This is a genomic window from Saccharopolyspora taberi, from assembly GCF_039534165.1.
GTDB classification, from domain to species: domain Bacteria; phylum Actinomycetota; class Actinomycetes; order Mycobacteriales; family Pseudonocardiaceae; genus Saccharopolyspora_D; species Saccharopolyspora_D taberi.
On sequence record NZ_BAAAUX010000014.1, the window covers coordinates 769,630 to 814,203 of the forward strand.

The window sequence follows — 44,574 nt, forward strand, 5'->3', positions numbered from 1 at the left end:
GGCGCGGCTTTCGCCTGCTCTGATCCCTCAGGTGTGGGCCCGCGACTGTTCTTCCAGCGGGTTCCCGAAGGCAAGGTCGTCAAGAACCGGCTGCACCTCGACGTGCGGGCCGGCACCGGGCTCGTGGGCGAAGAGCGCCTCGCCGCGCTCGAGGCCGAATGCGCACGACTCGTCGCGCTCGGCGCGGTACGCGTGCGGGTACTGCTTGCCGACGGCTTCAACGAGTCGTGCATCGTGATGCAGGACGTCGAGGGCAACGAGTTCTGCCTCGACTGAGGGCGCGGGGATCAGCCCGCGGCCTTGCGGACGATGCCGGCGATGTTGGCCTTCTCGGTCAGGCCGAACGTCATAAGGAGCGGGCCAGTCGGCGATCTTCTTGAGCACCGCGGCCTCGTTGTCGGCGTTCTTCTTCTCCGGCATCGCTGTCCTCACAACCTCGGAATCGGATTTCAGCCGCGCTGCTGAATTCGGATCAGATTGCCGGACGGGTCGCGAAAAGCGCAGTCGCGAACGCCGTAGTCCTGGTCGATCGGTTCCTGGACGACCTCGGTGTCGCTGGCCTCGATCCGAGCGAAGGTCTCGTCGAGATCGCTGGTGGCCAGGACGATGCCCGCGTAGGTGCCCTTCGCCATCATCTCGGCGATCGTGGCGCGCTCGTCGTCGGTGATGCCGGGATCGGCGCTCGGCGGCTGCAGGACGATGGAGGTGCCGGGCTGCTCGGGCGGTCCGACGGTGATCCAGCGCATTCCGCCGTAACCCACGTCGTTGCGGATCTCAAAACCGAGGACGTCGCGGTAGAAGGCGATCGACGCTTCCGGGTCGGTGTGCGGGAGGAATGCGTAGTGAATGCTGATCGTCATGGAAGTCACGGTAACCGCGGTCAGCGGGACCTCGCTTCTCGATTCCTGACCGGTCTGGTGACCCGCTGCGTGACGCATGCGGGCACGCCCGCCATCTCACCGGCCGCCTCCCGCCGGTAGGCGCTCGGCGGGAGGCCGACCAGTTCGGCGAACCGGGTGCTGAACGTGCCCAGCGAGGAGAAGCCGACGGCGAAGCAGACCTCGGTGACGCTGAGGTCGCCCCGGCGCAGCAGCGTCATCGCGCGTTCGATGCGCCGGGTCATCAGGTAGCTGTACGGCGACTCCCCGTAGGCGAGCCGGAATTCACGGCTGAGGTGCCCGGCCGACGTGCTGACACCGCGGGCGAGGGACTCGACGTTCAACGGCTGCGCGTACTCGCGATCGATCCGGTCGCGGACGCGGCGCAGCCGCGCGAGGTCGCGCAGCCGTTGCTGCTCGGAGGTTCTGCCGCCCACCCCGTGCACGATGCCACGACCGGCGTCACTTCACGCACATGGCTGACTGGAACGGCCCCTTGGAAGTGGCCTCCTGCACGACCTCGCCATTGACCAGGATGCGGCAGGTGATGGTTCCGCCGTTCTCGTCGTTGGAGGCCATCAGGGTGTAGGTGGAGAACGCGTCGATGTCGACCGGGACCTCGACGCTCCACGGCAGAGCGGTGTCGGCCAGGGACTCCGAGCTGGCACCACCACCGTTGAACGTGCTGTAGGTGATCGACAGGGCGGAACCGCTGCCCTCGACCTCGTAGCGCACGGCTCCGGCGCCCTCCTCTGCCTCACCGGCCGGGACACCCGGCGTGAGCGGCGTCCCGGGCGCGGGCGGGGCCTGGAAGTCGGCGCCGATCCGGTCCAGGTCGCGCACCAGCTCCCCGGCGGCCTGGAAAACGATCACCATGCCCCAGATCCCCACCACGGCCGCCAGGCCGCCGAGGCCGGTTCCGACCCACGACATGATCTTGTTGGTGGCGACGCCCTTGCGGGTCCTGGCCACGCCGAGCAAACCGAACAGCACCGCCAGCGCTCCCAGGATCAGCGCGACGAAGCCCGTCAGCGGGATGATGCCGAACACCAGGCCGATCAGCGCGAGCACAAGCGCGGCGATGCCGAAGCCGTTGCGGGGCTGCCCGACGTGCTGGGAGGAGGTGACCACCTCAGTCATGACCGTTTTCTCTTTTCCGCCCGGAAGGGGCGCCCATCGCCCGGCCACAGGTGCGGGCGTCAACCACCCATTCGCCCGACCGCGGAAAGTCGTTACAGCGCACCGGCGACGGCCGACGGGTGCCGGGCGAGCAGGTCGTCGAGGTGGGAACCGACCTTCGGGCAGTTGGCGCGCACGACCGACAGGTACGCCGCGAGCACCGGCGACCGGTCGGTCGCGCGGAACGACATCCGCAGGTCCGGCAGCCGGAACCGCGGGGTGACGTCGCAGAACCGGATGTCCTTGCGGGTGATCAGCCGCATCCGGCTCGGGCCGAGGCCGACCCCGGCCGAACACGCGGCGAGGCCGGCGATCGTGTGGATGTCGCGCGCCATCGTGGCGGTTTCGAGGGCGGCCGGGTCCGGCCCGAACAGCGGGCGCAGGTAGGAGCTCGCCGCGTCCTGGCTCACCACGAGCGGTTCCCTGGCCAGCTGCTCGGCATCGATCGTCCGGCGTCCGGCGAACGGGTGCGCCACCGACACCACGGCCACCAGGTGGTCCCCGCCGATCGGCACGGTGATCAGGTCCTCCGCCCCGGCTCCGCGCGGGCTGCCGCGCCCGACGGCGACGTCCAGCTCGCCGTCGAGGAGGGCGGCCGTCCCGGTGGGGCTGTCGAGTTCCTGGAGGGAGAGCCGGACCTCCGGGTGGGTCCGGCGGAACCGGCCGAGCACTCCGGGCAAGGGGTCGAGCAGCGCGGATCCGATGAACCCGATCCGCAGCCGCCCGGTCTCCCCGCGCGCCGCCCGGGCCGCGTCGACCCCGGCGAGCCGCATCTCGGCGAGCGCGGTGCGCGCCCTGGCGAGGAAGGCTTCGCCGGCCGCGGTCGGCACGACGCCGCGCGAGGTGCGGTCGAACAGCCGCTCCCCGACCTCCCGCTCCAGCGCGGCGATCTGGGTCGACAGCGGCGGCTGGGCGATCCCCAGCGAGGCCGCGGCGCGGCCGAAGTGCTGGTGCTCGGCGAGCGCCACGGCGTAGCGCAGGTGACGGGCTTCCACACCCCCAACGATATGCCGGAGATATCGCGAGGGCAGCGGTGAGATATGCCAGTGGATGGGACAGCACGGCTGAGGTGATCTGGAGCGGTCAGTGATCACCACTCCAGAAGGGCCGACCATGACCCGCCCGACCTCGTCCGAAACCGCCGTCGTCCTCGTGCACGGTGCCTGGCACTCCGCGCTGCACTGGGCGGCGACGCAACGCGCGCTCGCGCACCACGGCCTCGCCGCTGTCGCGGTCGACCTCCCCGGCAGCGGGCTCGGAGCGCCGGTGCCCACCGGCTACTTCCAGCCCGGCCAGCCCGGGCTCGCCGACGAGAAGTCGGCGCTGAGCGACGCCACGCTGGACCAGGCCGCCGACGTCGTGCTCGACGCGCTCGCCACCGCCCGCACCCGCTTCCGCAACGTGGTGCTGGTCGCCCACAGCGCGGGCGGCGCCCCCGCCTCCGCGGCGGCCGAGCGGGCGCCCGAGCTCGTCGACCACCTCGTGTACCTGTCGGCGTTCGTCCCGGCGGGCCGGCCGAGGTTCGCCGACTACATCGAGGCCGAGGAGAACGCGGGCGCGGTTCACATCCCGCCGATCGGCGATCCGGCCGAGCTGGGCGCCTTCCGGATCAACCCGCTGTCCGCCGACCCGGACCACGTGGACACGATCCGCCGGTCCTTCCTCAACGATCTCCCCGCGACCGCCCCGGATTCCTGGCGGCAGTTCCTGCACCCGGACCAGCCGCTCGCGAACGCCGTCACGCCGGTGCCGGTCTCGCCGCAGCGCTGGGGCCGGATCGCCCGCACGTTCATCAGGCTCACCGACGACCAGGCACTGCCGACCAGCACCCAGGACCTGATGATCGAGGAGGCCGACCAGGTCGTGCCGGACCTGCCGATGCGGGTGCGCTCGCTGCCCGGCGGCCACTCCCCGTTCGTGACCCGACCCGCGGAACTCGCGGCGGTGCTCACCACCACCGCCTTGCAGAAGACCGGCTGATGGCGGCGGCGCCGCGTCGCGGGTCCGGTGCTGGGTGGCGTGCTGGTCCGGCTCAACCCGCTGGGCTGGGCTGGCGGGCCGCGGCGTTCCCCCAGATCACCGCCAGGGCCGGACCGAGGCCGCCACCTCGGTCTCGGACGTACGAAGCCGCAGCGAGTCCTGGCCGCGGGTTTCGCGGTCAAACTGCGCGCGAAGCCGTGACCGTGAGGGTCATGCCCGCCGGGAGAACGCCCGCCGGGCGTGCACGAGGAACTCCCGCAGGGCCGGGCCGTGGGTGCGCCGCCAGATCAGCGCGAGCAGCGCGGGGATCTCGACGTCGTCGATGGTGCGCGCGACGAGCTTGTCCCGGTACGGCGTGACCATCGAGTCGCTGAGGATCCCGACGCCCAGGCCGCGGGCGGCGAGGTCGGCGATGGCCTCCGCGGTGCTGACCTGGAACGCGATCACCGGCCGCACGTCCCGCGCCGCGCACGCCTGGTCGAACACGGCGCGCAGTCCGGTGCCCGGCGGCATGCAGACGACCGGGTGCTCGCTCAGGTCGGCCATGCCGACGCGCCGCGATTCCGCCAGCGGATGTCCGGGCGGGACCGCCGCGACCAGCCGGTCGCTGGTGATCGTGAACGAGTCCAGCCCGTCCGGGGCGGCGGTCGCGGTGCCGATCAGGGCGAGGTCGACGGCTCCGGCCCGCACGGCACCGGTGAGCTGATCGGAGTTGTCCTCCAGCAGCGTCACCCGCACGCCCGGGTGCGCCTGGTGGAACGTCGCCAGGGCGTCGAACAGCGGCGTGATCGTGCAGCCGGTGACCATGCCGATGGTCACCTCGCCCCGGATCAGGTTGGTCACCTCACCCACCGCCTGGCCGACCGCTCCGGCCGCGGCGAGCGCGCTGCGGGCGTGTTCGAGCGCGGCCTTCCCCGCGGCGGTGAGCGTGGCGGCGCGGGCCGACCGGTCGAACAGCGCGGCGCCGAGCTCCCGCTCCAGCTGGCGGATCTGGGCGCTGATGCCGGACTGGCTGACGTGCACCCGCTCGGCCGCGCGGGTGAAGTTCTGCTCCTCCGCGACCGCGATGAAGTATTCCAGCTGGCGTAAATCCATGACCGGTAATTCTAGTTTCCAGCAGAACCAGCTGTTGGACTTCTGATCGGGCCGGGACCAGGCTGGGAAGCGCACAAAGCACAGACATCCCGGAGGAATCGATGCAGGACAAGGCCATGCGGCCCGAGGAGCTCACCCGCCTGTTCGTCGAGCGGTCCAACGCCGGTGACGCGGCCGGAGTCGCCGCGCTCTACGAGCCGGACGCGGCGATCGCGTTCCCGCCCGGTGGGCAGACGGTGGGCCGGGACGCGATCCAGGCGCTGTGGGCGCAGGTGCTGGCCGACCGCCCGCGGTTCGAGCAGGAGGTGCCGCTGCCGACGCTGAGCAGCGGCGACCTCGCGCTCACCTCGACCCCGCGCAAGGACGGGGTCGGCGTCCGCGTCCAGGTGGCCCGGCGGCAGCCGGACGGGAGCTGGCTGCGCGTGCTCGACCACCCGGAGATCGCGCCGCCGGAGCAGTGATCAGCCACCGCTGCGCAGCAGCATCGCGTAGATCGTGGCTCCCGGGCCGAAGCTGAGGATCACGGTGTGCTGGCCGGGGGTGGCGATCACGGTGTCCCAGAGGCGTTCCAGCACCGTCAGCACGGCCGGTCCCGCCGTGTTGCCGTAAGCGCGCATGGCCGCGCGGGAGGCGCTGACCTGGTCCTCGGGCAGCGCCAGGGTGCTGGCCACCGCGTCGATCACGCGCAGCCCACCGGGGTGCACGGCCCAGTGGGCGATGTCGTCGCGACCGAGCCGGTTGCGCGCGAGCAGCGCGTCGACCGGGGTGGCCAGCCCCTTGGCGACGATGTCGGGCAGGTCCGGCGAGAGGGCCATCCGCAGCCCGCTCGCGCTCGGCTCCAGCTTCAGCGCATCGCGGTGTTCGGCGAGGTAGAGCGACTCGACGTCGAGGATGTCCAGTCCGGGGTGGCCGTCGGTGCCGGGGCGGATCACCGCCGATCCGGCGCCGTCCCCGAACAGGGTCAGGACGACGGCCTGCTCGTTGTCGTAGGGCGGGGGTTGCAGGTGCGGCGAGAACATGTCCGCCACCAGCAGCACCGAGATCCCCCCGTTCACCGCGGTCTGGTTGCGGCAGACGTTCAGGCTTGGGACGGCCGCGTAGCAACCGGCCGGTCCCAGCGGCATGCGCTGCGCGTTCTCCCGCATCCCGACCTTGTCGGCGAGGACGTCCAGCCCGGGGACGGCCTGGACGGTGCTGGTGGAGGGGGCGAAGAAGTCGACTTCCTCCGGCGCAACCCCCGCCCGGCTGAGCGCGGTGCCGAGCGCGCGCTCGGCCAGCGGTTCCACCTCGTCACGGGCGCGCAGCATCCGGGTGTGGGTGCTCCAGCCCCTCGGGTCTTCCGCTCTGGGGTCGACGGCGAGCCCCTTGGTCGCGATCTCGGCCTGCGCGGCGATGTGGGTGACCTTGTCGCCTCCCTGCTCGGGCGCGAGGAACGCTGCGATGTCGTGGACCGATACCAGGGCGGGAACGGCCGAGGCCACGCTGGTGATGCGGGCATGGGGCATGGTGGTGCTCCTGGGTCGTCGTTGTGCGGAGGGCGACCGCGGTGGGGGCAACCTACCGAGCGGCCGAGCCCGCGAAGCGGCCGTGGCAAAAACCCGCCAGAGCAAGGGAATGTCCGCTGGCCGCATGCGACTTTCTTGGCCATCGCAACGCAATTCGCGCGGTGAAACGTCCGAACGCGACCCGAGGGGGCAAATCCGACCATGCCCGTCGCTCACGCCGATCCGATCGCCGACAAGCTCCGGATCAACGACCTGCTCCTGCGCTTCGCGCACGCGCTCGACACCAAGGACTTCGACGGCTACGCCGACTGCTACACCCGGGACGGAATCCTCCAGCACACCTGGGGCCGCCACACCGGACGGGACGGACTGGCCGATGCCGTCCGAAAGAACCTCTCCGCCTTCCACCGCACGCAGCACTTCGTCACCAACCACCTGATCGACGTCGAGGGTGATGTCGCCACCTCGCGCGCCAACCTCTACGCGGTGCACCTGCGCACTGAGGACGACCCGGCTCCCTGGGAAGTCGGCGGCACCTACCGGTGCCGGGCGCACCGCACCGCCGACGGCTGGAAGTTCGCGGAGGTCACCATCGACGCGGTCTGGCAGCGGGGCGGTAAGGCAGAACTGGGCGCACTGTGAAAGTCTGATCCATAGTGGACAGTACTCACGGTGCGGCGAGGAGTTCGTAGGACAGCAAGCGATCGGCGTGGTGGTAGACCGGAGTGGTCACCATGACCTCGTCCGCGCCGGTTTCGCCGACCAGGGACTCCAGCCTGCCTCGCACGGTCGCGGGCGAGCCCACCACGACGCTGTGAGCCCGTGCGGCGATCTCCGCACGGTCCTCGGACGTGTAGGGATAGGCCGCTGCATCGTCCGGGCTGGGCAGCAGGATCCGGTTGCCCCGCTTGCGGCTGAACACCTTCAGCCTGGCCGGGCCCGCGAGCCATTCCGCGCGCTCGTCGGTGTCCGCGGCGATGACCGAGACGCTGATCATGACCTGCGGGGCCGGCGACATCGGGGACGGCTGGAACGAGTCCCGGTACACCCGGACCGCTTCCAGCCCCTCCGGGTTCAGGTGATGGGCGAACGCGTAGGGCAAGCCGACCGAACCCGCGAGCTCGGCGCTGGCGGCGCTTGAGCCGAGGATCCACACGCGCGGCGCGTTCCCGACCGCCGGCACCGCCGTGACGGACTGGCCCTCCGCCGGGTCGAAGTAGCTGAGCAGTTCGCGCAGCCGCTCGCCGAACGGAACGTCGTCGGGTACTCGCGAGCCGCGGATCGCCGCGGCGGCATGAGGCGGCCCGCCGGGAGCGCGGCCGAGCCCGAGATCGATCCGCCCGGGATGCAGTGCTTCCAGCGTCCCGAACTGCTCGGCGACCACCAGCGGCGCGTGGTGCGGCAGCAGGACCCCGCCGGAGCCCACGCGGATGCGGCGGGTGGCGGCGGCGATCCGGCCCACCAGCACCGCGGGAGCCGAACTCGCGACCCCGCGCATGCTGTGGTGCTCGGGCACCCAGTACCGGTGGTAGCCCAGTTCCTCCGCGAACCTGGCCAGCTCAACGGTGTTGTGCAGGGCTTGCCGGGCCGTGGAGCCCTGCACGATCGGCGAGGTGTCCAGAACGGACAGCCGCAGGTCGGTCTTCGGCGGTGGCACGCTCCGGATCCTCCCGGACGCAGCCCGCCCCTCCTACCCCGGCGGGCTCAGCGCAGCGTCCTGCGGGCGGTGATCTGCCCGGTGTTGAAGCCTGCCAGGTGGAGCCCGCCGTGGAAGCGGGCGTGCTCGATCTTGAGGCACCGGTTCGTCACGGCCGTCAGCCCCCGGGCCCTGGCGTCGGCGGCGGCCTCCTCGTTGATGATCCCGAGCTGGACCCACAGCACCGGGGCGCCGATCGCGACCGTCTCGTCCACGACACCAGGGAGGTCGGACGCCTTCCGGAAGACGTCCACGATGTCGGGGGTCTCGGGCAGGTCGGCCAGCGACGCGTGCACCGGCAGGCCGAGGACCTGCTGCCCGGCGGCCCTCGGGTTGACGAAGTGGAGCCGGTAGCCGGCGTCCTGGAGCAGGTAGGTCGCGACAAAATAGCTGGCGCGGGCGATGTTGGCGGAAAAGCCCACGATGGCGACCGACTTCGCGGCGCGCAGGATCGCGAGCCGTTGCTTCGCGGTCGGCTCGGTTGCCTGCCTCGGGATCGCGGCGGTCATCAGTCCTCCTTCAGCGCGGCGGTGAGCGCCTGGTCGAGGTCGAAGACGATGTCCTCCACGTCCTCCAGGCCGACGCTGATGCGCACCAGCCCGGGGCCGACCCCGGCGGCGGCGAGCTGGTCCTCGCCGAGCTGGGCGTGGGTGGTGGAGGCCGGGTGGATGACCAGCGTCTTGGTGTCACCGATGTTGGCCAGGTGGCTTGCCAGGTCGACCGACTCGATGAAGCGCCTGCCCGCCTCCCGCCCCCGCCTGATGCCGAAGCTGAAGACGCTGCCGGGGCCGAGCGGGAGGTACTTGCGCGCCCGGTCGTGGTGCGGGTGGCCGGGCAGCCCGGCCCAGTTGACGAACTCGACGCGCGGGTCGGCCCGCAGCCACTCCGCCACCGCGCGGGCGTTGTCGACGTGCTGCTGGACGCGCAGCGGCAGCGTCTCGACGCCCTGGGCGAGCTGCCACGCCGACTGCGGGGACAGCGTCGGGCCGATGTTGCGCAGCTGCTCGGAGCGCAGCCGGGTCAGGAAGGCGTACTCGCCGAAGTTGCCCCACCAGGTGAGGCCGTTGTACTCCGGCACCGGCTCGGTGAACAGCGGGAACCGCGGGTTCGACCAGTCGAAGCGGCCCGACTCGACCACCGCGCCGCCGAGGGTGGTGCCGTGGCCGCCGAGGAACTTGGTGGCCGAGTGGACCACGATGTCGGCACCCCACTCGAACGGCCTGCTCAGGTACGGCGTGGGAATGGTCGAGTCGATCACCAGCGGTACTCCGGCGGCATGCGCGACGTCGGCCAGGCCCTCGATGTCGGCGATCTCGCCCGAGGGGTTGGCGACCGTCTCGGCGAACACCACCTTGGTGCGCTCGGTGATCGCGGCGGCGTAGGCCTCCGGGTCGGCGGAGCTGACGAACGTCGTCTCGACGCCGAACCGCCGCAGCGTGGGGTCGAGCTGGGTGACGGTGCCGCCGTAGAGCTGGGCGGAGGCGACGATGTGGTCACCGGCGCCCACCAGGGACGCGAAGGTGATGAACTCCGCGCTCACCCCCGATGCCGTGGCCACCGCGCCGAGACCGCCTTCGAGGCTGGCGATCCGCTCCTCGAACGCCGCGACCGTCGGGTTGGCCAGGCGGGAGTAGACGTTGCCGTACTTCTGCAGGGCGAAGCGGGCCGCCGCGTCGTCGGTGTCGTCGAAGACGAACGAGGCCGACTGGTAGATCGGCAGCGCCCGCGCCCCGGTCACGGCGTCGGGGATGTTGCCCGCGTGGATCGCCCGGGTGCGGAAGCCGTACGCTCGGTCGGTCCCGTACGCGTCGGTCCCGTACGCCTCGGTCATGGTGTCTCCTGGTCGGTGCGGTGCGCCGGCTCGCCCGGGGCCGGCACGCGGATCATGCGAGGGTGACGTTCACCGGCACCGCGCCGCGCAGCGTGTGGCCGACCGGCGAGCTGGCGAGCACCTTGGCGTGCAGCTCCTCCAGCTTCTCGCGCGGGGCGTCGGAAACGATCGTCACGGTCGCGTCGATGGAGTCGAAGCCCGCGTGCCCCTCGGCCAGGCCGAGGAAGACGTGGAGGTCGACGCCGCCCTTGAGGTCGATGCGCAGGTCGTCGAGCCTGATCCCGGCCACGCTGGCGTTGGCGGCGTAGCCGACGGCGAGGCAGTTGCCGAACGCGCCGAGCAGCTGTTCGACCGGGTTGGCCGCCGCATCGCCACCACCGAGGCTCTTCGGCTCGTCGGACGGGGTGGCCTCGAAGTCGCGCACCCGCGACTCGGAGGCGAAGGCGCCCTTCCAGGTCACGTGCGCGGCCCAGGTGGTCCGCGCCTTGGACGGGTCGTCCTGGATCGCCTGGACGAGACCACCGATTGCCTCGATGTCGACGTCGTTCAGACGCGTGCTGGCGTCGATGCTCATGTGCGCTTCCCATCGTCGGAGATCCGTGGTTGGGCACATGAGAGCAGAGAGTCATGAACGCACAACACCAAGTCCAGATCGTAGGACCTCGTGTCACGGGACCATCAGCGGAACGTGAACGGGCGCTGGACGTCGACCCGCATCCCGTTCCGGCCCGCGGCCTTCGCCGCGTACATCGCTTCGTCCGCGCGGGCGAGGGCGTCGTCGGCGGTGTCGCCGTCGTCGAGCTCGGCATATCCGAGGCTGATGCTGATCGTGCAGGAGCAGTCGCCGATCCGGACGGGGTCATCGAAAGCCGACTGGACGCGCCTGCCGAAATCGCCGGGATCGTCGGGCGCGGGATCGAGGAGAACGACGAACTCGTCACCGCCCATGCGGGCAAGCGTGTCCGCCGGCCTGATCCGGGAACGGATCCGGGCCGCGACCACGCGCAGCGCGGTGTCTCCCGCCTCGTGCCCCAGAAGATCGTTGATCTCCTTGAAATGATCCAGGTCCGCGTACAGGAGACCGACGCGCCGGTCGTGCTGGTCGCGCGGCAGGGCCTTGCCGAGCCGGAACAGCAGGAGGTTCCGGTTCGACGCACCGGTGAGCGGGTCGTGGGTGGCCTGGTAGGCGAGCTGCTGCCGGGCCGCTGACAGCTGGCGCAGCGTCATGAGCTGCCGCAGGACGACCAGCGCCACCACGCCGATCAGGGCGTAGACCTCCCCCACCTGCGGCTGGCCCGTGGAAATCGTTGTGAACAGGGTGAATCCGCATACCAGGGCGAACGGAACGTACGGCAGGAACAGCAAGGGCATGCGGAGCTTGATGCGCGAGAACCGGCGACCGGGCGCGAACGCGGCCAGCAGGAACAGCATCGGCCCGAGCATGTACCCCACGTCCGCCAGCGGCGGCGCCGTCAGCGAGTGGCCGATCGTGTAGACGTAAGCGGTGTCGGAAAGACCGATCGCGACGAGACCGGAAACCAGCCACAGCAAGGGGAGTCGCAGGATTCCGCACAACGCGACCGCGAACAGGACTGCGACGACGATCAGGACCAGGTCGGCCATCGTGTAGGACGCCACCATGACAAGCCTGCCGACGCGGACGCCGTCGGCGTGCCGGACCGAGTCGAACGCGAGCTTCCAGCTCAGCGCCAGCAGGCTCCCCGCGATGATCAGCCCGTCGAGCATGACGACCGCGCGTGGCGGCGCCACCCCGTGTTCGTCGGTCTTCCCGTGGTCCTTCTTGACCAGGCTCAGCACGGCGAAGAAGGCGAAGAGCGGGAGTCCCAGGTAGAGGGCGTTCGCGGCGTTCGGGAAGGTCATCGGGTCGATGCCGCGGTACCAGGCCCACAGCGAGTGGGCGGTGGTGAACCAGGCGAGCGCCACGACCATGAGCCATCGCCACCGCCGCTCGTCCCCCGTCCGGCACCACCCGGTCCACGCGAACGCCGCGGCCGCGGCGACCGAGCCCAGCACACCGGTCAGGTCGGCGACCAGTTCGCTGATCCGGGGCGGCAAGAAACCTGACAGCACCAGGACGACGGCAGCGGTGGCCACGACGGCCACGCTGACCGCCATGCGGTGCCAAGGCTGTCGCTCAAGCATGCCCAGACCTGGTCGGGTGTCGCGGGGGCCGCGTCCGGTGTGGACGATCATGGCCCGGTTGAGCCAACGCGGTGACAGCACACGATGGACCCGAGGCCGCCCGCTGTCAAGGGGCGGTCCTGGCTACCGCCAGGTAGCCCGGTCGACGCCGCGAGCAGGAAAGATCCGCCCGGGAAGCCTCGGCGCAACCCTTGACGACCGCCCACCGGTCACCCATCCTTGTTGCTCATTACGCCCCTTGTTCTGCTATCCGCAACACACTGCGGATGCTTGTGACTCCGCGGCCGACTCCCCGACCGCTGCGCACCGCCTGCGGTGCGGTGCGCCGAAAATTCTTCCCGACTCCGCGGGTCGGACACCGAATTCCCGTCGTCAACGACGAGACGAGAGGAGGCGGCGTCCACACCGGACGTCGAACGGCATGACTGCGCACAACCCCACCACTCCCCCCGATCCCGGTCCCGATCCCGGCGAGGAATCCGGCAGACCAGCCCGGATCGACCGCACGGTCTTCGGCATTTCCGCCGCCCTGGTCCTTGCCTTCGTCGCCTGGGGCCTGTGGCGCACCGACTCGCTCAGCGCGCTGTCCTCGACGGTGCTCGACTGGCTGATCGTCAACGGCGGCTGGGCGTTCGTCCTCGTCGCCACCGGCCTGGTCGTCTTCGCGCTCTGGCTGGCCGCGAGCCGCTACGGGCGGATACCCCTCGGCTCGGACGACGAGCCCGCCGAGTTCAGGACGGTGTCCTGGGTGGCGATGATGTTCAGCGCGGGCATGGGCATCGGGCTGATGTTCTACGGCGTCAGCGAACCGCTCGCGCACTTCGCCGAACCCCCGCCCGGAACCGTCCCGCCCGGCAGCGACGCGGCGGTGGAGACCGCGATGGCCACCTCGCTGTTCCACTGGACGCTGCACCCGTGGGCGATCTACGCGGTGGTGGGCCTGGCCATCGCCTACAGCAGCTTCCGCCGCGGTCGCAAGCAGCTGATCAGCGCGGTGTTCGCGCCGCTGCTCGGACGGCGCACCGCGAGCGGTCCGCTGGGCAAGCTGATCGACGTGCTGGCGATCTTCGCGACGCTGTTCGGCTCCGCAGCGTCGCTGGGGCTCGGCACGCTGCAGATCGGCAGCGGGCTCCAGGCCAGCGGCTGGCTGTCCGGCTCCCCCGCCGTCGGGCTGCTGGTCGCGGTGATCGCGGTGCTGACCGTCGCGTTCATCGCCTCGGCGGTGTCGGGCGTGGCCAAGGGCATCCAGTGGCTGTCCAACATCAACATGGTGCTCGCCGCGGTTCTCGCGGTGTTCCTGCTCGTGGTGGGGCCGACCGTGTTCATCCTCGACCTGGTGCCGTCGGCGATCGGGAACTACTTCCGGCACATGGGCGAGATGACCGCGCGCACCGGGGCGACCGGCGGCGCGGCCATGCAGCAGTGGCTGTCGACCTGGACGATCTTCTACTGGGCGTGGTGGATCTCCTGGACCCCGTTCGTCGGGATGTTCATCGCGCGCATCAGCCGCGGGCGCACCATCCGGCAGTTCGTCTGCGGCGCGCTGCTCGTGCCCGCCGCGGTGAGCGTGGTGTGGTTCGCCATCTTCGGCGGGACCGCGATCGACGCCCAGCGCCACGGGACCGACCTGGCCGCCGCCGGAGCACCGGAGGCGCAGCTGTTCGACGTGCTGGCGCGCTTCCCGCTGGGCGCCGCCACCGGTGTGCTCGTCATGGTCCTCGTGGCGATCTTCTTCGTCTCCGGCGCCGACGCCGCGTCCATGGTGATGGGCACGCTGTCGCAGCGCGGGTCCATCCACCCGAGGTGTTCGGTGGTCGTCTTCTGGGGCGTCGCCACCGGAGCTGTCGCGGCGGTGATGCTGATGGTCGGCGGCGGTACCGACAACGCGCTGACCGGCTTGCAGAACCTGACGATCATCGCGGCGGCGCCGTTCACCGTCGTGATAGTCCTGCTCTGCGTCTCGCTCGTGCGTGACCTGCGCAGCGATCCGCTGATCCTGCGCGCCGAGAAGGGCGCCGAGCTCATCGAGGAGGCCGTCCTCACCGGTGACGACCGCTACGACGGCGACTTCCAGCTCCAGGTGTCGGCCGGGCCCGCGACCGAAGAAGCGGCTCCCCCGGCCGGATCAGCCGAGGAAGCCGCTGGTGATGAGCGAGAGGAAGTGCCCGTCAGTCGCGCTTGACCCAGTCGTCGCACTCGCGCCGATGGTGATCGGCTGCTGCCGTTGCCCGGGGTGGACCTCAGTCTCCTCGGGCAACGGCAGCAACCGGTCCCGGATGGACGCCACGATCACGCCAAAGTCCGAACAGGAACGACCGGTCGCCCCAGGACGGCCGGACCCACGACAGAAGCGGCTCCCCCGGCCGGATCAGCCGAGGAAGCCGCTCATGGTGAGCACGACGAAGTACCCGTCAGCCGCGCGCAACCCAGCCGTCAAACCCACGCCGGATCACCCGTGAAAACCCTGGCCGGACTCGGAGGACAAGCACACCGCGCCCAGCGCGTGCAGCACATGCAGCTCAACACCAGCCACCCGCAGGACCTGGTAGTCGGGTGCCGGCCGGACGACAGAAGCGGCTCCCCCGGCCGGATCAGCGGGGGGAGCCGCTCATGGCGAGTACGACGAAGTGCCCGTCAGTCGCGCTTGACCCAGTCGTCGAACTCGAGCCGGACCGCGCCGATGGTGGTCGACTCGCCGTGCCCGGGGTGCACCTCGGTCTCCTCGGGCAACGGCAGCAGCCGGTCCCGGATGGACGCCACGATCACGTCGAAGTCCGAGAAGGAACGGCCGGTCGCCCCGGGACCACCGGCGAACAGCGTGTCACCGGTGAAGACCGTGGCCAGGCTCGGGAAGTACAGGCAGACCGCGCCGGGCGCGTGTCCCGGCGTGTGCAGCACGTGCAGTTCGACACCGGCCACCTGGATGACCTGGTTGTCGGCGAGGTCGCCGTCCGGCTCGCTGTCCGGGTGCGTGAGGTCCCACAGCACCCGGTCCTCCGGGTGCAGCAGGATCGGCGCGTTCACCTCCGCGGCCAGCTCCGGTGCTTTGCGCACGTGGTCGTCGTGGGCGTGGGTGCAGACCACCGCCAGCACCCGGCGCCCGCCGACGACCTCGCGGATCGCGGCGACGTCGTGCGGCGCGTCGATGACCACGCACTCGTGGTCATCGCCCACCACCCACACGTTGTTGTCCACGTCGAAGGTCCCACCGTCGAGCGAGAACGTGCCCGAGGTGACGGTGTGATCGATGCGCGCGGTCATCAGAACACCACCACCGAACGCAGCACCTCACCGCGGTGCATCTTCTCGAACGACTCCTCGACCTGGTCGAGCGCGATCTCCTCGGTGACGAACTTCTCCAGCGGCAGCCTGCCCTGCTGGTACATCTCGACCAGCATCGGGAAGTCCCTGCTGGGCAGGCAGTCGCCGTACCAGCTCGACTTCAGCGCGCCACCGCGGGCGAACACGTCGATCAGCGGCAGCTCCAGCTTCATCTCCGGCGACGGAACCCCGACCAGCACGACCGTGCCCGCCAGGTCCCTGGCGTAGAACGCCTGGGTGTAGGTCGCCGGGATGCCGACGGCGTCGATCACCACGTCGGCGCCGTTGCCGTCGGTGAGCTCCCGGATGGCCTCCACCGAGTCGGTCTCGGCGGCGTTGACGGTGTGCGTGGCGCCGAACTCGCGCGCCCACTCCAGCTTCACCGGGTCGGTGTCCACGGCGATGATCCGCCGGGCCCCGGCCAGGTTCGCGCCGGCCACCGAGCCGCTGCCGACGCCACCGCAGCCGATCACCGCGACCGAGTCGCCCGGACCGGCCTGCCCGGTGTTGACCGCCGCGCCGATCCCGGCCATCACGCCGCAGCCGAGGAGGCCGACCACCGCGGGCCGGGCGGACGGGTCCACCTTTGTGCACTGCCCGGAGTGCACAAGCGTCTTCTCCGCGAACGCACCGATCCCCAACGCGGGCGACAGCGGCGTGCCGTCGTCGAGCGTCATGGGCTGGGAGGCGTTGTGGGTGGAGAAGCAGTACTGCGGCCTGCCGCGCCGACACGCGCGGCAGTTGCCGCAGACCGCGCGCCAGTTCAGCACGACGAAATCGCCCGGTTCGAGGTCCTCGACCCCTTCCCCGACGGAATCCACGACGCCTGCGGCCTCGTGGCCGAGCAGGAACGGGAACTCGTCGTTGATCCCGCCCTCCCGGTAGTGCAGGTCGGTGTGGCAGACACCGCACGCCTGCACGCGCACCACGGCTTCACCCGGCCCGGGGTCCGGGACATGGATCGTCGCCACCTCGACCGGCTTTCCCTTGCCGGCGGCCACGATCCCACGTACTTCGGTCACTGGGTACTCCTGTTCGGTTGCTAGTCGGAACTGCCGGTTCTGCCGCTATGCCGCGGCGCTGGGACGCCCGTACTCGGAGGCGGCATCGGCCAGCCAGTCCGCAAGGTATCGGGAGAACGAGGAACGCACGAACACCCAGAACTCCGGCGGTTCGACGGAGTTGCGGACCAGGACCACCTCGGCATGCGCGAGCATCGTCTGCGCGCAACGCCCCGCCTCGAAGCTGCGCGGGTGCAGGTCGAGGGCGCAGCCCTTGCTCAGGAGCTCCTCCGCCTTCGGCCCGGCCACCCGCACGACGGTGCGGTGCGCGGAAACGTCCACAATCGACGCGTGCTCCCCGGCCAGCGCTTCGGTCAGCGTGCTCTGGATCTCCTCGGCACTGCCCTGTGCACCGACCAGAAGCCATTCGTCGGGGCCCATCCACAGCACCCGGACGGTCTCGGACGCCGCGACCTCGCCGGGCTGGGTCGGGAGCATCGTTCCCAGCGCGGTGCCCGCGCGTTCGGCCCCCGCGCCCTTGGGGTCGGCGCGGAGCGTGATCTGCGCCTGGAACGGGACTTCGCCGATCTCCACCACGCCCGGGACGGATGCCTGCGCCAGCAGGTCCGCGCGGGCGGCCAGCGGAGATTCGCCGTGGTTGTCAGCCATCTCGGCGCGCTCCTTCCTCGTCGTAGAAGACGGGCTCGGTGATCTTGACCGCGGCGAGCCGGTCGCCCGCGGTGGAGTAGATGGTCTCGCCGATGCGGTCGCGGCCCCCCTTGACCAGGGCCAGGGCGAATCCCCGCTCCAGCACGGCGCTGCGGTAGCTGGACGTGACGTGGCCGAGCATCGGAACCGGCGGTTCGGGCAGCTCGGGGTGCTCGACGAGCTGCGCTCCCTCTTCGAGCACGAGGTCCTCGTCGACGGGCAGCAATCCGACCAGGTGCTTGCGGTCCGTGCGCGTCGTGTCGGCGCGGCTGAAGGAACGCATGCCCAGGAAGTCGTCCTTCTTCTTCGACACCGCCCAGCCCATGCCGAGATCGTGCGGGGTGACCGTTCCGTCGGTGTCCTGCCCGACGATGGGGAAACCCTTCTCCGCACGCAGGACGTGCATCGTCTCGGTCCCGTAGGGCGTGATGTCCAGCGGCGCACCGGCTTCGACCAGCGCGTCCCAGAGCTCCCGCCCGTGCCACCACGGAACGTTGATCTCGAAGGCGAGCTCGCCGGAGAAGCTGATCCGGCACACCCGCGCCTGCCGCCCCGCGATGGTCCCGGTCTGCCAGGACATGAACGGGAAGCTGTCGTTGTCGAGGTCGATGTCGGTCGCCACGCGGGCCAGCACCTCGCGGGACTTCGGACCGGCGAGGGCGACGGTGGCCCACTGCTCGGTGACCGAGGTGAGGTGCACCTGCAGGTGCGTCCACTCGGTCTGCAGCCAGTCCTCCAGCCAGGACAGCACGCCGGCCGCCCCACCGGAGGTGGTGCTGATCAGGTACCGGTTCTGGCCGGTGCGCATCACCGTGCCGTCGTCGAAGACCATGCCGTCGGCGGTGCACATCAGGCCGTAGCGGATGCGTCCGAGCTTGAGGGTGCTCATCTTGTTCGTGTAGACGAGGTCGAGGAACTCGGCCGCGTCCGGGCCCTGCACGTCGATCTTGCCCAGGGTCGAGACGTCCTGGATGCCGACGCCCTCCCGGACGGCCCGGCACTCGCGCAGGACGGCCGCCTCCATGTCCTCGCCGGGACGCGGGAAGTACCAGGGCCGCTTCCACTGCCCCACGTTCTCGAACGGGGCGCCCTGCTCGACGTGCCAGTCGTGCATGGCGGTGACCCGCACCGGGTCGTAGAGATCACCGCGGTCGCGGCCGGCCAGCGCGGCGAAGCTCACCGGCGTGTACGGGGCGCGGAAGGTCGTCGTGCCGACATCGGCGATGTCGCGGCCCAGGACCTCGGTGATGATGCCGGTGGACAGGATGCCCGAGGTCTTGCCCTGGTCGTGGGCGGTGCCGATCGTCGTGTAGCGCTTGACGTGCTCGACCGAGTCCAGGCCGGCCCCGACCGCGCGGCGGATGTCGGCGACCGTGGCGTCGCGCGCGAAGTCGACGTACTGGTTCGTCCCCGCCGAGTCCGAGGGGCTGGGCACCAGCCAGACGTTGCCGCCGGCCAGGACCGGCGGCTTCTTCGCGCTGGGAAGCGCGCAGGTCTCCGCGTGGAAGCCGGCGGCGGTGGCCGCGTCCCGGCCCGCTTCGGCACCGGAGGCGAGGCAGTCGGCCGTCGCGAAGATCCCGGCCGCCGCACCGGCCGAACGCACCGACCGCGCGTGCTGGTCGGGCACGAACGCGCCGATGTCCTCGGCGAACCGGAGGGTTCCCCGCGACTGGCTGTGCAGGTGCACCGCCGGGCTCCAGCCGCCGGACACCAGCAGGAGGTCGCAGGCGAGCACGTGCTGCACGTCGGTGACACGGTTGCCGTCGGCCTCCCAGTGCGCCATGTGCACCCGGGAGATGCGGGCGTTGCCGGAGGTGCTGGCGATCACCGATCCGGTGTGGATGGTGATTCCCCGCTGGACGCAACGGGAAGCCCAGTAGGTGGACACGACCTCGCGCGTGTCGATGATCGTCGAGACCGTCACCCCGGCGTCGTGCAGGTCGACCGCCGCCGCGTACGCGCTGTCGTTGGTGGTGAACACGACCGCGCGGGTGCCGGGCGCGACCCCGTACCGGTGCAGGTAGGTACGGGCGGAGCCGGCCAGCATCGTGCCCGGCCGGTCGTTGCCCGCGAACGCCAGCGGACGCTCGTGCGAGCCGGTCGCCAGGACCACCTCCCTGGCGCGGATCCGCCAGATCCGCTGCCTGCTGAAGGCTTCGTCGCCCCGGTTCTCCACCGCGACGAGGTAGTTGTCGTCGTAGTGGCCGAAAACGGTCGTGCCCGGCAGCTGACGCACCTCGGGGAACGCGTCCAGCTCGGCGACGACGCCGCGCACCCACTCGGTGGCGGGCAGATCGTCGAGGCGCTCGCCGGTGCCCAGCAGGCTGCCGCCGAACTCGGTGTCGGCATCGGCGATGATCACGCGTGCGCCGCTGCGCGCCGCGCTCAGCGCGGCGGCCAGACCGGCAGGTCCCGCTCCCACGACGAGCACGTCGCAGTGGGCGTGCATGGTGTCGTACCGCGCGGGATCGTCCTCAGTGGCCAGACGACCCTGGCCAGGCAGCCCGGTGGCTTCCAGGCCGTCGATCAGCGGGACCGTGGTCGCGGTCAGCATCGGCTCCGGGAACGGCTTCTCGATCTGCACCAGCGCGTTCGGTTCCTCGGCACCGGCGGCCATGATGCCGCGCGGGCGGCCGTGCTTGATGCTGGTGCCGACCTGGTGGACGCCGTTGGCCAGCAGCGCCGAGGCGAGCGTGTCGCCCTGGTAGCCCAGGTACTCGGTGCCGTCGAAGCGGAATCGCAGCGGGCGGTCGCGGTCGACCCGGCCCCGCGCGGCAAGCCTGAACTCGTTGGTCACCTCGTCACCGTCCTCGCAGTGTTGGTGCTGTCGTCGGCCTGGATCTCGTTGGTGACGGTGTCGCGGTGGACGTTGAACCACCGGCGGCACCCCGCCGCGTGCACCCAGCGTTCGGCGAAGTACCCCTTGGGGTTGCTCCGGTAGAACAGGAACCGCGCCCAGTCCTCATCGGACACGGCCTGCGGGTTCTCCGGGTAGCGGACGTCGGCGTCTCCGCCGTAGTGGAACTCGTTCTCGTCGCGCGGCCCGCACCACGGGCAGGGGATGAGCATCATGGGGGTCTCCTAGTGTGCGACGCCGGCCGCGCCGTGCTCGTCGACGAGTGCGCCGGTGGTGAAGCGTTCGAGGGAGAACGGGGCGTTGAGCGGGTGCGGCCGGTCGTTGGCGATCGTGTGCGCGAAGCACCAGCCGACGCCCGGGGTGGCCTTGAAGCCGCCGGTTCCCCAGCCGCAGTTGACGTAGAGCCCGTCCAGCGGGGTCAGGCCCATGATCGCCGAGGCGTCCGGGGTGACGTCGACGACTCCGGCCCAGGTCCGCAGGACGTGCGCCCGCGCGAACATCGGGAACAGCTCGACCGCGGCGGCCATCTGGCGTTCGATGGTGTGGAACGCACCGCGCTGCGAGTAGGAGTTGTACGCGTCGATCCCGGCGCCGAGCACGAGTTCTCCCTTGTGCGCCTGGGAAACGTAGACGTGCACGGCGTTGGACATCACGACCGTCGGGTGCACCGGCTCCAGCAGCTCGGAAACCAGCGCCTGCAACGGGTGGCTCTGGATCGGCAGCTGGAGCCCGACCGAGTCCGCCAGCACCGAGGTGTGCCCCGCTGCGGCCAGCGCGACCTTGCCCGCGCGGATGGTGCCCCGCGTGGTCTCGACGCCCACGATCTTGTCGCCGACCCGCTCGAACCCGGTCACCTGGCAGTTCTGCACCAGGTCGACGCCCATGCGGTCGAGCTCGCGGGCGAAGCCCCACGCGACGTAGTCGTGCTTGGCGATGCCGGCCCGCGGCTGCCAGGTCGCCCCCAGCACCGGGTACCGGATGTCGGGCGAGGTGTTCAGGATCGGGCAGATCTCCTTGACCTGCGCGGGATCCAGCCACTCGGCGTCGATGCCGTTGAGCCTGTTGGCGTTGACCCGCCGGACGCTGTCGCGCACGTCCTGCAGGGAGTGGGCGAGGTTGAGGACGCCGCGCTGGCTGAACAGCAGCGGGTAGTCCAGCTCCTCCTCCAGCCCTTCCCACAGCTTGAGCGCGTGCTCGTAGAGCCCGGCGCTTTCGTCCCACAGGTAGTTGGACCGGATGATCGTGGTGTTGCGGGCCATGTTCCCGCCCGCGAGCCAGCCCTTCTCCAGCACGGCCACGTTGGTGATGCCGTGGTTCTTGGCCAGGTAGTACGCCGTGGCCAGACCGTGTCCGCCACCGCCCACGATGACGACGTCATAGGTGGACCTGGGCTCGGGTGAGCGCCACAACCAGTCCGGGTGTTCGGGCAGGTCGGCGCCGGGAGTGCGCGGCGTCATCGGACATCTCCGTTCGGGTCGGGGCGAGGCGCGGGCGCGAGCGCACCTGGCGAACAACAGACATTTCTCTGACATATCAGTTGTCGCTTAGCCTAGGTAGCACCTGCTCCGGGGTCAAGTGTTGACCTCGCCCCGCCGCCCGCCTACTCTGCCGTCCAGTTGATATATCAGAGCTACATTACAGATATACCTAGCTCCGCGACCTCAGGTCCGCAGCCCGCGAGCGAGCCCCGCGGGACACCCGTCAACCCCGTCTTCGCCGCCGAGGACGACCAGTAAGGAGACCAGCATGAGCACGACACCTCGCGTCGTCATCATCGGAGCCGGGATCGTCGGCGCGAACCTGGCCGACGAGCTGACCCAGCGCGGCTGGAACCGCATCACCGTCGTCGACCAGGGACCGCTGCCGTTCACCGGGGGCTCCACCTCGCACGCGCCCGGGCTCGTCTACCAGACCAGCTCGTCGAAGACGATGAGCGGCTTCGCGCAGTACACCGTGGACAAGTTCCGGGGCCTCGACGTCGACGGCGGGTGGTGCTTCAACCAGGTCGGCGGCCTCGAGATCGCCACCACCCCGGAGCGCCTCGCGGAACTGCACCGCAGGCAGGGGTGGGCCACCGCCTGGGGCATCCCCGGCGAGGTCGTCGGGCCGGAGGAGTGCGCCCGGCTGCACCCGCTGCTCGACCAGGACAAGGTCCTCGGCGGATTCCACACCCCCACCGACGGGCTGGCCAAGGCCTCCCGCGTCGTCGTGGCGCTGGCCAGGCGCGCCGAGTCCCGGGGTGCCGAGTTCCGGGGTTCGACCCGGGTCGTGGGGATCAACCAGCACGGCGGACGCGTCACCGGCGTCCAGACCGACGGCGGGGAGATCCCCGCCGACATCGTCGTGTCCTGCGCGGGGTTCTGGGGCCAGGCCGTCGGTGACATGGTCGGCATGCGGGTGCCGCTGCTGCCGCTGGCGCACCAGTACGCGCGGACCGGGCAGATCGCCGACCTGGTCGGCCGCAACGACGAGCAGATCGAGGCGCGGCTGCCGATCCTGCGCCACCAGGACCAGGACCTCTACTACCGCGAGCACAACGACTGCATCGGCATCGGCACCTACGCCCACCGCCCGATCCCGGTCCGGCTCAGCGAGCTGCCCGAGGCCGAGGACGGCGGCCCCACCGAAACGGCGATGCCGTCGATGCTGCCGTTCACCGAGGAGGACTTCGCCCCGTCCTGGGAGCACAGCCAGGCGCTGCTGCCCGCGCTGCGCTCGGCCAAGGTTGAGACCGGCTTCAACGGGATCTTCTCCTTCACCCCCGACGGCGGGCCGCTGATCGGCGAGTCCCCCGACGTCGCCGGGTTCTGGATCGCCGAGGCCGTGTGGGTCACCCACTCCGCGGGCGTCGCCAGGTCCGTGGCCCAGCTGCTGGTGGACGGCCGCAGCGAGCTCGAACTGCACGGCTGCGACGTGCACCGCTTCGACGAGGTCGAGATCACCGAGGACTACGTCGACGAGACCTCGAAGCAGAACTTCGTCGAGATCTACGACGTCCGCCACCCGCTCCAGCCCAAGCTCTCGCCCCGCGACCTGCGCGTCAGCCCGTTCCACGCGCGCCAGAAGGAGCTCGGCGCCGTCTTCCTCGAAGCCCACGGCTGGGAGCGTCCGCACTGGTACGAGGCCAACGCCCCGCTGGTCAAGGACCTGCCCACCGAGTGGCAGCCGCGGCCCCGGGACGCCTGGTCGGGGATGTTCCACTCCCCCATCGCCGCGGCCGAGGCGTGGAAGACCCGCAACGCGGTCGCCATGTACGACATGACCCCGCTCAAGCGGCTGGAGGTCAGCGGGCCCGGGGCGCTGCCCCTGCTCGACCGGCTGACCACCGGCAAGATGGACAAGTCGATCGGCTCGGTCACCTACACCCTCGTGCTCGACGAGACCGGCGGCATCCGCAGCGACATCACCGTGGCGCGGCTCGGCGAGCAGCAGTTCCAGATCGGCGCCAACGGCAACCTCGACCTGGACTACCTGCGCCGCCAGGCGCCGGACGACCACAGCGTGCAGCTGCGCGACATCACCGGCGGCACCTGCTGCATCGGCGTGTGGGGCCCGCTCGCCCGCGACCTGGTGCAGCCGCTGAGCCACGACGACTTCTCCCACGAGGGCCTGAAGTACTTCCGCTGCAAGTCCGCGCACATCGCGGGAATCCCGGTCACCGCCATGCGGGTGTCCTACGTCGGCGAGCTCGGGTGGGAGATCTACACCAGCGCCGAGTTCGGCCAGCGGCTCTGGGACGCGCTCTTCGAGGCCGGCCGCGAACTCGGTGTCGTCGCCGCGGGCCGCGCCGCGTTCAACAGCCTCCGGCTGGAGAAGGGCTACCGCGCCTGGGGCACCGACATGACCACCGAGCACAACCCCTACGAAGCCGGGGTCGGGTTCGCGGTGCGGCGCCAGAAGGGCGAGTTCGTGGGCCGCGACGCGCTGGAGGGGATCGACGCCGAGACCGTGTCCCGGCGCCTGGCGTGCCTGACGATCGACGACGGCCGCAGCGTCGTGCTCGGCACGGAGCCGGTGTTCCTCGACGGCGCGCCCGCCGGGTACGTCACCTCCGCCGCCTTCGCCCACACGATCGGCACCCCGATCGCCTACGCCTGGCTCCCCGCCTCCGCGACCGTCGGCACGCAGGTCGAGATCCAGTACTTCGACCGCAGGGTCCGCGCCACCGTGGCCGCCGAACCGCTGGTCGACCCGGAGATGCACCGCATCCGACGCTGATCATCGGAAAGCCCTACCAGAAAAGGACTTCCATGCGTTCAGACACCATCAGCACGTTCCTGAGCGACCTGTCCGCCCGGAAACCGGCCCCGGGCGGCGGCGCCACCGCCGCGCTGCACGCGGCCCAGGGCGCGGCACTGGTCGCGATGGTCGCCCGCTACAGCAGCGGGCCGAAGTACGCCGAGCACGCCACGACCATCGAGCGCGTGCGGGACACCGCCGACGACCTGCGCGAGCTCGCGCTTGACCTGGCCGAGCAGGACATCTCGGCGTTCGGCGCGGTCGGCGCGGCCTACGGGCTGCCCAAGGAGACGCCCGAGGACAAGACCGCCCGCTCCCGGGCGATCGCCGCCGCGCTGGCGGAGGCCGGTCGCGTACCGGCGCACGTCGTCGCGGTCGCCGACCAGGTCGTCGCGCTGGCCGAGGAACTGCGCCCGCTCGGCAACCCCAACGTCATCAGCGACATCGCGGCGGCGGCCGACGCCGCCCGCGCTGCGGCGTCCACCGCGCGGATCAACGTCGAGATCAACCTGTCCGCCTCCAGCGAGCTGGAGAACGCGGCCGAGCTGGTCGAGGCGATCTCCGGAACCGACGAGATCATCCTGCAGGCCGAAAAGACCACCGCCGCCGTACGGGAGCAGATCCTGCGATGACCACCATCCCCTCCTCGGCGACCTCGTCCCTGGCGACGAGGACCCTCGCCGGCACCCAGCTCGCCCGCGACATCCGTGCCGAAGTCACCGCGACGGCGGCCGAACTCACCCTGGGCGGCGTCACCCCGCGCCTGGCCGTCGTGGTCGCCACCGACGACGAGTCCAGCGCCTGGTACGTCCGCTCGATCGCCAAGACGGCGGCGAAGTCCGGAATCCTGTGCGACGTCGTGGATCTCGGCGCGGACGCGACCGCGGACGACATCCGCGCCTCGCTTGCCGCGCTCAGCACCGACCCCGAGGTGCACGGGATCATCCTGCAGACGCCGCTGCCGCCGGGCGCGGACTTCGAGGACCTGGCCGCCTCGATCGCCCCGGAGAAGGACGTCGACGGCGCCAATCCCCTGTCGCTGGGCCGCCTCGCCGCGGGACTGCCCGCCTACGCCCCGGCGACCGCGGCGGCGGTGCTGGCGCTGCTCGACCACTACGAGGTACCGCTGTCCGGCCGGACCTGCGTGGTGGTCGGACGTTCCAACGTGGTCGGCAAGCCCGCGGCGCAGCTGCTGCTGCAACGCGACGCGACGGTGACGGTCTGCCACCGCTACACCCGGGACCTCGACAACTACACCCGGACCGCCGACGTCCTGGTGGTGGCGGTCGGCCGTCCGGGCCTCATCACGGCCCAGCACGTCACCGGCGACACGGTCGTCATCGACGTCGGCACGAACCCCACCGCGGACGGCGGCCTGGTCGGCGATGTCGACGAAGCCGCCGTGAGCGGCCTGGTTTCCGGCCTGACGCCGGTGCCGGGCGGGGTCGGACCGGTCACCACCGCGCTGCTGCTCAAGCACACGGTCCACAACGCGGCGCGCTCGTAGGGAATCCATGACGAACACCTCCGAACTCGTCACCACCGAGCCGAAGCCTCGCGTCGACCGGTTGACGCAGCGGCTGCGCGATCCGCGGCCGCTGCTGTGCGGAATCGTCAACGTCACGCCGGATTCCTTCTCCGACGGCGGTTCCTGCCTCGACCACGCCGCCGCGGTCGCGCGCGGGCTGCGGCTCGCCGACGAGGGCGCCGGCATCATCGACGTCGGCGGTGAGTCCACCCGCCCCGGCTCGCGCCAGCCCGGCGTCGCCGAGGAGCTGGAGCGGGTGGTCCCGGTCATCGAGCGGCTGACGCGGGCCACCTCGGTTCCGGTGTCCGTCGACACCTCGCGTGCGGAGGTGATGCGCGCCGCGGTGGCGGCAGGCGCCAGCATGATCAACGACGTGCGGGCGCTGCAAGAGCCGGGCGCGGTGCGGGCCGCGGCGGAGCTGGGCGTGCCGGTGTGCCTGACGCACATGCTGGGCTCACCCGCGACCATGCAACGCGATCCGCGCTATGACGACGTCGTCGGCGAGGTCGTGGCCTTCCTCCGCCGGCGCGTCGAGGAGTGCTCGGAGGCGGGGATTCCGGACGGGCATGTCGTCGTCGATCCCGGCTTCGGGTTCGGCAAGACGCTGGAGCACAACCTGGAGCTGCTGGCGTCGTTGCCGACCCTGGGACAGCTCGGCCTGCCGATCATGGTCGGGCTGTCCCGCAAGGCCATGCTCGGCCAGATCACGGGCCGCCCGGTGCGGCACCGCCGGACGGCGTCGGCCACCGCGGCCGTGCTGGCGGTGCAGCGCGGGGCCAGGATCCTCCGCGTCCACGACGTCGCGGCGACCAGCGACGCGCTGAAGGTGCTCGACGCGCTCGCGTCGGTGGAGGTGCCGCGGTGAACCCGCGGCACCGGGCCGGCTCAGGTGGCCGACCTGATCGCCTTCTCGAACCCGATGACGTGTTCGCGGGCGAGTTTGGCGACCTTGTCGGCTTCGCCTTCGGCGATCCCGCGCAGCAGCGCGACGTGCTCGCCCACGTGCCGGTCGAAGTGCTGCATCCGGTCCAGGAACAGGCAGAAGATCCGCGTGGCGAGGTTGTCGTAGCGGACCAGCGTGTCCTCGAGGTGCGGGTTGCCCGCGGCGCGGTAGATCGCCCGGTGCACGTGCAGGTCCCAGCGCATCAGGTCGGAGCGGTCGAGGGTGGTCACGTCGAGGGCTTCGATCTGGTCGGCCAGCTCGGCCAGCTGGGCCTTGACCTCGCGGCCCGCGGCCTGCGCGGCGCGGCGGGCCGCCAGCGGTTCGAGCTGCACGCGGATCTCGGAGATGTAGGCCAGGTCGGTGATGTCCACCCCGGTCGCGAAGGTGCCGCGGCGCGGGTAGGACACCACCAGCCGCTCCCCCTGCAACCGCTTGAGCGCCTCCCGTACCGGGGTGCGGCCGATCCCCAGCGACTCGCTCAGCGCGGCGTCGTCGATCGGTGCCATCGGCGGGATGTCCAGCATGATCAACAGGTCCTGGATCGCGACGTAGGCGCGGTCGGCCAGTGATGCGGGCGTCTGCTCGAGCTCCTGAGGGGTAGTGGTCACAGGTCCCATCTTAGGCCCTCCCGTCCAAGCACCGGAACAAATCCACAGCAAAACTATACAACTTACATTCAACTGATATATTAGTCGTGCTTCCATTGGGTCCCACCGCCCAGCCAACACCCCGGGGGTGCGTATGACCATCTCAGTGTTCGACCTGTTCAAAGTGGGGATCGGGCCGTCGAGCTCGCACACGGTCGGCCCGATGCGGGCCGCCCACCTGTTCGTCACCAGGCTCGCCGAGTCGGGAGCCCTGCGCCGGACGGGCGCGGTGCGCTGCGAGCTGTTCGGCTCCCTCGGCGCCACCGGGCACGGCCACGGCAGCGTCAAGGCCGTCGTCCTCGGCCTCGCGGGCGAACAGCCGCACCTCGTCGACCCGGTCGCGGCCGAACCCACGGTCCGCGCGGTGCGCGAGGAGGGGTGGATCCTGCTCGGCGGGGACCACAAGGTCCCGTTCTCCACCGACGAGGACATCGTCCTGCACCGCAACAAGCGGCTGGACTTCCACAGCAACGGCATGGTGTTCGAAGCCCGCGACCCGGAGGGCGCGCTGCTGGAACGCCGCGAGTACTACTCGGTCGGCGGCGGCTTCGTCCTCGACGAGGACGAGACCGGCCAGCCGGTGCTCGTCGAGGACGACACGCCCGTGCCCTACCCGTTCAGCACCGGGGACCAGCTGCTCGCGCACACCCGCGAGACCGGTCTGCGGATCAGCGACATCATGCTGGCCAACGAACTCGTGTGGCGCAGCGAGGAGGAGGTCCGCACGGGCCTGCTCGACATCTGGTCGGTGATGCGGGAGTGCGTCGCGCGCGGCATCGCCACCACCGGCGTCCTGCCCGGCGGGCTCAAGGTCCGGCGGCGGGCCCACGAGCTGCACAAGCGCCTGGAGGCCGACGCCGACCAGGTCGACGCGCTCCACGCCATGGAGTGGGTCACCCTCTACGCGCTCGCCGTCAACGAGGAGAACGCGGCCGGTGGCCGGGTGGTCACCGCACCGACCAACGGTGCCGCCGGGATCGTGCCCGCGGTCCTGCACTACGGCCAGAAGTTCCTGCCGGCGTTCTCCGACGACACCGCCGTTCGGTTCCTGCTCACCGCGGGCGCGATCGGCCTGCTGTTCAAGGAGAACGCCTCGATCTCCGGTGCGGAGGTCGGCTGCCAGGGCGAGGTCGGCTCGGCCTGCTCCATGGCGGCGGGAGGGCTCGCCGAGATCATCGGCGGCACCCCGGAGCAGGTGGAGAACGCCGCCGAGATCGGCATCGAGCACAACCTCGGCCTGACCTGCGACCCGGTCGGCGGGCTCGTGCAGATCCCCTGCATCGAGCGCAACGCCGTCGCCTCGGTCAAGGCGATCACCGCGGCCCGGATGGCCGTCCGGGCCGACGGCCGCCACCACGTCTCGCTGGACAAGGCCATCAAGACGATGCGCGAGACCGGCGCGGACATGAAGGACAAGTACAAGGAGACCGCCCGCGGAGGGCTGGCTCTCAACATCGTGGAATGCTGAGGAGAATCCCGTGACGCGTTCGTTCATCCTCACCCTGAGCTGCCCCAACCGCACCGGCATCGTCCGCGCGGTCAGCGCCTACCTGTTCGAGCACGGCTGCGACATCGGCGAGTACCAGCAGTTCGACGACCCGGTCCGCGGCAGGCTGTTCCTGCGCACCCAGGTCAACGCCGCGCAGGAGGTCGACCTCGACGAGATGACCCGCGGGTTCAAGCCCGTCGCCGCGGACTTCGAGATGGACTTCACCTTCTCCGACAAGCGCGACGCGCGCGTGCTGGTGATGGTCTCCAAGCTCGGGCACTGCCTCAACGACCTGATCTTCCGCTGGCGCGCGGGCAGCCTCGGCGCCGACATCGTGGCCGTGGTGTCCAACCACGAGGACCTCCGGCCGATGGCCGAGGGCGCCGGACTGCCGTTCGTCCACGTGCCGGTCACCCCGGAGACCAAGCCCCAGGCCGAAGCCCGGCTGCTGGAGCTGGTCGACGAGTACGACGCCGAACTGGTGGTCCTCGCCCGCTACATGCAGATCCTGTCCGACCAGACCAGCAAGGCGCTGCACGGCCGGGCGATCAACATCCACCACTCGTTCCTGCCCGGGTTCAAGGGCGCCAAGCCCTACCACCAGGCGTACGACCGCGGGGTCAAGCTCGTCGGCGCCACCGCGCACTACGTCACCTCGGACCTCGACGAGGGCCCGATCATCGAGCAGGAAGTGATCCGGATCGACCACAGCTACGACCCCAAGGCGTTGCAGACGGTCGGTCGCGACGCCGAGGCCCTGGCGCTGTCCCGCGCGGTGCGCTGGCACTGCGAGCGTCGCGTGCTCCTCAGCGGGCACAGCACGGTGGTCTTCGACTGAATGGACATGACCCGTGATTCCCCTGTCCTGCCAGGGGAATCACGGGTCAGCTGAGCCGCTCGGCTCCGGTGTAGACGTTCATCGAGCGGCCGCGGAGGAACCCGACCAGCGTCATACCGCTCTCGGCGGCGAGCTCCGCGGCCAGCGAGGACGGCGCGGAAACCGCCGCCAGAGCGGGAATTCCCGCCATCACGGCCTTCTGCACGAGTTCGAAGGACGCCCTGCCGCTCACCAGCAGCACCGTTCCCCGCAGCGGAAGCAGCCCCGATCGCAGGGCGTGCCCGACGACCTTGTCCACGGCGTTGTGCCTGCCGACGTCCTCCCGGAGGCACAGCAGCTCGCCGCCCGCCGAGAACAGCCCGGCCGCGTGGAGTCCTCCGGTGGTGTCGAAAACCCGCTGCGCCGCGCGCAACCGGTCGGGAAGGGACTCCAACACCTCCTGCGCGACGACGCACGGGTCCTCGGCCACCGTCCACGCCGCAGTAGTGCGGACCGCGTCCAGGCTGGCTTTCCCGCAGAGGCCGCAGGAGGAGGTCGTGTAGAAGTTCCGCTCCAGAGACGCATCCGGTGCGGCGACGCCGGGAGCCAGGGCGACGTCAACGACGTTGAACGTGTTCGAGCCATCAGCCGTGGCGCCCGCGCAGTAGCGGATGCTGCGCACGTCGTCCGCGGCGTGCACGACACCTTCGCTGACGAGGAACCCGGCCGCGAGGTCGAAGTCCGAACCGGGCGTCCGCATCGTTACCGTGAGCGGACGCCCGCCGACGCGGATCTCCATCGGCTCCTCGGCCGCCAGCGTGTCGGGCCGGTGCGAGTGCACCGACTCCCGGATGCGCAGTACCCTCCGGCGCACAGTCGCACGACCCACGCGTTTCTCCTTATGTTCCAGGCTTGCGTAGCGGTGCGGGTGGCGGAACCTCAGGCGTCCGCTGGCTGCTCGGGTGGGCTAAGCGGCTGGCGCCGCTTACAAGACCCCCTACCCCACCTGCTCCAGCCGAACCACGATCCCCTTTGACGTCGGCGTGTTGCTGATGTCGGCCACGCTGTCCAATGGGACGAGCACGTTGGTCTCCGGGTAGTACGCCGCCGCGGACCCGGGCGTCGTCGGGTAGGCGACGACGCGGAAGCTCTCCGCGCGGCGCTCCTCTCCCCCGTGCCACACGCTCACCAGGTCGACCTCGCTGCGGTCGGCGATCCCGAGGGCCTCCAGGTCCGCGGGGTTCACCAGCACCACCCGCCGAGCACCGTGGATGCCCCGGTAGCGGTCGTCCATCGCGTACGGGATGGTGTTCCACTGGTCGTGCGAGCGCAGGGTCTGGAGCACCAGGTGCCCGGCCGGCGCGGCCAGCATCGTGAACTCGTTGCGGGTGAAGGTCGCCTTCCCGGAGGCGGTGCGGAACCGGCCGTGGTTGGCCGGGTTGGGCAGCCGGAAACCGCCCGGTTCGGCCACCCGGGCGTTGAAGTCCTCGAATCCCGGGACGACGCGGGAGATCCGGTCGCGGATCCTGCCGTAGTCCGCCTCGAACTCCTCCCACGGGATCGCCACCCCGTCGCCGAGCGTGCGGCGGGCGAGGCGGCACACGATCGCCACTTCGCTGAGCAGCGCGGGCGAGGCCGGTTCCAGCCGCCCGCGCGAGGCGTGCACCTCGCTCATCGAGTCCTCGACCGTCACGAACTGCTCGCCGGTGGCCTGCACGTCCCGGTCGCTGCGGCCCAGCGTGGGCAGGATCAGCGCGATCTCCCCGCACACCGCGTGCGAGCGGTTGAGCTTGGTGGAGATGTGCGCGGTGATCCGGCAGTTGCGCATGGCCTGCTCTGTCACGTCGCTGTCCGGCGTGGCGCGCACGAAGTTGCCCGCGACGCCGAGGAAGAACCTGGCGCGGCCGTCGCGCATCGCCCGGATCGAGTCCACCGAGTCCCACCCGTGCTTGGCGGGCGGGGTGAAGCCGAACTCGGCTTCCAGCGCGTCGAGGAACTCCTGCGGCATCCGCTCCCAGATGCCCATCGTCCGGTCGCCCTGCACGTTGCTGTGGCCGCGCACCGGGCAGGCGCCCGCGCCGGGCTTGCCGATGTTCCCGCGCAGCAACAGGAAGTTCACGACCTCGCGGATCGTGGGCACGCCGTGCTTGTGCTGGGTCAGCCCCATTGCCCAGCAGACGATGATCCGCTCGCTGCGCAGGACGCGGTCGCGGACCTCCTCGATCTCCTCCCGGCGCAGCCCGGTGGCCGCCAGGACGTCCTCCCAGCCGATCTCGCGGGCGTGCTCGGCGAACTCCTCGAACCCGCTGGTGTGCTCGTCGATGAACGCCCGGTCCAGCACGGTGCCCGGCGCGGCGTCCTCTGCCTCCAGCAGCAGCGCGTTGAGCGCCTGGAACAGGGCGAGGTCGCCGCCCGGCCGGATCTGCAGGAACTGGTCGGCGATCGCGGTACCCCGGCCGATCACGCCGCGGACCTTCTGCGGGTTCTTGAACCGCAGCAGCCCGGCTTCGGGCAGCGGGTTCACGGCGACGACCTGACCGCCGTTGCGCTTGGTCTCCTCCAGCGCCGAGAGCATCCGCGGGTGGTTGGTGCCCGGGTTCTGCCCCACGACGAAGACCAGATCGGCGTTGTGGAGGTCGTCGAGACTCACCGTGCCCTTGCCGACACCCAGCGTCTCCGACATCGCCGATCCGCTGGACTCGTGGCACATGTTGCTGCAGTCGGGCAGGTTGTTCGTGCCGAACGCGCGGGCGAAAAGCTGCAGCAGGAACGCGGCCTCGTTGTTGAGCCGCCCCGAGGTGTAGAACAGTGCCTCGTCCGGCGAACCGAGCCCCCGCAGCTCCTCGGCGAGCAGGTCGAACGCCTCGTCCCAGCCGATCGGCTCGTAGTGCTCGGCTCCGGGGCGCTTGACCATCGGCTCGGTCAGCCTGCCCTGCTGGTTGAGCCAGTAGTCGGACTTGACCGCGAGCTCGGAAATGCTGTGCCTGGCGAAGAAGTCGGCGGTGACCCGGCGCGTGGTCGCCTCGTCGTTGATGTGCTTGGCGCCGTTCTCGCAGTACTCGTTCAGGTGCCGCTGCTTCGGCCCGCCGTCCGGCCAAGCGCACCCGGGGCAGTCGATCCCCTTGTCCTGGTTGACGTTGAGCAGGGTCAGCGCGGTCCGGCGGACCGAGGTCTGGCCCAGGGAGTACCGGAGGGCGTGGGCCACCGCGGGGACGCCGGTCGCCCACGTCTTGGGCGAGGTGACCGAAAGGTCGTCACCCGGGTCTTCGATGGAGCTCATCCTCGCTCGTGTTCCCCTCGACGTCAGAATTCCGCGCCGATCAGTTTTCGGCGATTTCCACGAGCTGTCAAAGAGAAGTTCCCGATGACGTGATCGGTGCCGCCTATCGTGGATCCCGCGCGGTCACTCCAGTGCGGTCACTCCAGTTCCGCGGCGACGTCGACAGCCCGCGCCACGTCTACGAACGCGCGCCCGACGACCGATCCGGGCTCCCGTGAGGACAGCAGGAGGCCGACCCGCGCGGCCTCGGACTCCTCCAGGGCGACAGCGCGCACGCCCGCCACGTCGCCGAGGGCGCGCGCGAACGGAGCGGGCACGATGCTGGACCACCGGCCGGTGGCGACGTGCGAGCACAGCGACGCGATCGAATCGGTTTCCAGCTGCGGGGACGCCGCGACGCCTGCCCTGCCGAAGTGGGCGTCCAGCCTGCGCCTGCCCTGCATCGACGAGCTCAGCAGGCACAGCGGCACGTGGGCGGCCTCGGCCCAGCTCACCGACTCCCGCCGCCCGAACTCACCGTCCGACGGCGTCAGGAACACGTACCGCTCGCGGTACAGCGGAACCGAGGTCAGCCCGTTCTCGTCGGCGCCGCCGACGTAGGTCAGCGCGATGTCGATCTCGAAGTTGCGCAGCCTGCGGAGGATGTCGTCGGACGCGAGATCGGACAGGACCCGCACCCGCACGAGCGGATGCCTCGCGCAGAACGCGGACGTGAGCAGCGGTACGGCCGGCGCCGCGGTCGGGATGACTCCCAGCGTGAGCCTGCCGGTCAGACCGGTCCGCAGGGCGCCGACCTCCTGGCGCATCGACTCGCGGTCGGCCAGGATCCGCTCCGCCCACCGGACGATGTGCTCGCCCTCCTGCGTCAGGCCCTGGAACCGCCGGTCCCGGCGGATCAGCGGAACGCCGAGCTCTTCCTCCAGCTTGCGGACGGCCTGCGACAGCGTGGGCTGGGAGACGTGGCACGCCTGGGCCGCACGGGCGAAGTGCTGCTCCCGCGACAACGCGACGAGGTACTCGAGTTGCCGGAAGAGCATTCATCCACCTCGTGCGGCCCAGGTCCGATGACGGTTTCAGCTGGACAGGGTAATGAGGCCGGGCCTGGCGATCTGGCGCCGAGCTCTTCCGAAGGCTTTGGGCTGGTTGAAGCCGAGGACGGCGACGAGCTGCCCGTCGTGCTCGTAGTGCGCGAGGAAGCTGCGGTCCTCGACGTCGCCGTCGACGACGCGCACCTCGGAGCCGGGCCGCGCCGCTCCGGCGAACTGGATGCGGACGCCGTACTGGTCGGACCAGAAGTAGGGGACTTCGTTGTGGTGCTCGACGGTGTTGCCCGCCAGCAGGTTCCGCACCGCCACGCGCGGCTGGGTGGTGGCCGCGGTCCAGTGCTCGGCGCGGGTGGAGCGGCCCAGGTGCGGGCGGTGCACGTGGGCGACGTCGCCGACCGCGGCGATGTTGGACAGGCCGGTGATCCCGCCCGCGTCGCAGCTGACGCCGTCGTCGAGGCCCAGGCCGGAGTCGGCCAGCCACTCGATGTTGGGCCGGACGCCGATGCCGACGACCACGACGTCGGCGGGCAGTTCCTCGCCGCCGGCGAGCCGGACGCCGGTCACGCGGCCGTCGGCCGAGAGGACCTCGTCGACGCCGACGCCGAACCGCGTCCGCACACCGTGATCGCCGTGCAGGTCCGCGCACGCCGAGGCCATCTCCTTGCCCAGGGCGTGGACGAGGGGGAGCTCGGCGGCTTCGACCACGGTCACCTCGGCGCCCAGGTGCGAGCACGAGGACGCCACCTCGGCCCCGATGAACCCGGCGCCGATCACCACGACGCGGGATCCGCTCGTCAGCTCGTCACGCAACGCCGCTGCGTCGTCGACCGTGCGCAGTGTGTGGATACCGGCGATCCCGTCGGTGCCGGGAAGCCGCCGCGGGGTGGCGCCGGTGGCGAGCACGACGCCGTCGGCTTCGATCCGTTCGCCGCTGAGCAGCTCCACCGACGCGTCGGCGGAGCGCAGCCGCACGGCGGGATCGCCGATGCGCCACTGGGCGTCGAGGTCGTCGAAGTCGGACTGGTCGCCGAGCGCGAGCTCCGCCCGGTCGATCTTGCCCTGGAGGAAGTCCTTCGACAGCGGAGGACGGTCGTAGGGCTGGTGCACCTCGTCCCCGACGAGCACCAGCCTGCCGTCGAAGCCCTGCTGGCGCAGCTGCTGCGCCGCGGAGAACCCGGCGAGGGAGGTGCCGATGATCGCGATGGTCCTCACGCGACGGCCTCCTGCTCCTGCACCTTCTCCGGCTGGCCGGCGTGCTGGTTGACGTGCACGTAGACCACGCCGTCCTCGACGGTCACCGGGTGGGTCCGCACCGGCTTCTTGGCGGGCAGACACGTGGGCATCCCGGTGCGGAGGTCGAAGAACGCCGCGTGCAACGGGCACTCGACGAAGCACCCTTCCAGGAACCCGTCCGACAACGAGGCGTCCTGGTGCGTGCAGCTGTCGTCGACCGCGTAGAACTCACCATCGGCGTTGAACACTGCGACGGCCACGTCCGCCACGATCCGGGTTGACTCCCCGGGCGGAAGCTCCTCGACACGGCACACGGCGATCATGAGCAGCCCCTCCAAGCGTTGCGCATAACAGAACAGGTATCTCAATGCGCAACAAGAATCGCCGACCAGCGGGATCGTCGTCAAGAGATCGGGAGGCGGTTCTTCGGGCAAATTTTTCCCGCGCCTCACTGGGGTTTTGGCTGACGATCACACCCCGTTCCGGCTACCGCCAGGTAACACCGCGACACCTCTTGACAGGAGCCTCACCTGGACTCATCGTGTGTTTCGCATGGAGCAACTCTGTGCTTCATGCGCAACCACACTCTGTGGCTTCACTTCACCTCTCACACACTTCCCGTGCTCCGAGGAGATCTGCCCGTGCAAAACAAGGCCCGAGGTGTCGTGGCACGCAAGAAGGGTTCTCCCGTCGAGGTGGTCGACATCCTCGTCCCTGACCCCGGACCCGGCGAAGCGCTCGTCGAGGTGCAGGCGTGCGGGGTCTGCCACACCGACCTGCACTACCGCGAAGGCGGCATCGGCGACGAGTTCCCCTATCTGCTGGGACACGAGGCGGCCGGGATCGTCGAGGCCGTGGGGCCCGGCGTCACCAACGTGCGCCCCGGTGACTTCGTCGTGCTGAACTGGCGCGCAGTGTGCGGCCGGTGCCGAGCCTGCCGCCGCGGGCGCCCGCAGTACTGCTTCGACACCCACAACGCGAGCCAGCCGATGACGCTGACCGACGGCACTCCGCTGAGCCCGGCGCTGGGGATCGGCGCGTTCGCCGAGATGACCCTGGTCGCCGCCGGGCAGTGCACCAAAGTGGACTCGGAGTCCGACCCGGCGGTGGCCGGCCTGCTCGGCTGCGGGGTCATGGCCGGAATCGGCGCGGCGGTCAACACCGCCCCGGTCCGGCTCGGCGACACCGTCGCGGTCATCGGTTGCGGTGGCGTGGGCGCCGCGGCCATCACCGGAGCCGATCTCGCCGGTGCCCGGCGCGTGATCGCGGTCGACGTGGACGCCCGCAAGCTCGACTGGGCGGAGCGGTTCGGAGCGACCGACTCCGTCAACGCGCGCCACACCGACCCGGTGGCGGCCATCCGGAGGCTGACCGACGGGTTCGGGGCCGACGTGGTGATCGACGCGGTCGGGAGCCCGGAGACGTTCCGCCAGGCGTTCTACGCCCGCGACCTCGCAGGCACCGTCGTGCTGGTCGGTGTTCCCAACCCGGAGGTGCAGGCCTCCCTGCCGCTGATCGACGTCTTCGCCCGCGGAGGCGCGATCAAGTCCTCCTGGTACGGCGACTGCCTGCCCGACCGCGACTTCCCCGTGCTGGTGGAGCTGAACCAGCAGGGACGGCTCGACCTGGACGCGTTCGTCACCGAACGGATCGCGCTGGACGAGGTCGAGGCGGCCTTCGGCCGGATGCACAACGGCGACGTGCTGCGCTCCGTCGTCGTCCTCTGATCCCCGGCGCCCTCCTGCCCTCCCTGGGCGCCGGTCCAAGCCCGAACAAGCCGAGTTACCACTATCCCGAGTGAGGTTGAGATGACCACGACCGGACCGACGGAAAGCCTGCTGGCCACGCTGCCGGGCCAGTACTACACCGATCCGGCCATTTTCTCCCTGGAGCAGTCCCGGATTTTCGAGCAGCAGTGGTTCTGCGCGGTGCGCTGCGAGGACCTGGACAAGCCCGGCGCGTTCCGGACCGTCCAGATCGGCCGCGAGAGCGTTCTGGTCACCCGCGGCCGGGACGGCGCGGTGAACGCCTTCCTCAACGTGTGCCGCCACCGGGGCGCCCGGCTGTGCACCGAGGAGAAGGGCGAGGTCCGCCGCTCCTTCCAGTGTCCGTACCACGCCTGGACCTACGGCCTGGACGGCAAGCTGATCGCCGCGCCGAACCTCAACGACATGCCCGACATCGACCGCTCCGAGTTCGGCCTCAACCGCCTGCACGTCCGCGAATGGCTGGGGTACGCCTGGGTGTGCCTGGCCGAGGAACCGCCCTCCTTCGACGACACTGTGGTCTCCGACGTCACCGAGCGCCTCGGTGACGCGGGCGCGATCAACGCCTACGACGTCGCCTCGCTGCGCCTCGGCAAGCGGATCAGCTACGACGTCAAGGCGAACTGGAAGCAGATCATCGAGAACTTCATGGAGTGCTACCACTGCGCGACCATCCACCCGGAACTCACCGAGGTGCTGCCGGAGTTCGCCGACGGCTTCGCCGCGCAGTACTACGTGGGCCACGGCGCCGAGTTCGGTGAGGACGTGCAGGGCTTCACCGTCGACGGCAGCGAGGGGCTGGAGCGGCTGCCCGGCGTCACCGAGGACCAGGACCGCCGGTACTACGCCATCACCGTCCGCCCCCAGGTGTTCATCAACCTGGTGCCGGACCACGTGATCTTCCACCGGATGTTCCCGCTCACCGCCGAGCGCACGCTGGTCGAGTGCGACTGGCTCTACATGCCCTCGGTCATCGAGTCCGGCCAGGACGTGTCCCACTCGGTCGAGCTGTTCGACCGGGTCAACCGGCAGGACTTCGACGCCTGCGAGCGCTGCCAGCTGTCGATGGACTCGCGCTCCTACAGCCAGGGCGGGGTCTTCGTCCCCAGTGAGCACCACATCGCCGCGTTCCACGACTGGGTCCAGAAGGAGCTCGCCGACAAGTAAACATCGTCGAAACAAGAAGACCCCGTCCGCTCGGACGGGGTCTTCTTGTTTCCCTGAACCGAAAAGACGCCCGGCTCGCGGGGAGCGAGCCGGGCGCCTTCGGATCAGGAGAGGTCGAACCGGTCCAGGTTCATGACCTTGTCCCACGCCGCGACGAAGTCGCGCACGAACTTCTCCTTCGCGTCATCGCTGGCGTAGACCTCCGCGACCGCGCGCAGCTCGGAGTTCGAGCCGAACACGAGGTCGGCGCGGCTGCCGGTCCACCGGACCTCACCGGAGTCGTCCCGGGCCTCGAAGGACTGGGAGTCCTCGGACGCCGGCTTCCACGCGGTGCCCAGGTCGAGCAGGTTCACGAAGAAGTCGTTGGTCAGCACGCCCGGGGTGTCGGTGAGGACACCGAGGTCCGACGAGTCGTAGTTCGCACCGAGGACGCGAAGACCACCGACCAGGACCGTCGTCTCCGGGGCGCTCAGCGTGAGCAGGTTCGCCTTGTCGAGCAGCAGGTACTCGGCAGGCAGCCGGTTGCCCTTGCCGACGTAGTTGCGGAAGCCGTCCGCGGCCGGTTCGAGCGCCTGGAAGGACTCGGCGTCGGTGTGCTCCGGCGACGCGTCGACCCGGCCCGGGGTGAACGGGACCTCGACGTCGTGACCGGCGGCCTTGGCCGCCTGCTCGACGGCCGCGACACCGCCGAGCACGATCAGGTCGGCCAGCGAGACCTTCTTACCGCCGCTCTGGGCGGAGTTGAAGGACTCCTGGACGCCCTCCAGCGCGGTCAGCACGGTCGCGAGCTGGCCGGGGTTGTTGACCTCCCAGCTCCGCTGCGGCTCCAGCCGGATCCTGGCGCCGTTGGCGCCACCGCGCTTGTCGCTGCCGCGGAACGTCGAGGCCGACGCCCACGCGGTGGTGACCAGCTGCGAGACGGTCAGACCCGAGTCGAGGATCTTCGCCTTCAGCTCGGCGACGTCCTCGGCACCGATCAGCTCGTGGTCGACCGCCGGGAGCGGGTCCTGCCACAGCAGCGTCTCCTCGGGCACCTCCGGGCCGAGGTAGAGCGACTTCGGGCCCAGGTCGCGGTGGGTCAGCTTGTACCAGGCCCTGGCGAACGCGTCCGCGAACTCGTCGGGGTTCTCCATGAACCGCCGCGCGATCGGCTCGTAGACCGGGTCGTAGCGCAGCGCCAGGTCGGTGGTCAGCATGTTCGGCGCGATCCGCTGCGACGAGTCGTGCGCGTGCGGCACCGTGCCCTCGCCCGCGCCGCCCTTGGGCTTCCACTGCTTGGCGCCCGCCGGGCTCTCGGTCAGCTCCCACTCGAAGCTGAACAGGTTCCAGAGGAAGTTGGTGGTCCACTTCGTCGGCGTCGAGGTCCAGGTGACCTCCAGGCCGCTGGTGATGGTGTCCGCGCCCTTGCCGGTGCCGAAGGAGTTCCTCCAGCCCAGGCCCTGCTCCTCCAGCGGCGCGCCCTCGGGGTCGGCTTCGAGGTGGCTGTCGGGCGCCGCACCGTGGGTCTTGCCGAAGGTGTGGCCACCGGCGATCAGCGCGACGGTCTCCTCGTCGTTCATCGCCATCCGGCGGAAGGTCTCCCGGATGTCGCGGGCCGCGGCCAGCGGGTCCGGGTTTCCGTTCGGGCCCTCCGGGTTGACGTAGATCAGGCCCATCTGGACCGCGGCCAGCGGGTTCTCCAGCTCCCGGTCACCGCTGTAGCGCTCGTCGGCGAGCCAGGTGGTCTCCGGGCCCCAGTACACGTCCTCGTCGGGCTCCCAGACGTCCGCGCGGCCACCGGCGTAGCCGAAGGTCTTGGCTCCCATCGACTCCAGAGCGACGTTGCCCGCCAGGATCAGCAGGTCGGCCCAGGAGATCTTGCGGCCGTACTTCTTCTTGACCGGCCACAGCAGCCTGCGGGCCTTGTCCAGGTTGACGTTGTCCGGCCAGCTGTTCAGCGGCGCGAAGCGCTGCTGGCCGGCACCGGCACCACCGCGGCCGTCGCTGATGCGGTACGTGCCCGCGCTGTGCCAGGCCATGCGGATGATCAGCGGACCGTAGTGGCCGAAGTCGGCGGGCCACCAGTCCTGCGAAGTGGTCAGCACCTCCTCGATGTCCCGCTTGACGGCGGGCAGGTCGAGGGTCCTGAACTCCGCGGCGTAGTCGAAGTCCTCACCGAGCGGGTTGGCCACCGCCGGGTTCTTGGCGAGGATCTTGAGGTTGAGCTGGTTCGGCCACCACTGGCGGTTTCCCCCGCCCTCGGTCGGGTGCGGGGCGCGCTCGTGCGCGACCGGGCACTGGCCCCCGCTCGTCACCTTGCTCTCCCCATTAACGGCGTCAGGGCTGTCAGTCACGGGCATCCTTTCAGGATCAGCGGTGTTCTGTTCGCTGCACGGGAGATGTTGCCACCCGCGAGCCGGTTGGTGGACCCTGGGCCGCGCCAACGGAAATCGGCTGTTCCGGCGGGTCCGGTGTCCGTCCTCACCCCAGCAGCTCCGGGTAGAGAGGACAACTGTCGGCAAGATCTGAGACGCGGTCGGCGAGGGCTTCGAGGCCCACTTCGGGGGTTTCGGGCCGCAGCGCCAGCGCGATGATGTCGGCGACCTCCAGGAACTCCTCGTCGCCGAAGCCGCGCGCGGCCAGCGCCGGGGTGCCGATGCGGATTCCCGAGGAGACCATCGGCGGGCGCGGGTCGAACGGGACCGCGTTACGGTTGACGGTGATGCCGACCCGGTGCAGCCGGTCCTCGGCCTGCTTGCCGTCGAGCTCGGAGTCGCGCAGGTCCACCAGCACGAGGTGGACGTCGGTGCCGCCGGAGACCACGCCGACGTTCTGCTCCAGCAGCAGGCGGTCGGCGAGGATCCGCGCACCGGCCAGCGTCCGCTCCTGCCGATCGCGGAAGGCCGCTTCCCCGGCGAGCTTGAACGCCACCGCCTTGCCGGCGATCACGTGCTCCAGCGGGCCGCCCTGCAGGCCGGGGAAGACGCTGGAGTTGAGCTTCTTGGCCAGGTCTGCCTGGGCGAGCACGACCCCGCCGCGCGGGCCGCCGAGCGTCTTGTGCGTGGTCGAGGTGACCACGTGCGCGTGCGGCACCGGGGACGGGTGCAGCCCGGCGGCCACCAGCCCGGCGAAGTGCGCCATGTCGACCATCAGGTAGGCGCCGACCTCGTCGGCGATCCGGCGGAACTCGGCGAAGTCCAGGTGCCGCGGGTAGGCCGACCAGCCCGCGATGATCAGCTTCGGCCGCTTCTCCCTGGCCAGCCGCTCCACCTCGGCCATGTCGACGAGGTGGTCGTCCTCGCGCACGTGGTAGGCCACGGCGTCGAAGTACTTCCCGGAGAAGGTCAGGCGCATGCCGTGCGTCAGGTGCCCGCCGTGCGCGAGGTCCAGGCCGAGGAAGGTGTCGCCCGGGTCCAGCAGCGCCGACATGACCGCCGAGTTCGCCTGCGCACCGGAGTGCGGCTGCACGTTCGCGTAGTCGGCCCCGAACAGCGCCTTGACCCGGTCGATCGCCAGCTGCTCGATCTCGTCGACGTTCTCGCAGCCGCCGTAGTAGCGTCGGCCCGGGTACCCCTCGGCGTACTTGTTGGTCAGCACCGAACCCTGGGCCTGCATCACGCTCAGCGGCGCGAAGTTCTCGCTCGCGATCATCTCCAGGGTGCCGCGCTGCCGGGCCAGTTCCCGGTTGACGGCTGTGTGGACCTCCGGGTCCGCCTCCGCCAGCGGCAGGTTGAGCACGCTCTCGGCGCTCGGCGCCCCTTGACGATCAACCGTTACGGACATGCGGCCGACCTCCAGATGTATCTGTAACCGATAACTGATATATCAATCAGATGTCAATCTAGAGTGCCCTGTGAGTCGGGTCAACAGCCGACGGGCAAGTTTTCGCAGATCCGCGCGCCCGCCGCCGCCGGAACCCTTGACCGCACGGTGAGACATCTCCTAGGTTGCCTGACACATCAGAGATATATCAGTCGTATGAATCACCGAGAGGGATCATGAAACGACTCGGATGCAATGGAGCGGCGCAGTGAGCGGGGCGGCGGAAGAGCCCCGGCCCGAGCCCGTGGCCATCGAGGACGAACAGACGATCCGGCGTGCGACGACTGCCGCGACCCTGGGCAACGTCGCCGAGTGGTACGACTTCGGCATTTACTCCTATCTGGCGGCCATCGCCCTGGACCGGGTGTTCTTCCCGCAGGCCGGGGAATGGGCGACGGTGTTCACGCTGGCCACGTTCGCCGCGGCGTTCGTGGTCCGCCCGCTCGGCGGACTGGTCCTGGGACCGCTGGGCGACCGCATCGGCCGCACCAAGGTTCTTTCCGCCACAGTACTGCTGATGGCGGTCGCGACGGCCCTGCTCGGGCTTGTACCCAGCTACGACTCGATCGGCCTGGCGGCCCCGTTGATCGTGCTGTTCATCCGGCTGCTGCAAGGCTTTTCCGCGGGCGGCGAGTACACCGGGGCGCTGACCCTGGTCGCCGAGTACGCCCCGGACCGGCGGCGCGGTTTCTTCGGGAGCTGGCTGGAGTTCGGCACGCTCGTCGGTTACACGCTCGGTGCGGGCGTGTGCGCGCTCCTGGTGGGTTTGCTGCCGCAGGACGACCTGCTGTCCTGGGGATGGCGGCTGCCGTTCATGCTCGCCCTGCCGATCGGCGTCACCGGGATCTACCTCCGGATGCGCCTGGAGGAGACGCCCGCGTTCCGGCAGCTGATGGACCGTTCGCCCGCCATGTCCACCATGTCGCTGTACCGCGTGTTCCAGATCCTGGTGACGCACTGCCGCTCGGCGGCGCTGATCGCCGGTGGACTGGTGGTGGCCTGGAACGTCACCAACTACGTGCTGACGAACTACGTGCCGACCTACCTGACGGGCACCCTGCCCGACCACGGCCGGAGCGGAACCAGCGAGGCGTTGTCGACCTCGCTGCAGGTCGTGGTCATGCTGGCGATGCTGTGCGTCATCATCTTCGTGGGCAGGCTCAGCGACCGGATCGGGCGGAAACCGATCCTGCTCACCGGCAGCGCCGCGCTCATCGTGCTCGGCCTGCCCGCGGTGTGGCTGCTGCAAGCGGGACTGGCAGGCCAGGTCCTGGGCTTGCTGATCATGGGCTTCGCCCTGCTCTGCTTCGCGGCGGTGACCCCGTCGACGCTGCCCGCGCTGTTCCCCACGTTCGTCCGGTACGGCAGCCTCGCGATCATCTTCAACGTGTTCGTGTCGGCGTTCGCGGGCACCGCGCCCACGGTCATCGGCCTCGCGGTGACCACAACCGGCAACCTCGACTGGCCGGGCTACTACCTGATCGGCGCGGGCGTGGTCGGGCTCGTGAGCACCCTGTTCCTCAAGGAACCGGCCGGACGGCCCCTGGAGGGAGCGGCACCGCTCACCTCGAGCGCGGACCTGCCCGCACCGAAGCTCTCCGAGGACGGCGTACCGCTGGAGAACCCGCAGGTGCGTCGGCAGGGCTGACCGCCTCCGGTCAGCCGGTTGCCAGGGTGATGCGGGCGCCGTGCGGTAGTTCGTGGATCTGCTGGGCAAGCGGCTCTCGGATGCGCATGCATTGACTGCATACGTCCCCGGGTGAACCGCGGAGGCGGGAGCTGCCAAGATCGTGACCATGGGCGTGGTGCGCAATGCGTTGGTGGGTCTCGGATTGCTGGCGGCCTGGGCCGAGGTCGTGCACTGGCGCGCGTCTCGCGCTCTGGTCAACGCTCCCGCACCTGGTCGTTCCGAGGCGGTGGTCGTGCTCGGGTGCCGGAACAAGAGCAGCACGAGGGCGAACGCGCTGAACCGGTGGCGGGTGCGAGCGGCGCTGCGGTCCATCGACCACACGTCGCCCGACTCCGTCCTCGTCTGCTCCGGCGGCGTGACCAGCGACTCCAGCCCGGTCTCCGAGGCCGCCCTGCTGGCGCGCTACGCGGTCGACGAACTTGGCTTCACCGGGCCGGTACTGCTGGAAGAGCGGTCACGGAGCACTTGGGAGAACATCCAGAACGTGATCCCGCTGATCGACGGCCGGGACCGGATCAAGATCGTCTCCAACTCGCTGCACGCGCAGAAGGCCCGCATCTACCTGCACCGCCAGCACCCCGACCTCGCCAACCGCCTGGTGCGCGCGGCCGACTACCGGTTCGGGGAAGCATGGCCGTTGAAGCCCTTGTTCGCCGTCCACGGCCTGCGGATTCTGGCTCGCACCAGACGAAACACCGGTCAGCTGCCAACTTC

At 70.4% G+C, this 44,574-nt stretch carries 40 protein-coding genes (1 of these 40 only partly in view); 15 read left to right on the forward strand and 25 right to left on the reverse strand.

What is annotated here, in order from left to right; translation table 11 throughout:
• Positions 1-276, forward strand: the 3' portion of a protein-coding gene (locus ABD691_RS17830) for a VOC family protein (protein WP_344681056.1). 159 nt of this gene lie to the left of the window's left edge; the window shows 276 of its 435 coding nt (coding positions 160-435); its start codon lies beyond the left edge, outside the window; the stop codon is at positions 274-276.
• A 173-nt stretch (positions 277-449) separates the two neighbouring features.
• Here ABD691_RS17830 and ABD691_RS17835 read toward each other — a convergent pair whose 3' ends face one another.
• The 4 genes from ABD691_RS17835 to ABD691_RS17850 all read right to left on the reverse strand — a co-directional run bounded on the left by ABD691_RS17835 (position 450) and on the right by ABD691_RS17850 (position 3,052).
• Positions 450-860, reverse strand: coding sequence for a VOC family protein (locus tag ABD691_RS17835; protein WP_344681058.1), 411 nt, complete (start codon positions 858-860; stop codon positions 450-452).
• A 20-nt stretch (positions 861-880) separates the two neighbouring features.
• Complete coding sequence (locus tag ABD691_RS17840) at positions 881-1,315, reverse strand: helix-turn-helix transcriptional regulator (RefSeq protein WP_344681060.1); 435 nt, start codon at positions 1,313-1,315, stop codon at positions 881-883.
• A 25-nt stretch (positions 1,316-1,340) separates the two neighbouring features.
• The gene (locus ABD691_RS17845; protein WP_344681061.1) at positions 1,341-2,018 is read right to left on the reverse strand and encodes an MmpS family transport accessory protein; all 678 of its coding nucleotides are present in this window, start codon (positions 2,016-2,018) and stop codon (positions 1,341-1,343) included.
• A 92-nt stretch (positions 2,019-2,110) separates the two neighbouring features.
• On the reverse strand, positions 2,111-3,052 hold the full coding sequence (locus ABD691_RS17850; protein ID WP_344681062.1) for a LysR family transcriptional regulator: 942 nt from the start codon (positions 3,050-3,052) through the stop codon (positions 2,111-2,113).
• Positions 3,053-3,143: 91 nt separating this feature from the next.
• On the opposite strand from ABD691_RS17850, the gene ABD691_RS17855 reads away from it, so the two are divergent.
• Positions 3,144-4,037, forward strand: coding sequence for an alpha/beta hydrolase (locus tag ABD691_RS17855; RefSeq protein ID WP_344681064.1), 894 nt, complete (start codon positions 3,144-3,146; stop codon positions 4,035-4,037).
• 210 nt (positions 4,038-4,247) lie between these two features.
• Here ABD691_RS17855 and ABD691_RS17860 read toward each other — a convergent pair whose 3' ends face one another.
• Complete coding sequence (locus ABD691_RS17860) at positions 4,248-5,132, reverse strand: LysR family transcriptional regulator (RefSeq protein ID WP_344681066.1); 885 nt, start codon at positions 5,130-5,132, stop codon at positions 4,248-4,250.
• A 101-nt stretch (positions 5,133-5,233) separates the two neighbouring features.
• On the opposite strand from ABD691_RS17860, the gene ABD691_RS17865 reads away from it, so the two are divergent.
• Positions 5,234-5,593, forward strand: coding sequence for a YybH family protein (locus ABD691_RS17865; protein WP_344681068.1), 360 nt, complete (start codon positions 5,234-5,236; stop codon positions 5,591-5,593).
• Here ABD691_RS17865 and ABD691_RS17870 read toward each other — a convergent pair whose 3' ends face one another.
• Complete coding sequence (locus ABD691_RS17870; RefSeq protein WP_344681070.1) at positions 5,594-6,637, reverse strand: type III polyketide synthase; 1,044 nt, start codon at positions 6,635-6,637, stop codon at positions 5,594-5,596.
• Between the two features lie 201 nt (positions 6,638-6,838).
• Here ABD691_RS17870 and ABD691_RS17875 point away from each other — a divergent pair, with 201 nt between their 5' ends.
• Complete coding sequence (locus tag ABD691_RS17875) at positions 6,839-7,279, forward strand: nuclear transport factor 2 family protein (RefSeq protein WP_344681071.1); 441 nt, start codon at positions 6,839-6,841, stop codon at positions 7,277-7,279.
• A 25-nt stretch (positions 7,280-7,304) separates the two neighbouring features.
• On the opposite strand, the gene ABD691_RS17880 is transcribed toward ABD691_RS17875, so the two are convergent.
• From ABD691_RS17880 to ABD691_RS17900, 5 genes are all read right to left on the reverse strand, one after another.
• Positions 7,305-8,294, reverse strand: a complete 990-nt coding sequence (locus tag ABD691_RS17880) for an LLM class flavin-dependent oxidoreductase (protein WP_344681073.1) — start codon at positions 8,292-8,294, stop codon at positions 7,305-7,307.
• Positions 8,295-8,341: 47 nt separating this feature from the next.
• Positions 8,342-8,842, reverse strand: a complete 501-nt coding sequence (locus ABD691_RS17885; RefSeq protein ID WP_344681075.1) for a CoA-binding protein — start codon at positions 8,840-8,842, stop codon at positions 8,342-8,344.
• Positions 8,842-10,164, reverse strand: a complete 1,323-nt coding sequence (locus ABD691_RS17890) for an O-acetylhomoserine aminocarboxypropyltransferase/cysteine synthase family protein (protein ID WP_344681077.1) — start codon at positions 10,162-10,164, stop codon at positions 8,842-8,844. Before ABD691_RS17890 ends, ABD691_RS17885 begins: the two co-directional genes overlap by 1 nt.
• 52 nt (positions 10,165-10,216) lie before the next feature.
• Positions 10,217-10,738 (reverse strand): OsmC family protein, encoded by a 522-nt coding sequence (locus ABD691_RS17895; protein WP_344681079.1) that lies wholly within the window; start codon positions 10,736-10,738, stop codon positions 10,217-10,219.
• Positions 10,739-10,842: 104 nt separating this feature from the next.
• Positions 10,843-12,300 carry a diguanylate cyclase domain-containing protein gene (locus ABD691_RS17900; RefSeq protein ID WP_344681081.1) on the reverse strand — a complete coding sequence of 486 codons (1,458 nt, stop codon included), beginning with the start codon at positions 12,298-12,300 and terminating at the stop codon, positions 10,843-10,845.
• 448 nt (positions 12,301-12,748) lie between these two features.
• On the opposite strand from ABD691_RS17900, the gene ABD691_RS17905 reads away from it, so the two are divergent.
• On the forward strand, positions 12,749-14,509 hold the full coding sequence (locus ABD691_RS17905; RefSeq protein WP_344681082.1) for a BCCT family transporter: 1,761 nt from the start codon (positions 12,749-12,751) through the stop codon (positions 14,507-14,509).
• Positions 14,510-14,961: 452 nt separating this feature from the next.
• On the opposite strand, the gene ABD691_RS17915 is transcribed toward ABD691_RS17905, so the two are convergent.
• Genes ABD691_RS17915 through ABD691_RS17940 form a run of 6 tightly spaced genes read right to left on the reverse strand, consistent with a single transcriptional unit; the run spans position 14,962 to position 21,671 of the window.
• Entirely contained in the window at positions 14,962-15,588 is a 627-nt protein-coding gene (locus ABD691_RS17915) for an MBL fold metallo-hydrolase (RefSeq protein ID WP_344681083.1), read from the reverse strand.
• Positions 15,588-16,670: an S-(hydroxymethyl)mycothiol dehydrogenase gene (locus ABD691_RS17920; protein WP_344681084.1), complete on the reverse strand. Its 1,083-nt coding sequence runs from the start codon at positions 16,668-16,670 to the stop codon at positions 15,588-15,590. The genes ABD691_RS17915 and ABD691_RS17920 overlap by 1 nt, the downstream gene beginning before the upstream one ends.
• A 45-nt stretch (positions 16,671-16,715) precedes the next feature.
• Positions 16,716-17,318 carry a sarcosine oxidase subunit gamma gene (locus tag ABD691_RS17925; RefSeq protein WP_344681086.1) on the reverse strand — a complete coding sequence of 201 codons (603 nt, stop codon included), beginning with the start codon at positions 17,316-17,318 and terminating at the stop codon, positions 16,716-16,718.
• Entirely contained in the window at positions 17,311-20,154 is a 2,844-nt protein-coding gene (locus tag ABD691_RS17930; RefSeq protein WP_344681088.1) for a sarcosine oxidase subunit alpha family protein, read from the reverse strand. The genes ABD691_RS17925 and ABD691_RS17930 overlap by 8 nt, the downstream gene beginning before the upstream one ends.
• Positions 20,151-20,429, reverse strand: coding sequence for a sarcosine oxidase subunit delta (locus tag ABD691_RS17935; protein WP_344681089.1), 279 nt, complete (start codon positions 20,427-20,429; stop codon positions 20,151-20,153). The genes ABD691_RS17930 and ABD691_RS17935 overlap by 4 nt, the downstream gene beginning before the upstream one ends.
• A 9-nt stretch (positions 20,430-20,438) precedes the next feature.
• On the reverse strand, positions 20,439-21,671 hold the full coding sequence (locus tag ABD691_RS17940) for a sarcosine oxidase subunit beta family protein (RefSeq protein ID WP_344681091.1): 1,233 nt from the start codon (positions 21,669-21,671) through the stop codon (positions 20,439-20,441).
• Between the two features lie 289 nt (positions 21,672-21,960).
• Between ABD691_RS17940 and ABD691_RS17945 the strand changes: the two genes are divergently transcribed.
• Genes ABD691_RS17945 through folP form a run of 4 tightly spaced genes read left to right on the forward strand, consistent with a single transcriptional unit; the run spans position 21,961 to position 26,846 of the window.
• Positions 21,961-24,432, forward strand: coding sequence for a GcvT family protein (locus tag ABD691_RS17945; protein WP_344681093.1), 2,472 nt, complete (start codon positions 21,961-21,963; stop codon positions 24,430-24,432).
• Between the two features lie 32 nt (positions 24,433-24,464).
• A complete protein-coding gene (locus tag ABD691_RS17950; RefSeq protein ID WP_344681095.1) occupies positions 24,465-25,085 on the forward strand; it encodes a cyclodeaminase/cyclohydrolase family protein in 621 nt (206 codons plus the stop codon).
• A complete protein-coding gene (locus ABD691_RS17955) occupies positions 25,082-25,960 on the forward strand; it encodes a bifunctional 5,10-methylenetetrahydrofolate dehydrogenase/5,10-methenyltetrahydrofolate cyclohydrolase (RefSeq protein ID WP_344681097.1) in 879 nt (292 codons plus the stop codon). The genes ABD691_RS17950 and ABD691_RS17955 overlap by 4 nt, the downstream gene beginning before the upstream one ends.
• A 7-nt stretch (positions 25,961-25,967) precedes the next feature.
• A complete protein-coding gene (gene folP, locus ABD691_RS17960) occupies positions 25,968-26,846 on the forward strand; it encodes a dihydropteroate synthase (protein ID WP_344681098.1) in 879 nt (292 codons plus the stop codon).
• Between the two features lie 20 nt (positions 26,847-26,866).
• Here the strand turns inward: folP and ABD691_RS17965 are convergent, their stop codons facing one another.
• The gene (locus tag ABD691_RS17965; RefSeq protein ID WP_344681100.1) at positions 26,867-27,541 is read right to left on the reverse strand and encodes a GntR family transcriptional regulator; all 675 of its coding nucleotides are present in this window, start codon (positions 27,539-27,541) and stop codon (positions 26,867-26,869) included.
• Between the two features lie 124 nt (positions 27,542-27,665).
• Here ABD691_RS17965 and ABD691_RS17970 point away from each other — a divergent pair, with 124 nt between their 5' ends.
• Both ABD691_RS17970 and purU read left to right on the forward strand, forming a co-directional pair.
• A complete protein-coding gene (locus ABD691_RS17970; protein ID WP_344681102.1) occupies positions 27,666-29,039 on the forward strand; it encodes an L-serine ammonia-lyase in 1,374 nt (457 codons plus the stop codon).
• A gap of 10 nt (positions 29,040-29,049) precedes the next feature.
• Positions 29,050-29,898: a formyltetrahydrofolate deformylase gene (gene purU, locus ABD691_RS17975; RefSeq protein WP_344681104.1), complete on the forward strand. Its 849-nt coding sequence runs from the start codon at positions 29,050-29,052 to the stop codon at positions 29,896-29,898.
• A 46-nt stretch (positions 29,899-29,944) separates the two neighbouring features.
• Here purU and fdhD read toward each other — a convergent pair whose 3' ends face one another.
• From fdhD to ABD691_RS18000, 5 genes are all read right to left on the reverse strand, one after another.
• Positions 29,945-30,766, reverse strand: a complete 822-nt coding sequence (fdhD, locus tag ABD691_RS17980; protein WP_344681106.1) for a formate dehydrogenase accessory sulfurtransferase FdhD — start codon at positions 30,764-30,766, stop codon at positions 29,945-29,947.
• A gap of 108 nt (positions 30,767-30,874) precedes the next feature.
• Positions 30,875-33,157, reverse strand: a complete 2,283-nt coding sequence (locus ABD691_RS17985; RefSeq protein WP_344681108.1) for an FdhF/YdeP family oxidoreductase — start codon at positions 33,155-33,157, stop codon at positions 30,875-30,877.
• A 137-nt stretch (positions 33,158-33,294) separates the two neighbouring features.
• A complete protein-coding gene (locus ABD691_RS17990) occupies positions 33,295-34,194 on the reverse strand; it encodes a LysR family transcriptional regulator (RefSeq protein WP_344681110.1) in 900 nt (299 codons plus the stop codon).
• Positions 34,195-34,230: 36 nt separating this feature from the next.
• Positions 34,231-35,415 carry an NAD(P)/FAD-dependent oxidoreductase gene (locus ABD691_RS17995; protein WP_344681112.1) on the reverse strand — a complete coding sequence of 395 codons (1,185 nt, stop codon included), beginning with the start codon at positions 35,413-35,415 and terminating at the stop codon, positions 34,231-34,233.
• Positions 35,412-35,759 (reverse strand): bifunctional 3-phenylpropionate/cinnamic acid dioxygenase ferredoxin subunit, encoded by a 348-nt coding sequence (locus tag ABD691_RS18000; protein WP_344681114.1) that lies wholly within the window; start codon positions 35,757-35,759, stop codon positions 35,412-35,414. Before ABD691_RS18000 ends, ABD691_RS17995 begins: the two co-directional genes overlap by 4 nt.
• A gap of 318 nt (positions 35,760-36,077) precedes the next feature.
• On the opposite strand from ABD691_RS18000, the gene ABD691_RS18005 reads away from it, so the two are divergent.
• Both ABD691_RS18005 and ABD691_RS18010 read left to right on the forward strand, forming a co-directional pair.
• Positions 36,078-37,163 (forward strand): S-(hydroxymethyl)mycothiol dehydrogenase, encoded by a 1,086-nt coding sequence (locus tag ABD691_RS18005; protein ID WP_344681116.1) that lies wholly within the window; start codon positions 36,078-36,080, stop codon positions 37,161-37,163.
• 81 nt (positions 37,164-37,244) lie between these two features.
• Positions 37,245-38,369, forward strand: a complete 1,125-nt coding sequence (locus tag ABD691_RS18010; RefSeq protein WP_344681118.1) for an aromatic ring-hydroxylating oxygenase subunit alpha — start codon at positions 37,245-37,247, stop codon at positions 38,367-38,369.
• 104 nt (positions 38,370-38,473) lie between these two features.
• On the opposite strand, the gene katG is transcribed toward ABD691_RS18010, so the two are convergent.
• Both katG and ABD691_RS18020 read right to left on the reverse strand, forming a co-directional pair.
• The gene (gene katG / locus ABD691_RS18015; protein WP_344681120.1) at positions 38,474-40,702 is read right to left on the reverse strand and encodes a catalase/peroxidase HPI; all 2,229 of its coding nucleotides are present in this window, start codon (positions 40,700-40,702) and stop codon (positions 38,474-38,476) included.
• Positions 40,703-40,829: 127 nt separating this feature from the next.
• Positions 40,830-42,131, reverse strand: coding sequence for a serine hydroxymethyltransferase (locus tag ABD691_RS18020; RefSeq protein ID WP_344681122.1), 1,302 nt, complete (start codon positions 42,129-42,131; stop codon positions 40,830-40,832).
• 247 nt (positions 42,132-42,378) lie between these two features.
• On the opposite strand from ABD691_RS18020, the gene ABD691_RS18025 reads away from it, so the two are divergent.
• Both ABD691_RS18025 and ABD691_RS18030 read left to right on the forward strand, forming a co-directional pair.
• Complete coding sequence (locus ABD691_RS18025) at positions 42,379-43,818, forward strand: MFS transporter (protein WP_344681124.1); 1,440 nt, start codon at positions 42,379-42,381, stop codon at positions 43,816-43,818.
• A 157-nt stretch (positions 43,819-43,975) separates the two neighbouring features.
• Positions 43,976-44,574: YdcF family protein (locus tag ABD691_RS18030; protein ID WP_344681126.1), on the forward strand; the 599-nt coding region annotated here is incomplete at its 3' end.

Coding starts and splice junctions, on each gene's coding strand:
- ABD691_RS17835 (WP_344681058.1), bottom strand. CDS start 860: ATGACGATCAGCATTCACTACGCATTCCTCCCGCACACCGACCCGGAA.
- ABD691_RS17845 (WP_344681061.1), bottom strand. CDS start 2,018: ATGACTGAGGTGGTCACCTCCTCCCAGCACGTCGGGCAGCCCCGCAAC.
- ABD691_RS17860 (WP_344681066.1), bottom strand. CDS start 5,132: ATGGATTTACGCCAGCTGGAATACTTCATCGCGGTCGCGGAGGAGCAG.
- ABD691_RS17865 (WP_344681068.1), top strand. CDS start 5,234: ATGCAGGACAAGGCCATGCGGCCCGAGGAGCTCACCCGCCTGTTCGTC.
- ABD691_RS17870 (WP_344681070.1), bottom strand. CDS start 6,637: ATGCCCCATGCCCGCATCACCAGCGTGGCCTCGGCCGTTCCCGCCCTG.
- ABD691_RS17875 (WP_344681071.1), top strand. CDS start 6,839: ATGCCCGTCGCTCACGCCGATCCGATCGCCGACAAGCTCCGGATCAAC.
- ABD691_RS17885 (WP_344681075.1), bottom strand. CDS start 8,842: ATGACCGCCGCGATCCCGAGGCAGGCAACCGAGCCGACCGCGAAGCAA.
- ABD691_RS17890 (WP_344681077.1), bottom strand. CDS start 10,164: ATGACCGAGGCGTACGGGACCGACGCGTACGGGACCGACCGAGCGTAC.
- ABD691_RS17895 (WP_344681079.1), bottom strand. CDS start 10,738: ATGAGCATCGACGCCAGCACGCGTCTGAACGACGTCGACATCGAGGCA.
- ABD691_RS17900 (WP_344681081.1), bottom strand. CDS start 12,300: ATGGCGGTCAGCGTGGCCGTCGTGGCCACCGCTGCCGTCGTCCTGGTG.
- ABD691_RS17905 (WP_344681082.1), top strand. CDS start 12,749: ATGACTGCGCACAACCCCACCACTCCCCCCGATCCCGGTCCCGATCCC.
- ABD691_RS17915 (WP_344681083.1), bottom strand. CDS start 15,588: ATGACCGCGCGCATCGATCACACCGTCACCTCGGGCACGTTCTCGCTC.
- ABD691_RS17925 (WP_344681086.1), bottom strand. CDS start 17,318: ATGGCTGACAACCACGGCGAATCTCCGCTGGCCGCCCGCGCGGACCTG.
- ABD691_RS17935 (WP_344681089.1), bottom strand. CDS start 20,429: ATGATGCTCATCCCCTGCCCGTGGTGCGGGCCGCGCGACGAGAACGAG.
- ABD691_RS17940 (WP_344681091.1), bottom strand. CDS start 21,671: ATGACGCCGCGCACTCCCGGCGCCGACCTGCCCGAACACCCGGACTGG.
- ABD691_RS17945 (WP_344681093.1), top strand. CDS start 21,961: ATGAGCACGACACCTCGCGTCGTCATCATCGGAGCCGGGATCGTCGGC.
- ABD691_RS17950 (WP_344681095.1), top strand. CDS start 24,465: ATGCGTTCAGACACCATCAGCACGTTCCTGAGCGACCTGTCCGCCCGG.
- ABD691_RS17955 (WP_344681097.1), top strand. CDS start 25,082: ATGACCACCATCCCCTCCTCGGCGACCTCGTCCCTGGCGACGAGGACC.
- folP (WP_344681098.1), top strand. CDS start 25,968: ATGACGAACACCTCCGAACTCGTCACCACCGAGCCGAAGCCTCGCGTC.
- ABD691_RS17965 (WP_344681100.1), bottom strand. CDS start 27,541: ATGGGACCTGTGACCACTACCCCTCAGGAGCTCGAGCAGACGCCCGCA.
- ABD691_RS17970 (WP_344681102.1), top strand. CDS start 27,666: ATGACCATCTCAGTGTTCGACCTGTTCAAAGTGGGGATCGGGCCGTCG.
- ABD691_RS17985 (WP_344681108.1), bottom strand. CDS start 33,157: ATGAGCTCCATCGAAGACCCGGGTGACGACCTTTCGGTCACCTCGCCC.
- ABD691_RS17990 (WP_344681110.1), bottom strand. CDS start 34,194: ATGCTCTTCCGGCAACTCGAGTACCTCGTCGCGTTGTCGCGGGAGCAG.
- ABD691_RS18000 (WP_344681114.1), bottom strand. CDS start 35,759: ATGATCGCCGTGTGCCGTGTCGAGGAGCTTCCGCCCGGGGAGTCAACC.
- ABD691_RS18010 (WP_344681118.1), top strand. CDS start 37,245: ATGACCACGACCGGACCGACGGAAAGCCTGCTGGCCACGCTGCCGGGC.
- ABD691_RS18020 (WP_344681122.1), bottom strand. CDS start 42,131: ATGTCCGTAACGGTTGATCGTCAAGGGGCGCCGAGCGCCGAGAGCGTG.